Source organism: Lederbergia sp. B243.17 (assembly GCF_057657925.1).
In genome coordinates this window covers 1-52348 of the sequence record NZ_JBWBKF010000048.1, presented here as the reverse complement: position 1 = coordinate 52348, position 52348 = coordinate 1, and the positions used below count along the sequence as shown (strand labels likewise).

The following is a 52348-nucleotide window of genomic DNA, read 5'->3' as shown; positions in this document are numbered from 1 at the left end:
CGAAGAAGCAAAAGGCGCTTTCCAGCCTTTAACTTCTTTGGGCTTACGACCTCGAGCCTCTATCGCCCGGAGCCGGATAATACCTAAGTGCGGAGGGCGATTGGTCAGAGGTGACAAGCGTAAGAACGAAGAAGCAAAAGGCGCTTTCCAGCCTTTGGCTTCTTTGGGCTTACGACCTCGAGCCTCTATCGCCCGGAGCCGGATAAACCTAAGTGTGGAAAGGGCCTGCTTAGCCCCGACAAGCATAAGGTGAATGATGAAGAAGGTGCTTTCCAACCTTCCTCATCATTTGACTTATGACCTCGAGGGGCTGGCCCTTGGAACCGGATAATACCTAAGTGCGGAAAGGGCCTGCTTAGCCCCGACAAGCATAGGGACGAAGAAGCAAAAGACGCCGATTGCCTTCCTCCCGGCTTGGCTGATGACCTCAAAAATAGAAAAGACAGTCACGAACTGTCTTTTTTGTGTATTTTGTAAATATGACTATAGACCCAGTTAAATTTTGTATATAATAGAGAGATAAGGAGGATGTGTGATGAATATTCTTTTCGTTTGTACAGGCAACACATGCAGAAGCCCGATGGCGGAAGCGATATTCAACCATTTGTCCGGAGGCCGGGCGAAGGCAGAATCAGCAGGGCTGTTCGCGGCAGAAGGACAGTCGGCGTCAGCCCATGTATCTGCTATTTTCGAAGAAGAAGGGATCGTTCATGCCCACCGATCGAAAAGTGTCCGGGAAGAGGCGATCCGGCAGGCTGACTATATTTTCGCCATGACAGGAAGCCATAAAGAATCCTTAATGAGATCTTGGCCAGGAGCGGCGGATAGAATCTTCACTTTGAAGGAATTTGTTTTGGAAGACAGCGGGAACCAGGATGTGATCGATCCGTTCGGCGGAAATGCAGCGGTATATAAACAAACTTATGAAGAGCTGGAAGAACTAATCAAACAATTGATTAAGAAATTAGACTTAGAGCACAATGAGCCAGCGGATAAATGAGATGAAAAGATGAGTGGATAAGGGAGAGTAGCAATGAGAGAGAGAAAACGGTACTCGTTCAGTTTGCAAAAAAAGGTAGTATTACTGACGACAGCACTGGCATTGATTACATATTCGACGAGCGGGGTTTTTATCTATTTCATCTACCCGATGCTGGCCGATCGTTTTAGTGAGGTGCATTTCGTCATTGGCACGCTGCTGCTCGGCATCATCTGGTCGGGCATCCTTGCCTATTTCGCTGCGTTCTTCATCACCAAACCGCTGCACCGGATTGAACAGGCAGCGATCAGGGCAAGTGAAGGGGACATCAGTATGGATGTGGCAGTGACTGCATCAGATGATGAGCTGAGAGCGGTCGGTCAGGCATTTAATCATATGCTTGGAAGTCTGAGGAATATGGTTATTCGTATTGAGGAAAATTTTCAGCATACCAATGAAAAGGTGATTGCCATTTCAGGCAAGTCGCTGAAGGCGATGGAAGAGGCGGAAAACGCTGCGCATACGATTTCAGAAATATCGGGGGGCGCGGAAAGCTCAGCGGCAGCCATTCAGTCAACGGCCGAGTCAGTCGAAGATATTACGAGAATTGCTGAAGAAGTCCAAGGCCAGGCGAGGGCTTCTGAAGCGCTCTCTGTCCATATGGTGCAGGATTTGAATGAAAGCAGGGAAATTGTCCAGTCGCTCGTCGGCGGCATCGAAAAGCTGGCAGCGGGGAATGAGGAGTCATTGCAGGCGGTCCGCAGGCTGGAGGAAAACGCCAATCAGGTCGGGAAGATTATCCAGCTTGTCGGAGACATCGCAAGCCAGACAAATCTGCTTGCCTTGAATGCATCAATTGAAGCGGCTCGCGCAGGTGACCATGGGCAGGGATTTGCAGTTGTCGCAGAAGAGGTGAGGAAGCTTGCCGATGAAAGTGCGACCGCAGTAAAAGGGATTTCCGGACTTGTCCAGTCAATCCAGCTTGAAGTCGGAAATGTCGTAGAGCAGATCACATCCCAAGTCGGAAGCGTAAATGAAGAAGTGAGAAAAGGAACACAAACAAATGAAGCGATTGCCGAAATGACAGAGACAATCCATCAGGTCGCTGAGGCTGTCAAGACGATTACGGTTCTCGTCGACCGCCAGATGGAAAGCGTCCATCAGACATCATTGCAGTCACAAGAGGTCGCGGCGATTGCTGAAGAAACATCTGCAGGAGCTGTTGAAGTAGCTGGAACAACGAAAAAACAGGCACAAGACATGGGGGAAATCAATCAGATTGCCAGCGAATTAAAAGACCAGGCCATCAAATTGAAAGACACCATCTCCCGTTTCCATTTATAATGAAGGCAGGCTGAAAGAAGCCTGTCTTTTTTTCAATAGAGGACAAGCTTGCAAATGATGAGGGAGGAATGGAAGATGAAAGTAATTTTGGCATCGGATCACGGCGGGCTCCATATCCGCGAAGAAATAAGAGGGCTGCTTGAAGACTTGGGTATTGAATATGAAGATATCGGATGTGACTGCACAACCTCCGTCGATTATCCGGATTATGCTCTGCCGGCAGCTGAGCGGGTTGCTTCCGGAGAATTTGACCGCGGTATTCTCATTTGCGGAACAGGGATCGGCATGAGTATTTCCGCCAACAAGGTGAAAGGGATCCGCTGTGCTTTGTGCCATGACATCTATAGCGCGAAGATGACAAGATTGCATAATGACACCAATATGCTGGCAATGGGTGAAAGAGTCATTGGTGCCGGATTGGCGAGGGAAATTGCGGAAACATGGCTGAAAACGGACTTTGAAGGCGGACGCCATGCAACTCGCATCGGCAAAGTCGCAGAGTATGAAAACAAGCATTAAAGGACGGAGCCGGGGTGCGGCTTTCCCGGCCCTGCCCGTATCCTGTGTATGATGGGCTACAGAAAGGGGGATGACCGGAATGACTGCATCACTTGAAGAATGGCGCCGCCAGCTTGCTGATGCCTTAAAAGCATTCGGGGAGCAGGTAAAGCTTCGGCCCGGCCAGGTGTTTGTCGTCGGCTGTTCGACTTCCGAAGTGGCCGGCCAGAAGATTGGGACCGCCGGTACGGAGGAAATAGCTGAGATGATCTACCTGGAGCTCGTCCGCTTTACAGAACCGCTCGGTGTGAAGCTTGCCTTCCAATGTTGTGAGCACCTGAACCGGGCGATAGTGACCGATCGGAAGACTGCTGAGGCACAATGCGGAGAAGAAGTGACCGTTGTACCTGTCCGGACGGCGGGCGGTGCAATGGCTGCTTACGCCTTCAATCATGTAAAGGATCCGATCGTTATCGAATTTGTAAAGGCGGATGCAGGGATTGATATCGGAGATACGTTCATCGGCATGCATCTAAAGCATGTTGCCGTACCTATTCGGACAGGGATTCAGGAAGTTGGCTCCGCTCATGTAACAATGGCGGCAACAAGGCCAAAGCTGATCGGCGGTGCAAGGGCTGTGTATGAACGGGACAAATGGAACAATCAATGCACGTGAACGAGCTGTTTTCCGGAAAAATGAGAGGAATTCCATACAATCAGCCGATAAAGCTATCAGATTGTTCAGGTTTTTACCTCTGAACTGGATTGGCATCCACTTCTCTTCGTGTTAGAATGAGAGGGACTTAACATACGAAAATTTGGCGAATGGATGAGGGGGAGCAGAATGAGCAAAATTGCGCAAGAAGACAAACAGGTGTACCAAGCAATTCAGAATGAGTTGAACCGCCAGCGGACAAAAATCGAATTGATTGCATCCGAGAACTTCGTCAGCGAAGCGGTCATGGAAGCACAAGGCTCCGTCATGACGAATAAATATGCTGAAGGCTATCCGGGGCGACGCTATTATGGCGGCTGTGAATTTGTGGATGACGTCGAGAACCTGGCACGCGACCGGGCGAAAGAGATTTTCGGCGCAGAACATGTTAACGTACAGCCCCATTCCGGCGCTCAGGCGAATATGGCCGTGTATTTTACGGTTCTTGAGCAGGGGGACACGGTTCTCGGGATGAACCTGTCGCACGGCGGTCACTTGACGCACGGCAGCCCGGTCAACTTCAGCGGTGTCCAATACAATTTTGTCGAGTATGGTGTTGATGAAAAAGACCATCGGATTAATTATGAAGATGTTCGCAAGAAAGCGTTGGAGCATAAGCCAAAACTGATTGTCGCCGGTGCGAGCGCTTATCCGCGATCAATTGATTTTGCCAAGTTCCGTGAAATCGCCGATGAAGTCGGAGCGCTATTAATGGTCGACATGGCCCATATCGCCGGACTTGTCGCTGCAGGTCTGCATCCGAACCCGGTTCCGCATGCGGATTTCGTCACTACAACTACTCATAAAACTTTGCGCGGACCGCGTGGAGGCATGATTCTCTGCAAGGAAGAATATGCGAAGAAGATTGATAAAGCTGTTTTCCCTGGACTCCAAGGCGGACCGCTTATGCACGTAATCGCTGCAAAAGCTGTTTCCTTCAATGAAGCCCTGTCCGACGATTACAAAGTGTATATCCAAAACGTCGTCGACAATGCGAAGCGTCTCGGCGAATCGCTTAAAAAAGAAGGCATCGACCTCGTCTCCGGCGGTACGGATAATCATTTGCTGCTGCTTGATGTCCGCTCACTTGGGCTGACAGGCAAAGTGGCGGAAAAAGTGCTTGATGACGTAGGCATCACTGCCAATAAAAATACAATCCCGTTCGATCCGGAAGGCCCGTTCACAACGAGCGGCGTCCGCATCGGAACACCTGCCGTCACTTCCCGCGGATTCGGCGTGGAAGAAATGGACGAAATTGCATCCCTTATTGCCATGGCATTGAAGCATCATGAAGAAGAAGACAAACTCGAAGAAGTCCGCAAGCGTGTTGCGGATCTGACAGGCAGATTCCCGCTTTATCAATAATGAAGGCTCAGGGCCGCTCCTTTTTAGGGGCGGCTTTTCCTATTTCGAGCAGCATGAAAGAAACATAATGGGCATACCCGTTTTTTTCCTTGTGTACAGGTGAAGGTACTCCTTGCCCAAAGGCCTGCTTTTCTGTAAAATTAGCAACGACTAGCAGACAGGATTCGCCGTCTGCATGAATTGACGAAAAGGGAGAGATTTTATGGCCAAGGTATTCGTGTTCGACCATCCTCTCATTCAACACAAGCTTACTTTTATCAGGGATAAAAATACAGGAACGAAAGAGTTCCGTGAGTTGGTTGATGAAGTTGCAACGTTGATGGCGTTCGAGATTACAAGGGATTTATCGGTTGAGGAGATTGAAGTGGAAACGCCGGTAAGCATGGCGAAAGCAAAGGTTCTGTCAGGGAAAAAATTGGGGATTGTCCCAATTCTGCGCGCGGGCATCGGCATGGTCGACGGCATCCTCAAGTTGATCCCGGCTGCCAAAGTCGGCCATATCGGCTTGTATCGCGATCCGGAGACGCTGCAGCCTGTTGAATACTATGCAAAATTCCCAGGTGACATTCAAGATCGGGAATTCATCGTAGTTGACCCAATGCTCGCAACGGGCGGTTCAGCGATTGAAGCGATCAACTCGCTGAAAAAGCGCGGGGCTACACATATTCGGTTCATGTGCCTGATCGCAGCGCCTGAAGGAGTGGAGGCGATGCAGAAAGCACATCCGGATGTTGATATTTATATTGCCGGCCTTGATGAGAAGCTGAACGAAAAGGGCTATATCGTTCCAGGGCTTGGAGATGCAGGCGACAGACTGTTCGGAACAAAGTAAAGGGACGGGAGAGTGGATGGACTTGGGTAAACGTGTGAAAGTAATGGCTATTTTCGGAACGCGGCCAGAAGCGATAAAAATGGCGCCGCTCGTTTTAGAGCTGCAAAAGCGTAAGGACGAGTTCGAACCGATTGTAGCCGTTACGGCACAGCACAGGCAGATGCTCGATCAGGTGCTCGATATTTTTGGCATTGAGCCGGATTACGACTTGAATATCATGAAAGACCGCCAAACACTTGTCGACGTGACGACAAGAGGACTGGAGGGGCTCGATAAAGTAATGAAGGAAGCACAGCCGGATATCGTCTTGACGCACGGCGACACGTCAACTACCTTCATCGCAAGTCTCGCCGCATTTTATAACCAAATCGAAGTGGGGCATGTGGAAGCGGGCTTGCGGACATGGAATAAATATTCACCGTTTCCGGAAGAAATGAACAGGCAGCTTACAGGTGTCATCGCGGATCTCCATTTCTCACCGACAGAGCAGTCTGCACAAAACCTGTTAAATGAAGGGAAAAAGGCGGATACGATTTTCATTACGGGCAATACGGCAATCGATGCCTTGCAGACGACAGTGAAGCAAGGTTATGAAAATGCGATTCTGGAAAATCTCGGCGAGGACAAGCTCATTCTCCTTACGGCACATCGCCGGGAGAACCTCGGCGAGCCGATGCGGAATATGTTCCGGGCCATCAAACGGATTGTTGCAGAGCGGCCGGATGTGCAGGTCGTCTACCCGATGCATATGAACCCGGCTGTCCGGGAAACGGCTGCTGAAATCCTCGGCGGAGATGAGCGGATCCATCTGATCGAACCGCTTGACGTGATTGATTTCCATAACTTCGCTGACCACGCACACCTTATTCTTACCGATTCGGGCGGCGTGCAAGAAGAGGCACCGTCACTTGGCGTGCCAGTGCTCGTGCTCCGTGATACGACAGAGCGGCCAGAAGGAATTGCTGCCGGCACATTGAAGCTCGCGGGAACAGACGAAGACACCATTTACCAGCTCGCAACGGAACTGCTTACCGACCAGGCTGAATATGAACGGATGGCCAAAGCAGCAAACCCATACGGGGACGGCAAAGCATCCGAACGTATTTGTGACGCGATCGCCTACCGTTTCGGACTTACATCCGAACGCCCGGCGCCATTTAAGGTGCTTTGAGGTTTTCGCTGCAGTGACGCGTTAAAAAACGGGGGGGCTTCCCCCCTCGCAGTAACGCGGTAAGGCGGCCCGGAGAAACCGTGACAAGTGTCGATTTTTGCAAGTAGAAATTTGTGAACATTCAATGAAAGAATGAAAAATGAACGGCGGATAATATCCAGAAAACACGTTGACTTTGCTATAGTGCTATTGTATGCTAACAAAGGGTATGGCATATACCATTCTTCCATTTGTATACGCAAATTTCGGCATGATGCGCACATGCTTTTTGCTCTAATGGGGATAAACGGATGGCCATCGTTTTTAGTCAACGGATCCTATCATGCCGACTCTTAAAATGGCTGTGCTCCACAAAATCCGACAATTTTTTGGGGAGATAGTAGATATGCCGGAACTCCAACAGATTTTTCTAAGGCACTGCAAATACATATTGTATCTTTTGTCCATTTATGTATTGGGATGGGGCTTTACAGAGTATAAGTCCGTCTTCATGGGCCTTATTCTCGGCACTTCTGTAAGCCTTTTTAACCATTGGTATTTAGCAAAAAAAACAACGCGTTTCAGTGAAGCCGTTGCCACAGGACAAAAAGTCTATTCTATGGGGATGCTTGTAAGAATGGGCATCGTCATCCTGGCTGTTTACATAGCAGACCAGAATCCTCAAGTTTTCCATTTTTTTAGCGTTATTTTTGGAATAGTCACATCTTATATCGTAGTGATGCTCGACTTTTTCCTCCGCAAAATTTTCAAATCCCGAAAACATCCGGAAGTGAGGTGAGCAAGATTGGGTCATGATGCACCACTAGTCAAAATAGCGGGGCTCTGGTTTAACTTGTCAAACGTACTAATGATCACGGTCGCAGCCGTCATTGTCATCCTGATCGCAGTCATTTCGACGCGCAGATTGGCCATGAAACCGACCGGGTTGCAGAATTTCATGGAATGGGTTATGGATTTCGTAAAAGGCATCATCAAGAGCAACATGGACTGGAAAACGGGCGGGAACTTCCACTTGCTGGGGATGACACTATTGTTCTTCGTATTCGTTTCCAATATGCTCGGACTTCCGTTCGCCATCGTTTCCAGCAACAATAATCTTTGGTGGAAGTCGCCGACAGCCGATCCGGTTGTTACGTTGACGCTGGCTGTTATGGTCGTTGCTTTATCCCACTATTTCGGGGTGAAGATGAAGGGCGCAAAGGCATATGCCCGCGATTACTTCCAGCCTGTCGGATTCATGTTTCCGTTCAAAATCATTGAAGAGTTCTCCAACACACTCAGCTTGGGTCTCCGTCTCTACGGTAACCTTTTTGCAGGGGAAGTCTTGATCGCCCTGCTTGCAGGTGTAGGATCTGCAAGTATAGTAGGTGCAATCGGCGGCTTTATCCCGCTGATGGTTTGGCAAGGTTTCAGTATTTTCGTTGGTGCCATTCAGGCATTCATTTTCACTATGTTAACGATGGTTTATATTTCACATCGCGTGAGTAGCGACCATTAATAATACACTGTTCCACCGAACAGAAACTAATAAACTTTTTAAAAAATAGGAGGAATTATTACATGTTTGCACTAGCAGCAGCAATTGCAGTCGGTTTATCAGCTTTGGGCGCAGGTATCGGTAACGGTTTGATCGTTTCTAAAACAGTTGAAGGTATGGCTCGTCAGCCAGAAGCACGCGGAATGCTCCAAACAACAATGTTCATCGGCGTAGGTATCGTTGAGGCGATTCCTATCATGGGTGCCGTTATCGCGTTCATGCTTCAAGGTAGATAAGCAAGCGGAAGCCGCAAGCTATCGGCTGAAGGCAGGAAACAAATTGGCGAAGCTCACTACGGTATCTTCGCCTTTCTTGCTATCAGAGAGTAAGTAGGCAAGAGCGGAAACTCCGGTTTATGGCCGGCAAGAGAAGCGATTGCCCCCCTGGCAGCAGAAGCGGCCGGGATTTTTAAGCCCGCAGCAAGGGCACCCAACGATTCGGCGCGATGATTCTTGTTGCGCCTTCATTTTTGAAGGGAGTGAAGCAAACGTGCTTTTAGATCAATTCGTACTTGGGGCGAGCACGCCAATTTTTCCTGGCGGAGACATTCTTTATACTCTCCTCGCTTTCCTCGTATTGATGTTTATATTGAAAAAAGTAGCGTGGGGTCCGTTGATGAACATCATGATCCAGCGTGAAGAACATATCGCATCGGAAATCGAAGCAGCTGAAAAAAGCCGCACAGAGTCGAATAAATTACTTGAAGAGCAAAAGGCTTTGCTGAAAGAAGCGCGTCTTGAAGCACAGGCGATGATCGAGAACGCAAAGTCGCACGGTGAAGCGCAGCGTGAGGACATCGTCAAAACTGCACGCCAGGAAGCAGAGCGCCTGAAAGAATCTGCCCGTTCGGAAATTGAACAGCAGAAGGAAAAAGCAGTCGCAGCTCTTCGTGAGCAGGTTGCCTCCCTGTCCGTCATGATTGCTTCCAAAGTAATCGAGAAGGAATTGAGTGAAGCAGACCAGCAGAAGCTGATCGATGACTACATTCAAAAGGCGGGAGAATAAGGATGAGTCAAAACATTGTCGCACAACGTTATGCGTCAGCCCTATTCTCGCTGGCAAAAGAGCAAAACAATGTTTCAGCCGTAAATGAGGAGATGCGCGCTGTGAAAAAAGCCGTCACCGAAAATCCCGGTTTCATCACGCTGCTCACCTCTCCGAACGTAACTCTAAATGAAAAGAAAAACGTGCTGCAAACCGTATTCTCAAGTGTTTCACCGCTTGTTCTGAACACGCTGCAGCTTCTCGTAGACCGTCATCGCCAATCGGAAATCGCAGATGTGGCAGATGCTTTCATTGAATCCGCCAATAAGGAAAGCGGCATTATCGAAGCAACTGTTTATTCGACCCGCCCGCTGACAGGATCAGAAAGTGAAGCAATTTCAGCTACATTTGCCCCGAAAGTCGGCAGACGGGCACTGAGCATCGAAAATATTGTAGATCCGGCTCTCCTCGGAGGCATCAAAGTCCGGATCGGCAACCGCATATACGACGGCAGCCTGCAAGGCAAGCTTGACCGTCTTGGACGTACGTTAATAACGGAATAAGTGCATAATATGAGGGGTGAAATTCATGAGCATCAATGCTGAAGAAATCAGTGCGCTGATAAAAAAGCAAATTGAAAACTATCAAGCTGATATGCAAGTCAGCGATGTTGGCACAGTCATCGAGGTCGGTGACGGAATCGCACGTGCCTATGGCCTTGACAATGTCATGTCAGGGGAACTGGTTGAATTCTCCAACGGAGTACTGGGCCTTGCTCAGAACCTTGAAGAAAGCAACGTTGGTATCGTCATCCTCGGTCCTTATAAGGAGATCCGCGAAGGCGATGAAGTCCGCCGTACAGGACGCATCATGGAAGTACCGGTTGGCGAAGAACTGATCGGACGCGTCGTGAATCCGCTCGGACAGCCAGTTGACGGCCTTGGCCCGATCAACACAACAAAAACACGTCCGATCGAAAGCCCGGCACCAGGAGTCATGGATCGTAAATCGGTTCACGAACCGCTCCAAACTGGTATCAAAGCGATTGACGCTCTTGTACCGATCGGCCGTGGACAGCGTGAATTGATCATCGGTGACCGCCAGACAGGTAAGACGACGGTTGCAATCGATACAATTCTGAACCAGGCCGACCAAAACATGATCTGTGTATATGTCGCGATCGGCCAGAAAGAATCGACTGTACGCGGAGCTGTCGAGACACTTCGCAAATTCGGCGCTCTTGACTATACAATCGTCGTTACAGCGTCTGCATCCCAGCCGGCTCCACTTCTTTACCTTGCTCCATATGCAGGGGTTACAATGGGTGAAGAGTTCATGTACAATGGCAAGCACGTTCTTGTCGTATACGATGACCTTTCCAAACAAGCAGCAGCTTACCGGGAACTTTCCCTCTTGCTCCGCCGTCCTCCAGGCCGCGAAGCGTATCCAGGGGATGTATTCTACTTGCACTCCCGCCTGCTCGAGCGTGCGGCGAAATTGTCCGACGCAAAAGGCGCAGGTTCTTTGACTGCACTGCCATTCGTTGAAACACAAGCTGGAGACATCTCCGCATACATTCCAACGAACGTTATTTCCATTACAGACGGACAGATCTTCCTTCAGTCCGACCTGTTCTTCTCCGGTGTTCGTCCGGCGATCAACGCGGGTCTTTCCGTATCACGCGTCGGCGGGTCTGCACAAATCAAAGCGATGAAGAAGGTAGCCGGTACATTGCGCCTCGACTTGGCCTCTTTCCGTGAACTTGAATCATTCGCCCAGTTCGGCTCTGACCTTGACCAAGCGACACAAGCGAAACTGAATCGCGGTGCTCGTACGGTTGAAGTGCTGAAGCAGGACCTGAACAAACCGATCAAGGTTGAAAAGCAAGTTATGATCCTTTATGCATTGACAAAAGGCTACCTTGATGACATTCCGGTTTCGGACATTCTCCGCTTTGAAGCTGAGCTCTATGCATGGCTTGACCATAACCGCGCCGAGCTGCTTGAAACAATCCGCACAACAGGCAACCTGCCTGCGGATGAGGAGATTGCAGACGCGCTCAACACATTCAAGAAAACTTTCGCGATCACTGAATAAGGTTCGGTGATTGAACAATAAAGCATTGCTTGCGATTAGAAACGGTGCGAGCCGTTTCTAATCAAACTTTGAAAAAAGGGTGGTGAGAATGAGTGGCTTCATTACGCGACATTCAATCCCGCATCAATTCGACAAAGAAAACGAGCCAGATTACAAGAGCGATGCAGATGGTTTCGGCTGCGAAGCTGAACCGTGCGGAAATGAACGCAAAATCGTTCGTGCCGTACATGGAGAAAATCCAGGAAGTTGCGGCGAGCATCGCCATGGGCAGCAAGGATTCAACCCATCCGATGCTTGAAACAAGGCCCGTCAAACGGACTGGATATCTCGTCATCACTGCAGACCGCGGCTTGGCCGGCCCTTATAACAGCGGCATCTTGCGGGCTGTCCACAACAATATAAAGCAACGTCACAAGTCTCCTGATGAGTATGCGATCATCGCCATCGGAAGAATGGGACGCGACTACTTTTTGAAAAGAAACATGAATGTCCAGCTTGAGATTACAGGCCTTGCCGATCAGCCGGAATTTGCCGATATTATGGAAATTACGAGAAAAACGGTTGGCATGTTCTCAGATGGGACATTTGATGAACTTTACATGTACTACAGCCACTTCCTCAGTGCAATCTCCCACGAAGTGACGGAAAAGAAAGTTCTTCCGCTTACAGATCTGGGCAATTCGACAAAGCTGATGTCTTATGAGTATGAGCCATCTGCAGACGCGATATTGGAAGTGCTGCTGCCGCAATATGCGGAAAGCCTTATCTACGGTGCCCTGCTGGACGCAAAAGCGAGTGAGCATGCGGCCCGTATGACAGCGATGAAGAGCGCGACAGACAATGCGTCGGAATTGATCGACGATCTGACGCTTCAATTCAACCGTGCCCGCCAGGCTGCAATCACACAAGAAATCACCGAGATTGTCGGCGGCGTAGCAGCGCTTGAATAGTCGCCAAACGCAAAAAATTGAAGACCTTAACCCAGGTAGGAGGGGAAATAATGAACAAAGGACATGTTCTACAAGTCATGGGACCGGTTGTTGACGTAAAGTTCGCCGATGGCCATCTCCCTGAAATATACAATGCTCTTAAAGTTACCAATGCAGGACAATCCGGAACTGAACCGGCAGTCGAACTGACATTGGAAGTAGCTTTGCACCTTGGTAACGACACCGTCCGTACAATTGCAATGGCCTCCACAGATGGAATCCAGCGCGGCATGGACGTGCTCGACACAGGCGCCCCTATTTCCGTTCCAGTCGGCGATATCACGCTTGGACGTGTATTCAACGTTCTCGGTGAATCGATTGACCTTGACGAAAAACTGGACGACAACATCCGCAAAGATGCGATCCACCGTCAGGCACCTAAATTTGACCAGCTTTCCACGGAAGTTGAAATTTTGGAGACTGGCATTAAAGTCGTCGACCTGCTTGCCCCTTATATCAAGGGCGGTAAAATCGGCCTCTTCGGCGGTGCGGGAGTAGGTAAAACCGTACTGATCCAGGAATTGATCAACAACATCGCACAAGAGCACGGCGGTATTTCCGTATTCGCCGGTGTTGGCGAGCGTACTCGTGAAGGAAACGACCTTTACTACGAGATGAAAGATTCCGGCGTTATCAACAAAACAGCGATGGTATTCGGACAGATGAACGAGCCGCCGGGTGCGCGTATGCGTGTTGCCCTGACTGGTTTGACAATGGCTGAGTATTTCCGTGATGAACAAGGACAGGACGTTCTGTTCTTTATCGACAACATTTTCCGTTTTACACAAGCGGGTTCAGAAGTATCCGCATTGCTTGGCCGTATGCCGTCCGCGGTTGGATACCAGCCGACACTTGCGACGGAAATGGGTCAGCTTCAAGAGCGGATCACTTCCACAAACGTCGGTTCCGTAACATCCATTCAGGCGATCTACGTTCCTGCGGATGACTACACTGACCCGGCTCCAGCAACAACATTCGCTCACTTAGATGCAACAACTAACCTTGAGCGTAAGCTTTCCGAAATGGGTATTTACCCAGCGGTTGACCCGCTCGCTTCCACGTCAAGAGCCCTTTCACCGGAAATCGTCGGCGAAGAGCACTACAATGTGGCGCGTCAAGTGCAGCAAACATTGCAGCGCTACCGCGAATTGCAGGACATCATTGCCATCCTCGGTATGGATGAACTCTCTGATGAAGATAAGCTGATCGTTGCGCGTGCGCGCCGCATCCAGTTCTTCTTGTCTCAGAACTTCCACGTTGCCGAGCAGTTCACTGGTCAGGCTGGATCATATGTACCTGTACAGGAAACAGTTAAAGGCTTCAAGGAACTGCTTGAAGGCAAATATGACCACCTTCCGGAAGATGCGTTCCGACTTGTCGGAACTATCGATGACGTAATCAAAAAAGCGCAGGAAATGGGCGTAGAAGCATAATCAGGGACCAGGAGGGTTTAAAATGAAGACATTGCAATTAAGTATTGTCACTCCCGATGGCCCGGTGTATGATTCACAAGTTGAGATGATCAGCACAAAGGCGGAATCAGGCGAATTGGGAATCCTGCCAGGGCATATCCCGATGGTTGCCCCGCTGAAAATCGGCGCAGTCCGTATCACCACCGCAAATGGGCAGGAATATGCCGCGGTGAACGGCGGATTGCTCGAAGTTCGCCCCGACACGGTGACTATCCTTGCACAAACTGCTGAAATGGCGGAGAATATAGATATAAGCCGTGCCGAAGAAGCGAAAACGCGAGCCGAGGCCCGCTTGCAGGGAAGAAAAGACGACACCGACTTTAAAAGAGCGGAACTGGCGCTGAAGCGTGCTATGAACCGCATCGATGTATATCAGCACCGACATTAATTACGTTCACGATGACACCTTCTGAGCTGTATTCGGAAGGTGTCGTCTGTCCGTAATCAGGTTGTGGAGGAGGGGCGTATGTGTTCGAAGATGTTGGGCAGCAAGCCCTGACAGGCATCCTGTCGCACCTATTTTTCATCGCCATAACGTTTTGGGCTCTGCAGGCATTGAATTTTGAAAAATTGCTGCGGGCAAACCGAGTGGTCCAGGCAAGGCTTCTATACATACTGTTGACAGTCGCCATAGGTTCGCTGGCAAGCAGTTTCTTTCTGGATTACCTGCAATGGTCGCGACAGTTGCAATACTTGTTCTAACAGAATCATTCGCCAAAATTAGCGTTTTTCAGCCAGTATGACTTTCCCATGGGTGGAGACACTTCTACTAAGGGGGGAGTTTACATGCTGAAAAAAATATTTTATGCAGTATGGGTATTTGGTTTCATTTTTATGATTATCGGGAATAGTCCACTTGCAGCCGTAAAAGGTGCGGACATTGCGAAAATGGCTTCCGTGATTGAGAAGCAAGGCGGAACCATATTTGGATGGTCTTTATATACAAGAGAACGTGTCGATTTTTCCAATGAGAAAGAGTGGGCTGCGAAGAAAAAGTTGCTGGAGGAACAATTTCCAGACATGGCGTGGACCTCTTCCTTCCATGGTGAAACCCGCACCATCACTGGGTTTATACATAATGGATCCTTTACGGAAAAAATAAGTTTGCGTTCAACCGACAAAAAAGGACAAAATGCATCGTACTTACTCTATGAGGCAGCTGGCACGAAATGGGATGAACGGACAGCCGGCCGTGCAATAAGGCAATTGGAAGAGAGATCGGCTTTGCTTTACGTTGGCTCCCCTGTTGTTTTCTCTTGTATAAAAGGCGAATTCAAAGAGGAATGGAATGGTTTCATCGATAACTCCTTGCAGGGACTGCTCGATGCCCTTCAGGTCAAAGACGAACAATCATTTACAGAGAGAGGATTCTTCTCCCTATCAGCTTATTCCTCGCTTTTTGAACAAACCTTAGCTTTACCGGATCAATCAATGAATATGCAGTTGGGACTTCGGAAAAATTCGCTGGGGCCCGGCACGGATTTCGTGTTAGGCACACCAATCTTGACGATTGAATATTAATATTAAGAATATGGACGCGGAGGGGAATACTCTTGGAAAAAATCATCGTCCGCGGCGGGAAAAGGCTAAGCGGCACTGTTAGAGTTGAAGGCGCCAAAAATGCTGTGCTGCCTGTTATCGCTGCATCATTGTTGGCAAGTGAAGGAAAAAGCATCATTCGGGATGTACCGAATCTCTCCGATGTATTTACAATCGGCGAAGTGCTTCGCCATTTAAATGCCAACGTAGAGTTTATAGATAAGACAATTGTTGTGGATGCATCAAGGGATTTAGAGATTGAAGCACCTTTTGAATATGTGAGAAAAATGCGGGCTTCCGTCCTGGTCATGGGCTCTTTGCTTGCCAGAGAAGGAAGAGCACGCGTAGCGCTTCCGGGCGGATGTGCGATTGGATCGAGGCCGATTGACCTTCATTTGAAAGGCTTCGAAGCAATGGGAGCAAAAGTGAAAGTGGAAAACGGTTTTATCGAGGCAACAGCAGATCAGCTCACGGGCGCAAAAATCTATTTGGATTTCCCGAGTGTCGGGGCGACCCAAAACATCATGATGGCAGCTGTGCTTGCAAAAGGCACAACCATCATTGAAAACTGTGCAAAAGAACCTGAAATCGTTGACCTTGCCAATTATCTTAATAAGATGGGCGGCCAAGTCAAAGGAGCCGGCACCGGCACAATCAAAATTGAAGGTGTCGAGAAACTGACAGGTGCAGACCACACGATCATCCCGGACCGGATTGAAGCCGGAACATTCATGATCGCAGCGGCCATCACTGGCGGAGATGTACTCGTCCAAGGCGCCGTGCCAGAGCATCTTTCATCGGTCATCGCCAAGCTTGAGGAAATGGATGTAACCGTCATTGAAGAAAGTGACGGCCTTCGCATCATCGGACCGGAAAAACTGAAGGCAGTTGATATCAAGACAATGCCGCACCCAGGCTTCCCAACCGATATGCAATCCCAAATGATGGCTCTCCTGGGCAGCGCCCACGGAACAAGCGTCATTACCGAAACTGTATTTGAAAATCGCTATATGCACGTCGAGGAGTTCCGCCGCATGAACAGCGAGATCAAAATTGAAGGCCGCTCCGTCATTATCAACGGACCAGCTGACCTCCAAGGAGCTGAAGTTGCTGCAACCGACCTGCGCGCAGCTGCAGCCCTGATCATCGCCGGATTGAAGGCAGAAGGCTACACACGCGTAACCGAACTTCACCACCTCGACCGCGGCTACCTGGACTTCCACCTGAAACTCCAGGCACTCGGCGCGGACATCGAACGTGTCAAAGAAGACGAAACTGTCGTCGAACCTACATTGGAAAACCTCGCATAACAGACTTAAGACTGCCGGAAAAGCTGAATTGCAGCTTTCCCGGCAGTCTTTTGTTTTGATTGAGGGTCTGGGCGGGGAGACGCGGAGTGCGGGTGGATATCGACCAACTTCCGGAATATATGTCTCAACTGGCGAATATATTACCGATCTGCAGAATATATGTCGCAACCACAAAATTATTACCGAACTGAGAAATATTTCGACAAGTTGGCCCTGTCCGCGAGCAGATACAAGTTTGATCTTCTCAATATGCCTCGCGCTGTGCCCTTAAGTAGTCAATTACTTGGAAGCGCGGGATGCGAACTGCACAAGCAAAGGTTGAACCCGCGTATTATGTGCCCGGTCCCCCAGATATCGACCAACTATCAAGATATAGGTCGCAGCTGGCGAAACTATCTACCACCATGGAGAAAATATGTCGTTCTCACGAAAGTTATCTACCGCCTCAGCAAAAATACCGACCAATTGGCCCTGTCCGCGGGCAGATACAAGATCGATCTTCACAATAAGCCTCGCGCTAAGCCCTTAAGTAATAATTACTTGGAAGCGCGGGATGCGAACTGCACAAGCAAAGGTTGAACCCGCGTATTATGTCCTGTTCCCCTAGATATCGTCCAATTTTCAAGATATAGGTCGCGGCTGGCGAAACTAGCTACCACCATGGAGAAAATATGTCGTTCTCACGAAAGTTATCTACCGCCTCAGCAAGAATATCGACCAATTGGCCTTTCCGTGGGCAGATACAAGATCGATTTTCACAATAAGCCTCGCGCTAAGCCCTTAAGTAATCAATTACTTGGAAGTGCGGCGTGGAACCTGAACAAATAAAGGCTGCGCCCGCGTACGCTATGACCGTTCCCCCCGGATATCAACCAACTTCCGGAATATACGCCGCAGCTGGCGAATATATTACCGAACTGCAGAATATATGTCGCAACCGCAAAATATATTACCGAACTGGGGAATATATCGACAAATTGGCTCTGTCCGCGCCTATCCCTTAAGGGTTCCCGCTCATTCGTACCCCTATTGAATAAATAGCATAATTGCTTGTCCATATTGATATATATAGGAATAAGGCGGCGGGAAAGGCCGCTTAATTTCATATTGGGGGAATCAGGCATGAAACAATGGAAACCTGTGATTGCAATTGCTGCGCTCTTTATTTCACTCTCTTTTTTGCTGCCGACGCTGCTCGTTCTGCCCTTCTCCAAGGATCAGGCCGGACCCGTCCTGAAGGAAAAAAAGGAATCGGAGCCAGAAGAAAAGGCAAAGGGCCCGGCAACCGAGGTGGCCGTTTACCGGACGGCGAGTAAGACAATTGAGAAAATGGATATGGAGGAGTACCTTGTCGGCGTCGTTGGGGCAGAGATGCCTGCCGAGTTCGAGGTGGAGGCGCTGAAGGCACAGGCGCTGGCAGCGAGGACGTATGTGCTCAACCATATATTAAATCCTGGCAATACAAATTTGCCTGAAGGGGCAGATGTAAACGATACGGTTAACTATCAGGTGTATAAAGATAAGAAGGAACTGAAAAAAATGTGGGGAAAAAAATATGAAAGCAATACAGCAAAAATAAAAGAAGCAATCAAAGCAACTGAGGGTGAAGTGCTCACGTATGATGGCAAGCCAATCACAGCCTTTTATTTTTCAACAAGCAATGGCTTTACGGAAAATGCGGAAGAATACTGGCAGAATCAGGTTCCCTATTTAAAGAGCGTCGCCAGCCCATGGGACAGCGCCTCTCCGAAGTTCGAAGCGCAAGTTTCCATGCCAGTCGCTGATTTTGAAGAAAGGCTCGGCGTGAACATCAGTCAGGGCAAGGAAATTGGAACGATCACGGCACGGACGTCAGGGAAAAAAGTTGCCAAAATAGAAATCGGCGGTAAGGAATTTACCGGCAGAGAGATCCGCGAAAAGCTTGGTTTGCGCTCAACCGACTTCAGTTGGGTGCAAAAAGGCGATGCGATTGTTGTCACGACAAAAGGCTTCGGTCATGGCATCGGGATGAGCCAGTATGGTGCGAATGGAATGGCGAAGGAAGGAAAGGGCTACAAGGAAATCGTATCCCATTATTATCAGGGCATCGCCATCACATCGGCGGACCGCTTTCTTAATCAGCAGGTCGCTACAAGCCAATAAGCACAGCATTTTTTTCCATGCATATTTTTAAAGCGATTGTCGAAAAATAATCACTTGGACAAGTATAATCTCTCTCATTTCTGTTCAGAATGTTGACAGAGGTGATGAAAATGAGAGAGGAAGAAAAGAACCAATCTTCTCCGAAGTTGAACAAGTTTTTCAAGAAGCGTTGGGTGTACCCAAGTCTGTATCTTGTGGCTGGCGCATTGCTGATCACAGCTGTCATCTGGTTCCAGATGAGGCCGGCTGATTTGGCGGAGACACCGGACAAAGGCAAGGAATTAGCAGGTGAGCAGGAACAACCAGTCGTGGAAGTAAACCAGACGTTTGAGAACGTGGCTATGCCAGTCAAAAATGAGTCTGAAGCACGTATTATCACTGAATTTTTTGATGTCAACGCATCCGCGGATAAGCAAGAAGCTGCCCTCATCGTAGATGGAAATAAATATATGCCGAATATGGGCGTGGATATTGCGATGAACGAGGGTGGGGACTTTGACGTTACTGCTTCATTGAGCGGCAAAGTGGCAGATGTCCGCAAAGATCCGCTTCTCGGTGATGTCATTGAAATCAGCCATGAGAACGGCATCATGACAGTGTACCAGTCTATAAAGGACATTCAGGTGAAGGTCGGCGACAGCGTGAAGCAAGGGGATGTGCTGGCGAAAGCAGGCACGAGCCAATTGAACAGCGATGCCAAAACCCATCTGCACTTTGAAATCCGCAAAGACCAGGTGGCATTGAACCCGCATGATTTCTTCGGACAACCGGCAACAGCGATCGAAGAGTATGAAGCAAATGCCGAAGCAGAAGAGAAAGCGGAACAGGCTTCCGATGATAAAGAAGATTCAATGGACACAATGGAAGAAAAAGAAGAAGAGGCAGCAAACTGACTTTTACAATAGGAAGCGATCTTTAGCGGATCGCTTCTTTTTAATGTCTTTTCTGACAGTCGGCGACAGTCTTTTTCGCTATATTTCTCGGGAAATAATCTTCTTGTGCTTTTCCCGCATATATCCGTCTTTGTACAAATATGATGTTACAAACTGGTATCAAAAGCGAGTGTTTGAGGTGAGGTACACATTCAGCCGGACTTATGCTTATTCCTTAAAATACAAACAGCATGACAACTACTATTTCCATAAATAAATCGAGTGCAGCGAGAGAGCCTGCCTGCAGACAGTATTAGCAAAAATAGATGCGTCTCATTTCACACTCCTCACATCCAATTTGGGGAGGGCGAGTTGTGTGCACGATTACATCAAAGAGCGAACAATCAAGATTGGAAGGTATATCGTGGAGACAAGAAAGACGGTCCGCGTCATTGCGAAGGAATTCGGCGTTTCCAAAAGTACAGTCCATAAAGATTTGACCGAGCGTCTGCCGGAAATCAATCCCGAACTTGCAACAGAGGTAAAGAACATTCTCGACTACCATAAGTCGATACGGCATCTTCGCGGCGGGGAGGCGACAAAACAAAAGTACAAGCGGGAGGAAATGAAAAGCGGATCTGCGAAATGAATGGATCAAGATGAAAAGCGTCTGAAGGAGGCAAGTTCTTCAGACGCTTTTCTGTGAAAACAACAGCCCGATGGCTAATCAGATGTTTTTGCCAAATATTTTCAAGCAGTGCATTCTTTTCAACCTGCAGATATGCTAAAATATACAATTAGGGAAATCTATCGAAACGTATAATATTGCAAGTACAAACAATCAATAGCAGAAAGCTTATGAATGAATCATCACAATAATGTACGTTCAAAATCAACATGAAAAAGGGGCAAGGACCGTCTTCTTTACTCGGCGGAGACATGCCTACATAGGATAAAATTGAAGGAAGGGAATTGCCATGTTTGCAAAAGATATCGGGATTGACTTGGGCACAGCCAATGTTCTGATCCACGTGAAAGGCCAGGGAATTGTACTGAATGAACCGTCCGTCGTGGCGATTGACAAGAATACGAACAAAGTGCTCGCAGTCGGGGAAGAAGCGAGGAAGATGGTCGGGAGAACACCGGGAAATATTGTTGCCATCCGCCCCCTGAAAGACGGCGTTATTGCGGATTTCGACGTGACGGAAGCGATGCTGAAGCACTTCATCAACAAGCTGAACGTAAAAGGCTTCTTGTCGAAGCCGCGGATCCTTATTTGCTGTCCGACAAACATCACAAGCGTTGAGCAGAAGGCCATAAGAGAAGCAGCCGAGAAAAGCGGCGGCAAAAAGATCTATCTCGAAGAGGAACCGAAAGTCGCAGCAATCGGCGCCGGAATGGACATTTTTCAGCCGAGCGGCAATATGGTAGTCGATATTGGCGGAGGAACGACTGATGTAGCCGTCTTGTCCATGGGCGACATTGTCACCTCAGCATCCATTAAAATGGCGGGTGACAATTTTGACACGGAAATCCTCAATTATGTAAAGAAGCAGTACAAACTTTTGATTGGTGAAAGAACAGCTGAAAATATCAAAATCAACATCGGCACTGTTTTCCCGGGCGGACGCGATGAAGAAATGGAAATCCGCGGCCGTGACATGGTCACTGGCCTGCCGAGAACGATCACCGTCAATTCGAAGGAGATTGAAGAGGCGTTGCGCGAATCGGTCGATGTGATCGTTCAAGCAGCCAAAAATGTCCTCGAGAAAACACCGCCTGAATTATCTGCGGACATCATCGACCGCGGCGTTATCCTGACAGGAGGCGGAGCACTGCTCCATGGCATTGACCAGTTACTCGCTGAAGAACTGCGTGTACCTGTCCTGATTGCGGAAAGCCCGATGGATTGTGTGGCAACCGGAACAGGCATCATGCTTGAAAACATGGACCGGATCGGCCGCAGAAACTTTGTATAAGGAAAAATGGAATGCGGAGAGCTTGACCAGGCTCTCCGCATTCGTTTTAAGGAAGAATTTTTCCTGGAAAATGCTTTAAACATTGACTGGAAAGCCGATATAAAGACTATGGAATGGAATATGACTCACGAGGTGGAAGTACATGCTACGTGGATTTTATACAGCAGCATCCGGGATGTTTGCGCAGCAACGCAAGACCGATATGCTGACGAATAATATGGCAAATGTGAATACGCCGGGTTATAAGGCGGACCAGGCGGCGATCCGCGCGTTTCCGGAAATGCTTTTGCAGCGTTTCGATTCCGGAAAAGAGACAGGCCGAAGAGGGAGCCAGGAAATCGGCAGCCTGAATACCGGCGTCTATATGCAGGAGATGCTCGCGAATTTTGCGCCGGGAGATTTACGGGAGACGGGAAGGAAGACGGACATCGCTCTTTCGGACATCGGGGCGGGCGCAGTGTTTTTTACCGTTGAGCAAAATGGCGAGACGAAATATACACGCAACGGAAGGTTCACGGTTGACGGTGACGGCTTGCTGACGACAGAAGGCGGCCTGCCCGTTCTTGATGCGGCAGGCAACCGAATTACGGTGGACAGCGACCAATTCGAGGTTTCCCCTGAAGGAATTATTACTGAAAATGGCGTACAAACGGCCAGGCTCGGTCTTGCTTATACCGATGAGCCAATGGCGCTTTCTAAAGAAGGAAATGGATTATACGGGCCAGCGGAAGGCGCACCTGCCCTCCAAGCGGCCCAGGGCGGCACCTACAGCATGACGCAAGGCTTTCTCGAAGGCTCAAATGTAGATCCATCCCGCTCGATGACCGATATGCTGACAGCATACAGGGCATTCGAAGCGAATCAAAAAATCCTTCAGGCGTACGACCGCAGCATGGACAAGGCGGTCAATGATGTTGGCCGTGTGAATGGATAAGAGGGAATCCGGAACAATATGAAGGAGACGGGACGATGAATTCAATGATTACGGCGGTCAATACGATCGGCCAGCTTCAAAAACAATTTGATATCGTCAGCAACAATATGGCCAATTCCCAGACAAATGGCTTTAAGCGCAAAGATGTGTCTTTTGCTGACATGATGGTTGCGAACGTGAACAACCAGCCATCCCGCGAAAAAGAAGTCGGGCGCACGTCCGATTTCGGCATCCGGCAAGGTGTCGGCGCCCTTATGTCTGCTTCCTCCATCAACCTGGAGCAAGGGCCAATCAAGACGACAGACCGTTCGCTTGATATCGCCTTTACCGTGCCAAACCAGTTCTTAAAGGTGGAAGCAGGGGGCGAAATCCAGTATACGAGAAACGGCGCACTCCATTTGTCGCCGACCGGGAACAATCAGCTTACACTTGTGACTGAATCCGGCCATCCGGTGCTCGATGAGAACAACAACATGATTGTTTTTCCTGACGGGTACAACGAGTTTCTGATCGATAATCATGGCGTCTTCACCGCACGCGGCGAGACCGGTCAAATGTCGGCCAATCTCGGGGTAATCGCCATCAAGAAGCCGCAGTATATGGAGCAAAAAGGCGACTCTCTGCTCGGACTTCCAGCCAATGTCGATCCGGCTTCTGCAGAGGAGAGCATTTTCACCGAGCTGAACGGCGGTGCGCGTACATTAATTGGCGTGCAGCAGCGGGCGCTTGAAGGGTCAAACGTCGATCTCAGCAAAGAAATGACAGACATGCTCAATATCCAGCGCGCACTCCAATTCCAGTCGAGATCCTTCACCCTGTCAGATCAGATGGCGGGACTTGTGAATGGCATCCGCTAATCATTGCTTCTCCCAACAACAGCATGACACTTGCATAGGATGAAAAATCACAGTGATTCGAAAAACACATTGTGCTATGATAGAAGCAGGCCTGCCATGGGGGAAAAGGAGTTTGTCATATGATGGCGAAAGGAATTAGCCAGGAAGAGACGAAATCGAATATACAAACAAGGGAACAAGCGAAGCAAAAAATGCGTGATGAAAGAGAGAAGCGGAAGCTTTCCGGGAAAAGATGGGTGAGAATCCGCCTGATCCCGATCTGGCTGCGTATCCTGATCGTAATAGCGCTCGTCGCCATCAGCCTTGCTGCTGGACTAATGGTCGGCTATAGCGTAATTGGCGATGGGAACGCGAAGGAAGTTTTCCAGAAATCGACCTGGATGCATATTGCTGATCTTGTGACCGGTAAAAAATAGGCCCTCCGACTTTTCGTGTGGGCCATTTTTGCATGGGCATATTTTTATACAAAATGAGGAGGTTTTACATATGCTTGACATCCAACAAATTAAGGAAATAATCCCGCACCGCTATCCATTCCTGCTCGTCGATAAAATTACAGAAATCGAAGAGGGAAAGAAAGCAACAGGATTGAAAAACGTCACGGCGAATGAGGAATTTTTCAATGGACACTTCCCGGACTTTCCAGTCATGCCGGGTGTCCTGATTGTTGAAGCACTTGCACAGGTTGGTGCTGTAGCAATGCTGATGAAGGAAGAAAACCGCGGGAAAATCGGTCTGCTTGCCGGAATCGACAATTGCCGCTTCAAGCGACAAGTGAGACCGGGAGACCAGCTCAAGCTTGAAGTGGAGATCGTTCGCATCAAGGGCCCGGTCGGAAAAGGAAAAGCCCGGGCGACAGTCGACGGAGAACTCGTCTGTGAAGCGGAAATCACGTTTGCCCTGAAGTAAAAGGGGAATAGCTAAAGTACGCGGGCCTATGTCCGCGAGACACAGACTGCAATGCTGGCCAGCAAAGCAGGAAGAAATTTGCAGATGTATTTTAGTGTTATTGGGAAAGCTATAGTGAGACCAAAAAAGGGTCTTCATCACCTAAGATCGGTTTCCGGGCATTTGTCCGGTACCGGAAAATATTTTCCAACTTAGAAGGGAGCCTTACCTAATGAATACTAAATTCACCAAACTGCTTGGCACAGCTGCTCTTGCGTCCATCTTAATGGTCGGCTGCGGGAACAACGACAACGGCAACGGCGGCCAGAATCCTCCACCACCTGCAAACGACAACGGCGGCGTCATGGATAACAACAACCGTGACAATGGCGGCGTGCTGGATAACAACCGTGACAACGGCGGAGTTATCGATAATGACAACGGCGGAACAAACGGAACAAATGGTGGAACGAACGGCGGCGGAACGAACGGCACTAACAACGGCATGAACGACAACACATTGGATGACAATGTCGATCTCAACAAAGACAATAACAACAGATAACCTACCGAAGCGGGACTTTCCCGCTTTTTTTGTATATATCCGGCGGTTTTCTGCAAAAGGTTGCATTTTTCTCTATGTACGGTAAAATATAATGACAAGAGCATTTTCTTCGTTCGTTTTGCTGCGGAAAACGGCTTCATTCATAGACATTAAGCATGCTGCAGGAGGTAAATTTCGTCAATGTTAAAAGACCTATCCCAAGGGATTAAAATTAGCATCACCCGATCCATCTCTACTGTATTCGAGCAATACATGGCTTCAATCGGATGGGATGACAAGAAATATAATATCGAGGAATTCATGCGCAGCTGGCAAGGCTATATTAACAGCAGTGCATCGTGGTTTGACAAAGTCGATGAAGAGATGAAAGCAGACCCTGCCTTTCATGAAGAGTTGGCGGGGAAGATCAATGAAACAATCGACAAGATTCTGTCTGAAGAACCGACTGAAGAGCAAGAGAAAACGATAGAGCAGCTTGAGAAGCAGCTCGGCGAATCTCATGAGTATTCCTGCAAAGCAGAAGCGAGATATTTAATTGAACTGCTTGAGGATAAACTAAAAAAAAAGCAGAAATGATGGAGCCGGCGAACAGCACCGACTTGAAAGTCGCCTCAATTCTGTATTATCAGCTCTTTGAGGAGGAGTTTCCTGAAAGGGATTATACGAATCAGGATATTAAATATATCATCGAAAAGCTCGGTCTCTACCGCGATTCCAACATTGATCTTTTTTCGAGCGACCGACTCCATTAAGGAAACTCCTGTATACAACAGACAGGAGTTTTTTTTATGCTTTTCTTCCAGCCCCGTGAATCCTATTTTTGAACTCTACAAACAAGTCCTCGCCTTCCAGCCCTTCTTTAAGCAGCTCGGCTAAAAGATCCTCCGCATAGTCGCCTCGGCGCCTGCTCAACTTTCCTTCCAGCAGGATGCTCGCATATTCTCCGATTTTTTTGACCGTATGGACCGTCGTCGTAAAGGGTGCCGGGTCATTATCTGGATGGGTGATGATCACCTGTACGTTTAAATTTTCCTCTTTGTCCCGGCTTTTCTCAAACAGCTCGCTGTACTGTTTTTCGACATATGCTTCAATGATCCAACTGCCATCTTTGTTTTCCTTATTGATGATCAAGCCATCGGTCAGCGGGATGTTGATATTGTCCGAACCGCTTAACACTTGCAATGCGACAATTTTAAACGATTTCATTTTGACCGCCTCCATCCTTATCTGTTCAAAGTATACCACTTTTCCTCTTCTAAAAAAGTCTGACAAAAGATATAAAATAAAGTTTTCTCCTGATGAAAAGTGAAATCTTTTTCTCGTTTATCAATTTTTTATCGAAAAATGCGGATATAAAGAGATTATCCTGATTTTACACAGGAATGAGTCTGTCCTAAGATGTGGTTACCCCCATCACAAAGGAGGTGAAAACATGATCAACCAGGTCACGCTTGTCGGCAGATTGACAAAAGATCCGGAACTCCGCTATACAGTGGAGGGAAGGGCGGTACTCAATGTGACGCTTGCTCTCAACCGCCATTATCGTAACGTCAATGGCGAATTCGATGCAGATTTTGTACTCTGCACGCTCTGGAACAAAACAGCGGAAAACACGGCGAAGTATTGTAAAAAAGGCTCCATCATCGGAGTCGTAGGAAAAATCCAGACGAGGCAGTATGAGAATGAAGACAAAAGGCGTGTATACGTGACCGAAGTGATTGCCGACTCGGTGAGGTTCATGGGAGGGAAGAGACAAGAGCAAGAGGAGCGAAAGGAGGAATCCGTACCGCTTCCGCCATTTTGACAGTCTTGGAAAGCCCCCGCTTTCAAGGACTGGAAGAAAGGAGCTGATCATTTGGCAAGTGTAAAAGGCGCGAACGACTCGATTGAAATTCTCATCAGTGACCTCATCTTCAAATTAGGGAAGGCCCACCAGCAAATCCACCAGCTTACCATCCGTATCGCCAACTTGGAAGAGACTCTCCGTCAAGAGCCGTCATCGCAGCCGCTTTCGTCCCACCCCCGCCCGGTAAAAAGAGTGCATGTACAATAATCCCCTGTACATACAGAACCTAACCACGCAGTGCCAACCCCGTTTTACTGCCCCATTAGAAAAGGGCTGTCCCTGAACAGGAAGACAGCCCTTCATTGTTGATCAATCATGAACGCCAGGCTGGAGAGAAACGGCAGCCATTCAGGGCCAGCTGTTATTTCCCCTTGATAGTGCAAAGCCTCAGCAAGTCTCTCACTCGATGTTTTCGCGTGATCCCAGAGAAGGGGCAGGGGTAACGGAGCCCGCTCCTCCACAAGCCCATCAACCTCAGCCTCGCAAATACCCCTCAACAGATAATCCATCCGGAGAGCAGCTTTTTCCCGCTCCCACTCGGCACTCGCATCTTTTAAACGCCTGAGGGCAGCTGCCATTTCTTTTGCGCCCTCAGGGAAATCTCCTTCATGCTCCTGCAAATCTTTCCACCTACCCTAGGGCAAGCAGGCTTTCCAGCTCTTCATTGGAAAGCTCCGTCACCCATTGATCACTGCGGATGATCTCATCGTTCAATGATTGTTTTTTCTCAAGCATCATATCGATTTTCTCTTCAAGTGTTCCGGTCGTAATCAGCTTATGGACATGGACGAACCGGTTCTGGCCGATCCGGTAAGCGCGGTCTGTCGCCTGATTCTCAACCGCCGGATTCCACCAGCGATCGTAGTGGATCACATGATTTGCCGCCGTCAGGTTCAATCCTGTACCGCCAGCTTTCAGCGAAAGGATGAAGAAAGGGAATTCTCCGGCCTGGAACCGTTCCACGTACTGGTCGCGCTTCGCCTTTGGCATGCTGCCGTTCAAAAACGGCACAGTAACGCCATAGCGTTCTTCTAACAATTCGCGAATCATTTCACCCATCGCAATATACTGGGTGAAGATGATGCACGCTTCGCCGTTTTCCATGATTGCATCGCCCAGTTCGATAAGTACGGCCAGCTTGTTGGACCGCTCCTCCACATGTGCCGGCTCTTCTTCTTTCAGATAGAGCGCCGGATGATTGCATAGCTGCTTCAGCCTGTTCAGCATCTGCAAAATTAACCCCTTCCGTTCGAAATGCGTCAACGTACCGATTTTCTGGAAGGTGTTCTGGACGAGCTGCTCATAAAGGACGGCCTGCTCTGTCGTGAGCGCGCAATATTCCTTCTGCTCAAGCTTGTCTGGAAGATTCAGCTCCACTTCCGGATCCTTCTTCGTTCTTCTCAAGAGGAAGGGCTTGATCAGCATCTGCAGCTCGCGGATCTTCTTCTCGTCCCCATCTTTTTCAATTGGGGCAATGAATTTCCGCTGGAATTGTCCGAAGGTGCCGAGATAGCCATGGTTTGTAAAATCATAGATCGACCATAATTCCGCGAGCCGGTTTTCCATCGGTGTGCCGGTCAGGGCAATGTGGTGTCTCCCTTTCAGCTTGCGGATGGCCTTGGACTGCTTCGTATCGGCGTTCTTGATGTTCTGTGCCTCGTCGAGTGAGATCGAGCTCCAATCGATGGCGGACAGCTCTTCGAAATCGATGGCTGCCAGACCGTACGTCGTCAGCACGACATCTGCATCCTTCACTTCCTCTGCGATTCTTTCTCCCTTTGCTCTGTTTGCACCATAATGGAGCTTCACACGAAGAGAGGGGGAGAAGCGTTCCAATTCCCGCTGCCAGTTGCCGAGTACAGAGGTCGGACAGATGATGAGCGCCGGTGTTTCCTGCTTTTCGACGAAGCGGACATGGGAGAGATAAGCAATCAGCTGGATCGTTTTCCCTAGCCCCATATCATCTGCAAGACAGGCGCCGAACCCAAATTGGCGAAGGAAGACGAGCCAGTCGAACCCGAGCTGCTGGTAAGGACGCAGTTCTCCTTGCAGCGATTGGGGAACAGGCGTCACTGGAATCTGTGTCTTTCCGTTCAGCTGGTCGAGCATTTTTCGCATCGACTGGTTCAGCTCGATTTGAACTCTGGCAAATGCACGCGGATCCCACTCTTCCACGTCTGCTGGCATTTCCGCTTCATCCTGTGCAAGCGAAAAGATATCTTGGACCCTGAGCCCCTCTTTCTTCGCTTGAACCATCAAAGCCTGGATATGGGCAATCATTTTCGGATCCAGTTTCACCCAGCGGCCGCGGATTTGGACGAGGCGGCGTTCCTGCTGGACCAAATCGGCAAATTCTTCTTCCGACAGATCAACCCCGTTCATCGAGATCCGCCAGTCGAAATCAAGCATGGCATCCAGCCCGACAAAGGCCGGGCGGTAGTTTGCCGCTGTATTTTTTAGCTTTGCCTTTACATTGAGGCTTGCTTCCCGCATTGCTTCCCACCAGGAAGGAAGCAGGATCTCGATGCCGAGCGCCAGCAGCTTGCCGCTCGCATCCGTAAGGAATTCCCAGGCTTCAGACTCCTCAAGCGTACGCGCGAGAGTGCCGTCTTCACCAGACAGCCAAGGGAAAAGCTTGATCCAGCGCTCTTGTTCCTTTTTAATTTCCGGCAGGAGGGCGGCGAGCCGTTTCGGCAGCTTGCTTTTCCGCTCGAGCGTGTACAAACGGTCAGGTCGTTTCGGATCACGTGCGACCGTCTCAAGCAGCCAATCCTCCTCATCCTCTTCAGGCTCCGTCAGGCGGATTCCGATTGTGTACGGGGCAGGCTCTTCCCCGGAAATCCCTGACCACTCGCGCCATTTTTCTTCATCAAAATAATCATTCTTCTCTTCTGCGGTGAGCGGGCTTTCTTCAAGCTCCTTCAGCTTCCACGCGAGTTCGGTTCCTCCGTGCCCTTTCTCCAGAAAGGAGGTGAGGGCAGTACCGAAAAAGCGGGCCGCAAAGGAGCGCATCGGCTCTCCAAAGACATCCTGCTCCCAGAAAGGTGCTGCAAACTCATCCCAGACGATCTGCGGGACTTGCCAATGCCAGGATTCTTCTTCGCCATCGATAAACTCGGGAACCCAATTCCCGCTGCCGATCGCTTCCAGCATGATCGGGGCAACCGCAAGCAGCGCATCCGCAGGCTCTGCCCATTCCCAACGCACTAGGGAGTGGAAACGCTCATTTCCGAGCAGGGTCACAAGCGAATAGCCGTCAATAGAAATCCCTTCATGGCCTTCCACCTGCTGTATCTCAAGAAACGTACCGAAAAAGCTTTCCTGATGCCAAAAAAACAATGGCTGTTTCCAGGATCCCGGACGTGCTTCAACGCCATTCTCATCCGTTACATATATGAAAAACTGCCCTTCTGACTGTGGAGTTATATGGATCGTGAAAACATCAAGCTTCATCGTCGATTAACTTTCCTTTCCGGCATTCTTCCTGAAAAGCCCGTAGTCGTTTCGTGCGCTTCATCAATTCTTCAATAAACAAATCCCACTGACCCAAAAGCTTCTCCTTTTTATACAGCTTCTGCAGGCGCTTAAGGTAACGGACCGCCTTCCGGTAGGAGTCCCGGTTCCGCTGATTAATGAAATCCTGGATCACCCGGTGATAAAGCGGGAACAAGGCGGATGGCTCGGCCTTGGCGATCAGTTCGATCGTTTTTCGATCCATAAATTCAAGCGACCGGTCCGAATACGCTTGCAACTCCGCCCAGCGCCGGTAGTCCTCCTGTTCAAGCAAGAAGGCTAGATAATGATAGAGGCTGTGGGGGAGCAGGTCCATATAGATCGACTCCCGGGACGCAAGCGGCAGTGATTCTGTTTCGATCGTCTGCAGCAAAAAACGGACGAACAGGGACTGTTCATAGGTGTTTGGCATTCCGTGGATATGGGACATGATTTTTTCTAGCAGGACGGGAAGGAACCTCTCGAGCCGCGCCTTAGACTTTCCCGCCTGGAGTCCTTTCAGCCAGCGGATCGCATAGACAGCAAGCCAATCGCCCTCTTCTTTGATCCGTTCAATCGCCAGATCATCTTTTTCCAGTAAGATCGCCAGATGGATCCTTGCAGCACTGTGGCGCCAATCTGCGGGTTGGGCCAGGAGCCGGTCAAGCTCTGTTTCCCGCTCGGCAGCTGCAGTGAACAGCATCTGCCAGAAATCCAAATATAAATCGATAAATGGATGGGAAAATGCACCGTTCATTTCAAGGTATCGGGCACTTTCCTCTTTTAGATAGCGATAGTATTCATCGAATGCGAAAGGAGAGGCGGCGGCCGAAAGAAGATTGAGCGCATCCTCTGCTTCCTCGACGAGAAATTCATTGAAATTCAGGACTGGACGGGGTGCGCTGTCTTCACTTTTATACAATTCAAGCCATTGTTCGCGCATGATTTTTAACGTTTCAACCGCGGCAAACAGCCTGAACAGCGGCTTCCATTCCCTTTCGACAGGGGCAAAGCCGAGCAGCCGCCGGTATTGGTTATGCGCCCATTCGACCAGTGTATATACATTCTGCTGCGGCGGATGGGCGAATGCCGTTCGGATCCGCTGCAGCCATTGCTCATAACTCTTTTGTGGCACTTCTTCTTTCAGCAAGTCGGAGCCCCGCTTTAAAGTGGAGAGCACATCTTGTATTTCCCAGCTTTCTTTCCAAGACTGAATCCAAGAAAAAGGACTTTCCACACCGCTGCGCTCAAGTGCCGAGAAAAAAACGGCGGCTTGGTGGCGGCAGATGCCTCCTTCATGGCAGGCACAAGTACTTAATTCTGAGTCAAGCAGATTGAGTTCAACGAACGCGGGTGTCACATCATGAACGACAGCTGACACCTTGCCCGGACCAAACCGGAGACCGTGCACAAGCTGGTGCCGATTCAACAGCAAACCCCGCTGAATCAGCTTCTGGTGCGTCTCGCTCCGCGCATCCAGCTCCTTCTTCAAGTCATCGCTATATACTATAATTTGCTGTTGGATAGGACTCTTCATGATCAAACCTCCAAAACCTTATTATACCGTGACGGAACAGGAATTGTCACGAGCACGGGAGGATGAATTGAAGAGGGGAATAAAAAAACACAGCCTGGGGCAAAGCGCGTTTTTCGCTGCTTTTGCCAGGCTGTGTTTCTTTAATAAAACTTTTTATAGCCGTTCAGTTTGCTTTTCCAGTAGGACTCTTCCAAGTTGTTAATTTGGACGCCTTGTTCATCGGCATGGATGAAGTTGCCTCCGCCGAGATAAATGCCCATATGGGAAATCCCTTTTTTATATGTGTTTTCGAAAAAGACGAGATCCCCCGGCTCCGGGTTCGTTACATAGTGCGAACGGTCATAATAGCCGTCCGTGCTGAGCCGTTTTATCGGATTGCCGCTTGCGTTGAATGCATGGTAGATGAACCCGCTGCAATCAAAGCCCGCAGGTGTTGTTCCTGCCCAAACATAAGGAGCACCGAGCAGCGCTTTTGCCGTTTCAACGACCGGAAGCCCTGATCCGGATTCCGGTGCGGGACGCTCAGGCGAAGGCGCCGGAGCGGCATTCTGGCTGCTGCCGATTTTCAATACTTGGCCTGCATAGATGAGGTCGGACTTCAGCCCATTCAATTCCTTCAGGCTGGCGACTGTCGTCTTGTAGCGCAGCGCAATTTTTTCGAGCGTGTCTCCAGCAGCAATTGTATGCTTTAGTGCCGATGGATTTGTCTCAGCCGGCTTGACGACCGGCGGAGCAGGAAGGACGGCATCCTTGCCGATCTTGATCGTCTGCCCGGCATTGATCACTTCGCTTTTCAGGCCGTTAATTTTTTTAAGCTCTGCCACTGTTGTATGGAAGTTCGCTGCAATCTTGCTTAAGCTGTCGCCGCGTTGGATCGTATAGATCCGGGTATCCTGCTTGGCCGGTGTCCCTTGGATAGCAGGAGGAGCAGGCTTCTGCACTGCTGCTGTACTGCCGTCGAGGACGAGGATTTGCTTAAGTTTGACGGCATCGCCCGTCAGATTGTTTAACTGCTTGATTTTTTCAACCGTCGTGTTATGTGCCTTTGCAATTTTCCAGAGCGAATCCCCGCTTTTCACTTCATATGTAGCCGCGGAGACCGGCCCTGAAAATGAGGATGCTATGAAAAATGCCGCCGTCGCACCAATCACTTTCTTTCGCATCGACAATTTCCCCCTGACAAAATCCTGCTTTTTTCCCAATTGTACCATACAAAGGAACAAATCTTGCAAGCTATTGTTCTATTTAATCAGTTTGTAACAATAGGAGAGAATAATCAGAATTGACTTTCAAAAAAGGCCTTCCTATCATAAAATAAAAGAGAGACATTGAAGGAGGCGCAACGATGGAGAAAAAGCAAACACGGATTGAAACAGAAGTCATTCATGCCGGTTACCATGCACCCGATTTTGACGGCAGCCTGACTCCGCCGCTCTACCAGACCTCGACATTTACCTTCCCAACGGCGGAAGCCGGGGAGCAGCGGTTTGCCGGTGAACAGGAAGGCTATATTTATTCCCGGCTCGGCAACCCGACCGTCCAGACGCTGGAAGCACGAATGGCTGTACTGGAAAAAGCAGAGGCGGCACTCGCATTCGGCTCCGGTATGGCTGCTGTAAGCGGAGTTCTGCTTCATCTGACGAAAGCCGGCGACCATGTCCTCTGTTCAGAAGGGATCTACGGCTGTACATTCGGCCTGCTCGGGATGATAGAAGAGAAGTACGGCATCACCCACGACCTGATCTCGATGGACAGAGAGGAAACGATCCGCCAGGCAATCCGCGAAAATACGAGTGTCATTTACGTTGAGACACCGATCAACCCGACGATGAAATTGGTCGACCTGAAAATGATCGCCGATATTGCAAAAGAATACGGCATTCCGGTCGTCGTCGACAATACATTCTGCTCCCCATACTTGCAGCAACCGCTCGCACTTGGCTGCGATTACGTTGTCCACAGCGCGACGAAATATATCGGCGGCCATGGCGATGTCATCGCCGGACTCGTGGCCGGAAGCAAACAGAACCTGGACGAACTGGCTGCAACTGTCCGCAAGGATATCGGAGGCATCATTGCCCCGTTCGACGCCTGGCTGCTTCTACGCGGACTGAAAACACTGCCTGTACGGCTGGATCGTCACTGTGACAACGCCGAAAAAATCGCAGAAAAACTGAAAAACCATCCGCTCGTCGGCAAAATGTATTACCCGGGCGACAGAGACTTCCCGCAATATGACATCGCCAACCGGCAGATGAAACGCCCCGGCGGCATGATCAGCTTTGAAGTGAAAGGCACGAAAGAAGACGCACAGCGCTTCTTAAACGAGTGCAAATTAATCAAAATCGCCGTATCGCTCGGCGACACCGAAACACTGATCCAGCACCCGGCAACGATGACTCATTCAATCGTGCCGGCTGAAGAAAGACAAAAAATGGGCATCAGCGACACGTTGATCCGCCTCTCTATCGGTCTCGAAGCATGGGAGGATATATGGGAGGATCTTGAACAGGCGATGAATGCCGCAGCAGGCGTGCCCCAACTGGAAGAGAGCAAGAACTGATCCTCAAAAAAAGGAGCCGTTAGTCGGCTTCTTTTTTTGTGAGATGCCCAAAAATACTATTCTCAAGCACATTCCAGGTGCCTGAGAAAGATAGATTCACCCCTCGCAAACCCGCACTATTACCCGCTTTTCCGCAACAGGAAACTATTGAAATGTAATTGTTACATAACTGTAAAATAGCTTTGGTAGTTTGTATGCTAGTATTGTAAACAGTTACAACAAATAGACTAGAAGAGAGTCAATAATTACCGGGGGGAAAAACTAACAGTGTCTATCGTCAAAAAAGCTTTGGTTTCTTTACTGGCAGTATTGATGTTCGCTCTCGTCATTGGACAAGCCGGCAACGCAAGTGCGGCTGTTAACGGAAATGCAATTATTGAATCAGGGAAGAAGCTATTAGGTGCTCGTTATACATATGGAGGGACAACTCCAAGCGGGTTCGATTGCTCAGGCTTCACAGGCTATACATTCAAGCAACACGGAATCAACCTGCCGCGCTCTGCTGCAGAACAGCACAAACTGGGCAAAGCGGTTAGCAAAAGCGAACTTGAGCCGGGAGACCTCGTGTTCTTTAACACAGGCGGACCGAAAATCTCACATGTCGGCATCTATGCTGGCAATGGAAAGTTCATCCATGCTGCAAGCAAAGGGGTTATGATTACATCCCTGGATGATCCGTACTACTGGAAATCAAAATATGTCGGTGCAAAACGCATACTTTAAAATGACAAGCTGCCAGGGTGAAAATCCTGGCAGCTTTTTTGTGTGTGAATAGGCAGGCATGTAAACACAATCTGATGACCTTTGTCCTCCGGATTGTAGCTTCCCTTATTTCAGCTGGAATGTCCGGGTGATCTCTATTGCCTCCTCAAGTTCAATTGCCGGCCGGTTGAAGTAGAGATCATAGAGGAAATCGCTGTCCTCTTCAGGTTTAATATAGAAATGGTCCTCTTGGATGGCGTCCATCGTTTTGACGTGGAACATCCTCCGCTCTGTTGGATAGAGCATCCCCGGAACCTCGGGATCAACCTCCCAAGCCATATACTTTTTTCGGTCGTCAGAGGCTTCCAGCTCCTCCGCCGTTGTCACCGCCAATCCCCCGATATACGCCCCATTTCTGATAAAACGGTAGCTTCCGTCTTTCTGCTTTTCCATCACCGTGTCTGCGGGCAAATCAAGAACGACCTGTTCGAGTGGATCGGCGCCCGGGCCATATTTTTCAAAGAAGATCGTGCCGAGCAGTCCAAAGAAGACTAGAAAGACGGCGGCACTGAGCAGGCGGGGGAGAAGATGTCGCGGCGCCCGCTTTTTTGTACCTTCACCGGATTTCACGTTTTTCCAGATACGTTCTTTCTGTTCTTCGCTCATTGAGAATTTTGGAAACTCACTGTTTATCAAATCCGACGCCTCCTTCCTCAACAGACTGGAGATTTTTGCGCAGCCTCGCCAATGCCCGGTGATAGGTCACGCTCACTTTTGGCTTCGGCCACCCTAGTATATCCGCTGTTTCATCGACGGAATACTCGAGCACGAGCCGGCAGAGCAAAACTTGCCGGTACGAAGCCCTCAACCTGTCAATTTCCGCATAAATTGCAGCCAGCCTTTCATCCTGGAGGACGAGCTTCTCAGGGCCGGCTGTGCTTTCCTCATTCTTGGAGACATCGAACAGCCGCCATTTTTTTCGTTGACGGTGCTGATCGACCGCGTAACGCTTGGCAATCGATAGCAGCCACGTTTTCGGCGAGGACTCTCCCTTGAACGATCCCGCGGCTGCCCGCAGAAACACTTCCTGGACCGCATCCTCCACATCAAATGTCCCTGTATAATAGATTAGAAATCGATAAACATCATCCCCGTATTCGAGGAACCAATTTTCAACTCGGTCCCAATCATGCACGCTTTGCCACCCCCCTTATTAAGTAGACGGACAGCGGCCGGAAATCTTTCACTTCGTCTAAAAAATTTCGCCGCGCATTATTTGTCATCCCTTGCCCACAATCCTATAATAAAGATAGCATGCCAAGTTTGTTGAGGAGATGAAGAAATGCAAAAAAAGGTAGTCATTAATGCCGCATTGTACACTGGAAACGAGGAACAGGAGAAAATCGAAAACGGCTATATCCGTTTTGATGAAAAAGTACGTGAAATCGGCGAAATGGCAAACTATAAAGAACAACAGGGCGAAGAAGTCATCGATGCTTCGGGAAAAGTGATCATCCCCGGCATGATCGACATTCATATCCACGGCGGGTACGGTATCGACGTAATGGATGCTGATCCTGACAAACTCCTTTTCTTGAGCGAAAAATTGCTCGAAGAAGGAGTCACTTCATTCTTTGCCACAACCATCACGCAAAAGCATGAAGAAATTACGGATGCGCTCCGAGCAGTGAAAGTCGCCAAGGATAGAGGCGCTTCAATTGAAGGCGTGCACCTTGAGGGGCCATTCATCAATGAAAACAAGGCAGGTGCCCAGCCGCTCCAATACATCGTACCGCCGGATATCGACCAGTTTCTGGAGTGGCATGAAGCGTCAGGGGAGCAAATCAAGCTTGTCACCTATGCGCCGGAAAAACCGGGAGCGCGCGAATTTGAGAATGTGCTGATCGAACGCGGCATCGTGCCGTCGATGGGACATACAGACGCAACACGCGAACAACTGCTTGAAAGCAGAACATCACACGCTACTCATCTGTTCAACGCCATGAACGGCCTTCATCACCGTGATGCAGGCGGCGCCGGTCATGCTTTGTTGAAAGACGGACTCTATGCAGAAATTATCTGTGACGGCATCCACGTTGTGCCGGATATGGTCAACCTTTCATATAAGGTGAAAGGCGCGTCCGGCATCTCAATTATCTCGGATGCCATGCGGGCAAAAGGAATGCCGGAGGGCGAATCTGAGCTCGGCGGACAAAAGGTCACGATCAAAGACGGGCAAGCTCGCCTCGAAAACGGCTCACTAGCCGGCAGCGTCCTTAAAATGGATGACGCCTTCCGCAACGTGATCGAGTTCACCGGCTGCACAATCGAAGAAGCGGTCCGCATGACATCCGGCAACCAGGCGCGGGAATTCCGCCTTGAGCACAAAGGCAGCCTCGCACCCGGAAAAGATGCAGACTTCGTCATCATGAGCGCGGAGCTGAAAGTAGAAAAAACCTATCGGCTAGGCGCCGGAAACTAAGGGGGATCTCAAAAGTGGAAATTATCAAAGTGAAAACTGAAGCAGAAGCATCGAAAAAAGCATTTGAACTTGTGAATGAAGGAATTAAGAATGGCTCCATCCAGACATTGGGCCTTGCTACAGGCAGCACACCGCTGAATTTTTATGCCAATATGCGCGAAGCAAAACCGGACGTAAGCAACGTGACAACCGTCAACCTGGACGAATACGTCGGCCTGTCCGATGAAGATCCGCAAAGCTACCGCTATTTCATGGAAAAAGAACTTTTCAGCATCTTGCCATTCAAAGCAAGCTACTTGCCGGACGGCACTGCTAAAGACCTTGACGCAGAATGCGCTCGGTACGACCAAGTGCTTGCCGACCATCCGATTGACCTGCAGATCCTCGGCATCGGCACAAACGCACACATCGGCTTCAATGAACCCGGCACACCGTTCGACACCAAAACACATGTCGTGGAACTGACACCTTCCACACGTGAATCAAACCGCCGCTTCTTTGAAAAAGAAGAGGACGTTCCAACCCATGCGATCTCCATGGGCATCGCCTCCATCATGGCAGCGAAAAAAATCATCCTGCTCGCATTCGGCGAAGCCAAAGCCGAAGCGATCCAACAAATGGTCAACGGCCCAATCACCGAAGACTGCCCGGCCTCCGCACTGCAAAACCATCCGGACGCCATCATCATCGTCGACGAAGCCGCAGCCAGCAAACTATAATCATAAGAAAACTCCCCGCATTTGGGGAGTTTTTCTTATTTAAAGGGGGGGGAGAGCGTGCGGATATCAACCAACTTTCGGAATATATGTCGCAACCAGAGGATATATTACCGAACTGGCGGATATATGTCGCAACTACGAATTATATTACCGAACCGGCGAATATATCGACAAATTCGCCCAAGTCCGCGGGCAGAAAACAAGGTTGCCCACCCAAACCAAACTCCGCGCTTGCCCTTAAGTAACAGAGCGCAATCCGAAGTGGCTTTTTTGACCTCGGTAGCAGTGAACCCGGGCGTGCATTCCCAACTTTGAACCGTTTTGCGCAGAAACCCCGCCCGAGATCCCGCTGAAAAGTTGGATATCGCCGTCTCAGCGAATATAACGACAACTCGGCGCCATAGCCATACAGAAACATGTGCCATATTTCACAACGACAAGCTCAGCCGTTAACTTCATGTTTATTGCCATTCCTTAAAAGGTAAAGACAGATAGACTACCGATAACTAACTTTTTGGGAGGTAATAGGATGTTCGATTCAGGTTATTGGGCCGCTACATACATGAGCAAGCTCCCCAGTTTGATTTGGGCCCTGATTGTATTGCTTGTCGGCTGGATTGTTGCCCGCATGGTCGGCAACGGAGTTGAAAAACTTTTGCGCAAAACGCGCTGGGACGAGAAAATTTTTGCACCGGAGCACCATGGGGAAGGAAAGGCTTCCGGGAAAAACGTTGATACAAACAAACTGATTGGAAAAATTGTCTTTTGGGTTATCCTCATCTTTGTCTTCATCCTATTTTTCCATCTGCTGAACCTCAGCGCAGTTGCTTCGCCGTTCATGGGCATGTTCGGAACGATGCTCGGATTCATTCCGGCATTGCTGAAGGCCGCACTCATTTTACTGCTTGCCTTCGTCATCGCTTCCGTATTGAAGATGCTCATCGTGAAAATCGGCCAGAAGGCTGCGATCGGCAACTTTATGAAAAAAATGAATGTGTCCGACTCGGAAGAAAGCAGCAAGAAAGCTGTAACTACAGCAGGGAACATTGTATTTTACCTAGTCATGCTGCTCTTCATTCCGGGCGTCCTGTCTGCACTTAACATTGATGGCGTTGCAGGACCATTCGGCGGCATGCTGCAAAACATGCTTGCCTTCATTCCAAAACTGCTTGCAGCGGCGCTCATTCTATTGATCGGCTGGCTCGTTGCAAAACTGATCCGTGACCTTGTTACAGGCTTGCTGAAATCCGTTGGCACAGAAAAATTCGCACACCGTCTCGGCCTGCAAAAGGTACTTGGCGACACAACGCTCTCTTCAGTCATCGGTACAATTGTATTCGTACTGATTATGATTCCGATCGTCATTTCAGCGCTTGACCAGCTGCAGATCCGTGCCATCACCGATCCAGCTGTCGCAATGCTGAACGACATCATGACGATGATTCCAAACATCGTAGTAGCTGCATTGCTGATCATGATCGCAGTTTGGCTTGGAAGATGGGTGCGCCAAATCGTGGCCGGCCTGCTTCAGCGGGTAGGATTCGATTCAATGACACGCAACATCTCCCTTGGCAACTGGAAGCCGGCAGCGGGCAAAATGCTAATGTCCGAAGTTGTCGGGTATATTGCACAAATCCTGATCGTCTTCTTCCTGACGATTGAAGCCTTAAACCTGATCAAGCTTGAATTCCTCGTTACGATGCTAACGGCCATCACGGCGTATCTGCCGCATGTCATTGCCGCGGTCATCATCCTGGCAATCGGTCTGATCATCGGCAACATCGTGGAAAAAGTACTTTCCAGCATCTTGTCTGGACCAAGCTTTAAAGTCATCACAGCCGTCGCAAAATATGCCATCATCGCACTGTCCGTGTTCATGGCACTTGACCAGCTCGGCGTCGCAGCGATGATTGTCAACGCCGCGTTCATCCTAATCCTTGGCGGACTCGCACTCGCATTCGGCTTGGCATTCGGCCTCGGCGGAAAAGACTTTGCGAAAAACTACTTGGCCAAACTCGATAAAACCATCGAGCAAACCAACGTCGACATGACGAAAAAACCGGCCAACCCAATGAAACCAAACGATGGCCCGGCAATGGGACAAAAGCCAAACATGGCCCCGCCTGCTGGACCAGGCAGAGGAGGACAGCAACCTCCAACACCGGGATCCAACATCACACCGCCTCCTGCACCAGGCACCAACATGCCGCCAGGAAGCATGGACCCAAACCAACCGCCAAACCCAAACACACCAGACCAAAACCTAGGCGGAAACGATGATCCAATGGAATAATAGATACAGGAACAGCGCCCATCCTTTTGATGGGCGCTGTTTTTGCTTGTGGGGCGTCGAATTGAAATGATATCTACCGCCTCCGACAATTTATGTTCATCTCGGGAAAGTTATCTACCACCCTGGCGATTTTATGTAGCTCTCGCCAATTTTATCTGCAATCCTAGCAAACTTATCGACCAATTACCTATAAGCACGGCAAGGGCAAGTACACGGGTAAAGAATGGACCCGCGGAAAAATAGCTCATCTACTGTTCCTTAACATGCAATAAAATCTCTTTGATAGGAATATGGTAGCGTCTGCCTCTGTTCTCTCCAGTGTAAGAGGACGCGGATTTCTTAAGCAATCGAGCGGCGGTGCGGGCGTTAAGATCGAGAAAAGCGGCCAATTTACCTACAGAAACCTTATCATCTACTAATAAATAAAAATCCAGGAGAGCGGAATAATGCGCCAGCTGATCTCTATGACCGCAAACAGGGCAGTGCCAATTCCCGTAAACCCGCTCCATCTTTATTGTTGAATTGCAGGGACGGCAATAAACTCCCTTATCCAAGTCCTCAATTGTCAAGCCATATTGAGATAATGGTCTTGCATGAAATGGCTGATCCAGCCTTTTCAAAGCCCTTGTCATTTTTTTCAGTTGAGTGTCTGACAGTCTTGGGATTTTATACGTTTGCAGGAGAGCTTCCCAGAGTGAGGGCAGTTTAGCGGGGCGGATCACCAGTTTTTTGGCATCAGGGTAATCGGGGCAAAATTGGATGATTGAATTGGTGCTTGTGACCACAACAAAGGGGTGGCCAGGAAGTTGAGAAAGCTTCTGTTTTTGAAGAAGCCGGCTAAGGTGATACTGCTGGTTCTTTACTTGGAGAACCGGATCCTGAAATGAATCGGTACTTTCACTATAGGAGCGAATCAACTGATGTTGTTCAAACAATAACTGGCCGGCAATATGCTTGATTTCAAAAATGAGATAGAAATGAGTGGTTAAAATGAGAAAATCAATTTGCATGAAGGCAGTGCTTGAAAGGGGCAAGCGAAGGTTTTTAAAAATGTGGACTTCTTTCTCAGGCAGGAGAGAGAGGTAATAATCAAAGGATTGCTCCCCGCGCAAACCGGCCTTGCGCCTGGCCAAGTCTCCTTCTATCCGTTCGCGGAGTGCATCCGGTAAAAGCCCCCTATGCAACAACCTCTCCAGTGAGATAATATCTGCGGCAAATCCTCTATCCTTTTGGATCATTCTTTCACCTTCTTTACTTTGATACCACACTATTCGACATTTCAGGGGAAATACCTTCAATTTGAGGGCCCTCGTGCATACTCTCGCTTCTCACTCTGACAATATAGTCCATCCCAGCGCAATCCGTGTCCGCCTCAGCCAAAGAATCTACCATCCTGGCGAATTTATGTCGCCCTCACCGAATAAGTCTACCACCTTGGAAAACATATCGACCAATTCACCTGTACGCGTAGTGGAATTCAGAAGCACCGGACAGGCAAAGCCGCGCTTTGTCCTTAAGTAACCCTAAATTACTTATCAGCGCGGCAGGGAATCTGCATAATAACAAGCAGTAACCGCGTACTAGGGGTTCGAATTTCCCGTAACGAATAGAATATCCGGTAAAACCGGATATCTTGTAGCCATCTCAACACTCCAACTGCGGCTATTGTCCGCCCCAGTGCAATCTATGTCCGTCTCAGCCAAAGAATCTACCATCCTGACGAATTTATGTCGCCCTCACCGAATAAATCTACCACCTCAGCAAAGATATCGACCAATTCGCCCATGCACCCTAAATTCATGCACTACTTCACAAACCCGGCACCCACGCCACACCCAATCCCCACGCACAGCCCAATCCCATCCAAACAAAAAAAACCAGGCGCCCCCAGCGCCTGGCCATACTCCAAAATCCAAAATCTCTATTCCTGTACTTCGCCCAAATCCCTAAACAGCAGATAAGCCAAGTAGTATGCTTCTTTGCCTGTCAGTTCTTTGTCCTCAGGCAGCTGGCCGATGATGGTTTCATCCAGCAAGCCTCTGTTGACGAGTTCGTTCCAGGCTGCGTCGCCGCTTGCGTCAACGCCGTATACTTTGAGCATCATTTCGGCGGCGCGGTTGCGGGTGGTCGGTTGTTCGGTGTTTGTGACGAGGGCGCGCATGTTCATCAAGGCGTCTTCGTATTTATCACCGGGTTCGATTCGTTTTAGGCCGGAGAGCAGGTTGGAGAAGCCTAGTTCGATCATCGGTTTGTCGACCGGCAGTTCGTTTTGGTAGCCGCCAACGACAAGGCCGTAGTTGAGCAGTACTTTTACAGCCGGGTAGAACCATTCGCCTTTATATGTGTAGTCCAGCTCGAACGAATACAGATTTGCGCCCTGATCTTTCAGCTTCGTCTGTAACTCCGCGATCAGTTTTTTGTCCGCAGACATGTCACGGAAGGAGATGTCCTTCCCATTCGCAATCGCGGCTGCGGCACCTGCCGCTTCGCCTACGCTCATCCCAGTCGGAACAACGCGGGCGCTGCCGGCGGCGATGGAGCCGTATCCGGATGCTTTTGACGCGATCAGAAGACCGTCGACTTTAAGCGGGATGAGAGAGCGGAATGGGACGGCAAATTGGACTGGGTCCGAAATGACGTAGCCATAGTCGCCAGGCGAGGTTGCCTGAACGTCGACCGGATAGGCGCTGAGAGCAACGCTGTCCCAATGGTCACGGTTTTCCCAAACATCGGCCATCGGAATTTGGTATTCGGCGAGCACGTGGCGTGTTTCGCGCACATACAATTCAGTTGGGAATTCAGCGAGCTCCGCGTTTTCAAAGCCCGGGAATTCTTTTTGCAAATAGGCGAGGATGTGCTCGGATTCTTCGCGGCCGGTTTCGATCGCTTTCCTGCGCTCCTCTGGGTCCAGCCCGTCAATGCCAAAAATCTGCAGCGCATTGACATACACGCTGCCGTCATCCTGCCTCACAATATTGAGTCCGCGGAGGCGGGTGTTGTCAAAATGCGGCTTGTAGTCGTAATGGAGGTCGTTGAAGCCCCAGCCGACATTATCGGTTACATCAGCACCGCCGAAGACGCCATCCGTACCGGCTTTCTTCACAGCGGCCCAATCGACATTTTTAAAGTGCATGACGAGGGTCACGGCCATTTTACGGTCCTCAAGACCGATGTCCGCACCGCCTTTGAAATAAGGAGCATCGGCCAAAACAGCGAGGTCGGCATCCTGCGTTGAATCGATGAAAGCTTTGGCTTTGATGACTCGCTCCTTGCCGTCTTCATCGACGATTTTCACACCGGTGAGGCGGGTGCCGTCCATCACGGCTTCCTCGACTTTCGTGTTCAAAGAGAGTGTCAGGTTCTTTTCACCCTGGACGAGCTTCATGAATGCGAGGCCCGCTTTTTTAATATCAAACCCGTGCTTCAGGTCGACTAGCCTGTGCCATTCGAGGAAAATCCCCGTGTTTGCCGGCTTGCCTTTCATATCGTTGCTCGTATCAAGGAAGTTCAGTGCTCCATATGTAAAAAGTCCGCCAAGACCGTCACGGTGCTCGATCAAGAGCGTCTTTTCGCCGTTGCGGGCTGCTGAGACGGCCGCGGCCACCCCTTCAGGTTCTCCGCCGACAACAACGACGTCGTATTCTTCTTCCAATACAGGCGCCTTATACGGTTCGACCGACTGTTCCAGCGTACCCCCGGATCCTTTTCCGGACAGATAGACACCCCAGACGAGCAGGCCGACAATCGCAAATAGCATGGCGCCAAATAAGATGAGCGCATTTTTCGTATGATTCATTTGTAGTCAAAAGGCTGTCTCAACACGCCTGCCGCCAACCTGCGGCCCAGGCGCTGACTTTGAGACAGCCTGTCCTCCTTTTTATTTCTTAAATTTTTTGATCAGGTCACCGAGCAGTACGTTGTCGGAGACGCGGAGCCGGGTCTGGGCTTCCTTGTAACCGTCGCGGCATGCTTCGACATCTGTCGCATTGCGTGTACTTAAATCATAGCATGTTCCGTTTTCAAACACGCCGTCCTGTGAAGCTTTAAAATAGACCGTTCCGTCCGTAAAGGAGCCGTAGCGGAAGGCGACAAGATTGTTCTCGCCGGCCGTCATGGTATGGCCCATCATATAAAGCGGGTCAGGAACATTGCCGAGCAGATCCAGAACGGTCGGCGCCACATCGATCTGGCCGCCCGCATTCTCGTAGATGCCTTTTCCTTCGTCATTCGGCAGATGGATGATGAGCGGAATCCGGTTGTACAGCTGATCGATCGTCAGAGGATCCGTCGTTTCTCCGGCCACTTTTGCCATTGACTCATTTTCGGCCACGCCGTAGTCATGGTCACCGTAAATCATCAGGACAGTATTATCCCAGAGCCCTTCCTTCTTCATCCTCTCGACCAAATCGCCGATCGCTTGGTCGACGTAATGAACCGAATGAATATAATTCGCGAAGATCCCCTCATATGGGCTCACATCTAACTTTTTATACTCAGGCTGGATGTCATAAGGGTGATGGCTCGACAACGCGACCATGAACGCATAGAACGGCTTGTCGAACGTCAGCAGCTTGTCAACACTCTGCTGGAAAAACGGCCTATCGCCGAGTGTCCAGCCGGCCACTTCGCCAGGCTTGAAGTCCTTGTCGCCGAAGAAATGGTCAATGCCCGTGTTCTGATACATCGCATACCGGTTCCAGAACGTCTTGTCATATGCATGGAACGCCGCCGTTTCATAGCCCTGTTTCTTCAACTCGGAAGCGAGGCTGTCAAACGTCTTGTTCGCATGCTTCACATATACTGAACCTGCGGTCATCGGATGGAGCGATTCATTGGCGAGAAACTCCGCATCAGACGTCCGTCCTTGGGCAGTCATATGGTAAAAGTTGCTGAAGTACATCGAATCGCCGATCAGCTTATTAATATTCGGCGTAATCGCTTCGCCGTTTATATCACGGTTGATGAAAAAGCTGTTGAACGCTTCAAGCTGGATAATCATCACATTTTTGCCCTTCGCCGTGCCGTAAAAAGGTGATTTCTCCTTCAGCTTTTCCTGATGATTGGTGAACCAGTCCTCGACCTGTTTCTGCTGCTCAGGGCTGACCGTCTTCTTATTCAAGATGTTTTCATCAATCGCCTTCCACGTATCAATCCCATGGAAACCGAGCAATCCGGCCTGGTTGTAGACAGACATATTATACCAGGTCTGCTTGAAAAGGACATCTCCATATTTAGAAATGTAATGATTGATCGGCGCCATTGTGAACAGATAACCTGCCGCAAAAACGACAACCGCGACGACAGTCTTCCATTTATAAGAGAGGCCGGAATTCCATTTGATCTTTTTAATGAGCAAGAAGATGAGCAGGGGAATCCACACGACAAAGTCGAAGAAGAAGGCCCAGTCGCTCGTCTGCATTAAGCCAAAAATACTGTCCTTGATCGCGCCCGTCTGATTTGCCTGTGACAGAACCGCCATCGACAGCAAATCGTGGAAATACCGGTAGTACACGAGATCTGCAAATGCCAAAATCGAAATGACGAGGTCAACGATTATCAGCGCGATGAACTGCTTTCGGCCGCGTAAGAGAAGCGTCCAGAACATCGTAAGCAGCAACGCGCCGAGCGTCACGAGGAAAACTCCGCGGTAGAAAAGATCCAAGCTGCCTGTATCTGACAGCGCCTGGAAACTTTCACGGAAATACTTCACAGCTCCGTTATAGAAAAAAATCGTATCTGTGTGCTTGTTGAAAGTGTACAGCTTGAACAAAACCAAAAGAAAGAACACGATAAAAATCACATGCTCCAGAAGAAAAGCCTTAAGGCCTTTTGCAAATTTTGCCATCCCTAAAATCCTTTCTTTGTCGAGAATCCCGACTGGCTGTGCGAGATCTGAAATTTATTATGTAATGCTTATCATTCCTACGATACCGCTTAGACTGCAATTTATCAAACGTTTTAGTAATTATCCTGTTCTGCCAAAATTCGAACCAACGTGTACAAATTTCCTAAAAACCCACAAATTAAACTTAAAATATGGTAAACTATGACGAAATAAGGTATAGAAGCCAAAGGGAGGGAATGGGAAAGAAAATGAACAACATGATACGCAAGACGATTTTGGCAGCATTCCTCGCCATTCTATGGATTGGAAGCTTTGCCTCCACCCAAGCAGCGGCGGCAGCCAAATTCACGGATGTCCCGGAACAATACGCACAAGAGATCGAGTACCTCGTCCAAAAAGGTGTGGCACAAGGCAAGACAGACACGACTTTCGGCTCCAACGAAAAAGTCACTCGCCAAGAAGCAGCTACTTTCCTCGGACGCGCCCTGGGACTGAACGGCACACCCGGAAAAACAAAATTCCCGGATGTGAAGCAAGGCACTGTCTACTCCGGCTATATTAAATCAGCCGTGGAAGCAGGCATTATCACTGGTGACACGAACGGTAAATTTCGGCCAACGGACACGATAACACGCGGAGAAATCGCGTTTCTTTTAACAAGAGCATTCCATTTCAAGGAGACAGGCAACGTCTTTTACAAAGATCTGCCGGCAAACACTCCGAAAGATCAGCTTGATGTAATCAAGAAGATCACAACAGCAGGCATCACAAAAGGAGAGCCGGACGGTACATACGGACTAAAAGTGCAAATGAACCGGATCGACTTCGCCGTTTTTGTAGCAAGAGCCCTAAACCCGGAATTCCGGGTCACATATGAAAATGCAACAATCGGTTCAAAATATGTACACGCCACCGAACTGAACGTCCGGTCTGGCCCAAGCACCAATGACGGGATTGTCGGCGTCCTGAAGCAAAACGAAAAAGTCGACGTGTACGCTCATGTCGGCAGCTGGTCCTACATCACAAACGGCACAATCACAGGCTATGTGAGCAACACTTATCTTGCTGACACACAATACGTCAAGCCGACACCAACACCGCCGGTAACAGGCAAGCATGTTGTCGCGATTGACGCAGGGCACGGGGGCAAAGACCCTGGAGCATCCGCAAACGGACTGCGTGAGAAAGACATCAACCTTGACGTCGCCCTGCGCGTCGAGAAAAAACTGAAAGAACGCGGGATGAGCGTTGTCATGACCCGCAGAACTGACGTTTTCCATGAACTTGGCGAACGCGTCAAAATCGCGGAAAATGCCGGGGCCGACACATTTGTCAGCATTCATACCAACTCCTTCACGCCGAGTGCGAACGGAACGGAAACGTACTACTACAACACAAACGACACACGAGGCGCCAACAGCAAAAAACTGGCAACCATCATCCAAAACAAATTGTACAAAGAAATCAGCACTTCGAACCGGGGCGTCAAATCCTCTGGCTTCCAAGTCATCAAGTACAACAAACTGCCAGCCGTCCTCGTTGAACTCGCTTTCGTCACCAACACAAGCGACGCGCAAAAACTCGGCTCAGACTACTACAAAGATCTGATGGCCGAAGCTATCGCCGACGGAATCGAAGAGTATTACAGAACGAAATAATGCTAGAACGAAAGACGGGCCATGAGCCCGTCTTTTTTGTTGGTTGGGGAGGAGAAGATAGGAGGGAGTAGTTGCTGAGGCGACGATATATTTTGTGAGAGAGCGATATCCGGAGGGAGGGCAGGTTACTTGATGGCAAGCGCGGTCGAAGATACGAATTGGCTCTATACCCACCCGCGTATAGATCTAGTTGCTGCCATATCTGCCAATTCGGTAATAAAATCTCTGGTTGCGACATATAATTGCCAGTTCGGTAATATATTCTGCAGTTTGGTAATATAATCATCAGTTACGACCTATATTCCGAAACTTGGTCGATATCCTGGAAACTGCCTGATCAGATCGCGTCCTAAGAAGTGAAACGGCACAGAATCAACCCGCTGCCAGTTCAATTTGTTGATATATATACCAGTTCAGTGCTATAACACCTGGAAAAACTTCGCCAACAACCTCCGCGGCTACATCTCCAGTAAACGCAGACCCATCGCCGCGCTTCTAAAAAAAAAGCAGATGCCCGCCAAACGAGCATCCGCCACCGTCTACCTTACATACCGTTCTCCAACAAGCAAGTCCCTTACCACATCTGTAGGAATCACAAACTCTACCGGCCCCATATACCCCGGTGCCACTTCATATTCATTAAACGAAATCACGAGCTGGTGGTCCGTGTTAATGTAAAACGGCTGGTCCGGCTTAATCTGCTCAAAGGATTCGACCTCCGGATCGTCTAGCCAGTAAATCTTTCCTTCATCCTCTTTCATCTGCTTCGCCATTTGCTCCTTAATGTTGGCACTGATCGCCTCAATATACCGGTCATCCTTGAACAGACCCGGCAGCAGGATCAGTGCTTCATTTTCCTTGTCGACGGTCAAATAGCGATTTTCCGTATAGGCGGATGCCTGGGTCCTTGTCACACTTTGGCGGATGGAAAGGAACTCAGGGGTTTCCGCAATGATGTCATAGTCTCCATCTATTGCGAAATGGCCCTCTGCATCCTGGTACTCGCCGTATAACTTTTCGCTCTCGGCTACAAACGCAGCATTCAAGTTTCCTTCGAGTGTCTTATTGTCCAATCCGAAGAGTGCAGGTGTTTTCACATCCACGCTTTTTGTACCGGCTTCTTCTTTGATTTCGTGGAAAGTGATTACTTCAATAATTCCTTTAACGCCGGGAATCTTCGCCATCGCAGCTGCGGCATCCGGGCTCAGGTTCACTGACGCCGTCAGGAGCAAGGCTGCCGCGACAGCTCCCGCTGGCCAATAGATAAATCCCCGTTTCTTCCGCTTCTTGGCGAAAGTCCTCTCCACAATCAAATCCAATTCCTTTGGGATTTCCACCTCTTTATATTCCTCTCGTAGTGATTCCAGCCTTTTGTCCATGCCTACATCTCTCCCTCTTGAATTGTAATCCTCAGCAGCTTCAGCGCCCGGTAAAGCCGCGTCTTTACCGTATTCACATTCTCCCCGGTGACCTCGGCCACTTCATCAAACGTCAAATCTTCGAAAAAGCGCAGCACGACAACAGTGCGGTACTCATGAGGCAGACGATCCATCGCCTGATGAAGATCGAAATCCTCATACGCATCGCCGCTTCCTTCTCCAAAAGCCTCGAGCGTATCCGAATCAGCGAGCACCAGCCTTTTCTGTTTCCGCAAAAAGTCGAGCGCCGCATGTACGACAATCTTGTAAAACCAGCTTTTTATTGAACTTGAGTCCTTAAGCGAACGAAGCGAGACAAGCCCTTTCTGGATTGACTCCTGCACAATATCGAGCGCATCATCCTGGTTCCGTACATAACTGTACGCCAGCCGGTAAAAATCCTCTTTATTTTCCATCACACATTGAACGAACTGATCCTCAGCATCCTTCCTCATCCCACAAAAAACTCCTTTTTCGAAAATGCATTTTCACTAAATAGACGCACCAGCACTGCAAAAAGTTGGCGCGTCGAAAAAGAGATTCTGGATGCAATTCACATAACAGCCAGCCTTCGAATCATTTTGTCGATATATCCGCCAATTCGGTAATATAATCTGCAGTTGCGACATATAATCCCCAGTTCGGTAATATATTCTCCAGCTGCGACATATCCCTCGATATCTATGCGGATTCGCGTCCCAAGACCATTTTTGCGCCGCTTCCAGCTCCGCATGCCGCCCATGACACCCATTTCCACTTCTCTTCCTAATAGTTTCCAAGTATAATAGCAGAATAGAGAGTTTACCGGGAGGCGGGGGTCAGTTGAAAAAGAGATTATCAGCAGCAGTTTTTTTCGTTTTTCTTCTATTATATAGCTTTGCAAATATTACGGTTGCAGAAGCAATTTCGGACAAGGAAAAGGTACTCATTACATTTGATCAATCGATTGACCAGAAGCTGCTTGAAAAGGCGGGTATCCAGCCGAAGCAGCAGTTCACAAATATACCGACCGTTTCAGCCATCATCACAGGGGAGCAACGGCAATTCCTCGAGTCCCAGCCCCAAATCAAATGGATTGAAAAAGAGCAGTTCGTCCAAATACAATCCACTCAGACGATAACCGCCCAATACAAGCGCGTCCAAGCGCACAACGCCAAAAAGGCCGGATGGACCGGCAAAAATGTTAAAATTGCCGTCGTCGACACGGGGATCAACGGCAAGCATCCTGATTTGAAGCTTGCAGGCGGCGTTTCATTCGTCAAGCAGTCGCCGTATGACGTAGATGAGTTCGGCCATGGCACACATGTCGCCGGCATCATCGCCGCACAGGACAATGACCTTGGTGTTCTCGGTGTTGCACCTGATGCGAAGCTTTATTCTGTTAAAGCTCTCGGCAAAAACGGTTATGGTACAGAGACAGCGATCATTTCAAGTGTTGACTGGGCAATTAACAACAAAATGGATCTGATCAATCTCAGTCTCACATCGCCGACTGGCACGAAGGCGATGGAGGAGATTTTGAAGAAGGCAGAAGAGAAGGGGATCCTCACTGTTGCGGCAGCCGGGAATATGGAGGATCTGAACGAAACATTCTCCGACGTCCTCTATCCAGCGCGCTATCCATCGGTCATCGCCGTCTGCTCGCTCGAAAACAACCTCGAGCGCTCGGTGTTCTCTTACTACGGACCGTCACTTGAAGTCTGTGCGCCAGGCTCGAATGTCTACAGCACGTATTCTGATCCGAAGTCAGGGGCACATGCAGACTATGGAACAGGCTCCGGCACATCGGTTGCCGCTCCGTTCGTAACCGGTGTCCTTGCACTTTACAAAGAGGCGTATCAAGACAAGACCGGCAAGCAGATCCGCAAGATTATGGAAATGAACGCACTACCGCTCGGAAAAGGGGGACGGAACAGCGACTTCGGCTACGGCCTTGTTCAGGCACCGGGCGAGCTGCTGTCCTCTTATACCGACATCCGGCCGGACGCTTGGTATACGCAAGCAGTCCGCTACCTGTCACAGGCTGCCATCATTACTGGTTATCCGGATTCCACTTTCCAACCGGAGGGCAACGTAACGCGGGCAGAAGCAGCAACGATCATCGGCAAAGCACTCAACCTGAAGAGTGAAGGGAGCACAGGCTTCTCCGATGTCCCGAAAGGTCATTTCGCAGAATCATATATAAAAGCGGCGGCTGAACAGGGGATCATCACCGGCTACCCGGATGGCAGCTTCAAACCGAACGCCCCGATCAACCGAGGTGAAGTAGCCATCATGATCAAACGGGCCTTCCACTATGACGACACAGACAAAGCGGCATTCAAAGACGTGAAAAAGAGCGCCTACTACTTTACAGCAGTCAACGCGCTCAAGGAAGCAAAAATCACAAACGGCTACCCTGAAGACAACACGTACCGTCCGGCCAAATCAATTTCAAGAGCCGAATACTCACTCTTCATTGCAAGGGCACTAAGCGATAACTTCATCACACAATAAAGAGCAACGCGAAGTTCATTTCCACAAGGGATTCAGATCTCTTAGGATTACCTGAATCGATCCGAGGAACTGCAACAAAAGAGGCTGGGACATAACTAGTCTCTAACCAAGAGAAAGGTGAAATTGAGCGAGTCAATTTCACCTTTCTCTTTTTGTTATTTATAAATTTAGGATCCGCTTGCTGTATGGGCCGTAAACTTACGTAAGTTCACGGCCATTAACGCGAAT

The 52348-nt window shown here is 49.4% G+C and carries 53 protein-coding genes; 39 read left to right on the top strand and 14 right to left on the bottom strand.

What is annotated here, in order from left to right:
- Positions 1-276 (bottom strand): hypothetical protein (locus AC0TWI_RS09405; protein WP_488126092.1); only part of this gene is annotated, 276 nt, incomplete at its 3' end.
- Between the two features lie 259 nt (positions 277-535).
- On the opposite strand from AC0TWI_RS09405, the gene AC0TWI_RS09400 reads away from it, so the two are divergent.
- From AC0TWI_RS09400 to AC0TWI_RS09255, 30 genes are all read left to right on the top strand, one after another.
- On the top strand, positions 536-1000 hold the full coding sequence (locus AC0TWI_RS09400; protein WP_488126091.1) for a low molecular weight protein arginine phosphatase: 465 nt from the start codon (positions 536-538) through the stop codon (positions 998-1000).
- Positions 1001-1033: 33 nt separating this feature from the next.
- Positions 1034-2323 carry a methyl-accepting chemotaxis protein gene (locus AC0TWI_RS09395; RefSeq protein WP_488126090.1) on the top strand — a complete coding sequence of 430 codons (1290 nt, stop codon included), beginning with the start codon at positions 1034-1036 and terminating at the stop codon, positions 2321-2323.
- 75 nt (positions 2324-2398) lie between these two features.
- A complete protein-coding gene (gene rpiB, locus AC0TWI_RS09390; protein ID WP_488126089.1) occupies positions 2399-2842 on the top strand; it encodes a ribose 5-phosphate isomerase B in 444 nt (147 codons plus the stop codon).
- Between the two features lie 79 nt (positions 2843-2921).
- Entirely contained in the window at positions 2922-3497 is a 576-nt protein-coding gene (locus AC0TWI_RS09385) for a TIGR01440 family protein (protein ID WP_488126088.1), read from the top strand.
- 168 nt (positions 3498-3665) lie between these two features.
- Positions 3666-4901 (top strand): serine hydroxymethyltransferase, encoded by a 1236-nt coding sequence (locus tag AC0TWI_RS09380; RefSeq protein WP_488126087.1) that lies wholly within the window; start codon positions 3666-3668, stop codon positions 4899-4901.
- Positions 4902-5103: 202 nt separating this feature from the next.
- Positions 5104-5733: a uracil phosphoribosyltransferase gene (upp, locus tag AC0TWI_RS09375; RefSeq protein ID WP_488126086.1), complete on the top strand. Its 630-nt coding sequence runs from the start codon at positions 5104-5106 to the stop codon at positions 5731-5733.
- Positions 5734-5749: 16 nt separating this feature from the next.
- The gene (wecB, locus tag AC0TWI_RS09370) at positions 5750-6904 is read left to right on the top strand and encodes a non-hydrolyzing UDP-N-acetylglucosamine 2-epimerase (protein WP_488126085.1); all 1155 of its coding nucleotides are present in this window, start codon (positions 5750-5752) and stop codon (positions 6902-6904) included.
- A 385-nt stretch (positions 6905-7289) separates the two neighbouring features.
- Positions 7290-7682 carry an ATP synthase subunit I gene (locus AC0TWI_RS09365; RefSeq protein WP_488126084.1) on the top strand — a complete coding sequence of 131 codons (393 nt, stop codon included), beginning with the start codon at positions 7290-7292 and terminating at the stop codon, positions 7680-7682.
- A 6-nt stretch (positions 7683-7688) separates the two neighbouring features.
- The gene (gene atpB, locus AC0TWI_RS09360) at positions 7689-8402 is read left to right on the top strand and encodes a F0F1 ATP synthase subunit A (RefSeq protein WP_488126083.1); all 714 of its coding nucleotides are present in this window, start codon (positions 7689-7691) and stop codon (positions 8400-8402) included.
- 62 nt (positions 8403-8464) lie between these two features.
- On the top strand, positions 8465-8677 hold the full coding sequence (atpE, locus tag AC0TWI_RS09355) for a F0F1 ATP synthase subunit C (protein WP_488126082.1): 213 nt from the start codon (positions 8465-8467) through the stop codon (positions 8675-8677).
- A gap of 253 nt (positions 8678-8930) precedes the next feature.
- Positions 8931-9446 carry a F0F1 ATP synthase subunit B gene (gene atpF / locus AC0TWI_RS09350; RefSeq protein WP_488126081.1) on the top strand — a complete coding sequence of 172 codons (516 nt, stop codon included), beginning with the start codon at positions 8931-8933 and terminating at the stop codon, positions 9444-9446.
- A gap of 2 nt (positions 9447-9448) precedes the next feature.
- The gene (locus tag AC0TWI_RS09345) at positions 9449-9988 is read left to right on the top strand and encodes a F0F1 ATP synthase subunit delta (protein ID WP_488126080.1); all 540 of its coding nucleotides are present in this window, start codon (positions 9449-9451) and stop codon (positions 9986-9988) included.
- 25 nt (positions 9989-10013) lie between these two features.
- On the top strand, positions 10014-11522 hold the full coding sequence (atpA, locus tag AC0TWI_RS09340) for a F0F1 ATP synthase subunit alpha (protein WP_488126079.1): 1509 nt from the start codon (positions 10014-10016) through the stop codon (positions 11520-11522).
- Positions 11523-11614: 92 nt separating this feature from the next.
- Positions 11615-12472, top strand: coding sequence for an ATP synthase F1 subunit gamma (gene atpG / locus AC0TWI_RS09335; protein ID WP_488126078.1), 858 nt, complete (start codon positions 11615-11617; stop codon positions 12470-12472).
- 50 nt (positions 12473-12522) lie between these two features.
- The gene (gene atpD / locus AC0TWI_RS09330) at positions 12523-13944 is read left to right on the top strand and encodes a F0F1 ATP synthase subunit beta (RefSeq protein ID WP_488126077.1); all 1422 of its coding nucleotides are present in this window, start codon (positions 12523-12525) and stop codon (positions 13942-13944) included.
- A 22-nt stretch (positions 13945-13966) separates the two neighbouring features.
- Entirely contained in the window at positions 13967-14371 is a 405-nt protein-coding gene (locus AC0TWI_RS09325) for a F0F1 ATP synthase subunit epsilon (RefSeq protein WP_488126076.1), read from the top strand.
- Between the two features lie 80 nt (positions 14372-14451).
- Complete coding sequence (locus AC0TWI_RS09320; RefSeq protein ID WP_488126075.1) at positions 14452-14685, top strand: DUF1146 family protein; 234 nt, start codon at positions 14452-14454, stop codon at positions 14683-14685.
- Between the two features lie 84 nt (positions 14686-14769).
- The gene (locus tag AC0TWI_RS09315) at positions 14770-15504 is read left to right on the top strand and encodes a YwmB family TATA-box binding protein (RefSeq protein ID WP_488126074.1); all 735 of its coding nucleotides are present in this window, start codon (positions 14770-14772) and stop codon (positions 15502-15504) included.
- Positions 15505-15536: 32 nt separating this feature from the next.
- The gene (gene murA, locus AC0TWI_RS09310; protein WP_488126073.1) at positions 15537-16832 is read left to right on the top strand and encodes a UDP-N-acetylglucosamine 1-carboxyvinyltransferase; all 1296 of its coding nucleotides are present in this window, start codon (positions 15537-15539) and stop codon (positions 16830-16832) included.
- Between the two features lie 1122 nt (positions 16833-17954).
- The gene (spoIID, locus tag AC0TWI_RS09305) at positions 17955-18974 is read left to right on the top strand and encodes a stage II sporulation protein D (protein ID WP_488126072.1); all 1020 of its coding nucleotides are present in this window, start codon (positions 17955-17957) and stop codon (positions 18972-18974) included.
- Positions 18975-19084: 110 nt separating this feature from the next.
- Entirely contained in the window at positions 19085-19867 is a 783-nt protein-coding gene (gene spoIIQ, locus AC0TWI_RS09300) for a stage II sporulation protein SpoIIQ (protein WP_488126071.1), read from the top strand.
- A 355-nt stretch (positions 19868-20222) separates the two neighbouring features.
- Positions 20223-20495: a sporulation transcriptional regulator SpoIIID gene (spoIIID, locus tag AC0TWI_RS09295; protein ID WP_488126070.1), complete on the top strand. Its 273-nt coding sequence runs from the start codon at positions 20223-20225 to the stop codon at positions 20493-20495.
- A 328-nt stretch (positions 20496-20823) separates the two neighbouring features.
- Positions 20824-21825, top strand: a complete 1002-nt coding sequence (mreB, locus tag AC0TWI_RS09290) for a rod shape-determining protein MreB (RefSeq protein ID WP_488126069.1) — start codon at positions 20824-20826, stop codon at positions 21823-21825.
- Positions 21826-21967: 142 nt separating this feature from the next.
- Positions 21968-22759: a flagellar hook-basal body protein gene (locus AC0TWI_RS09285; RefSeq protein WP_488126068.1), complete on the top strand. Its 792-nt coding sequence runs from the start codon at positions 21968-21970 to the stop codon at positions 22757-22759.
- A 35-nt stretch (positions 22760-22794) separates the two neighbouring features.
- Positions 22795-23616, top strand: a complete 822-nt coding sequence (locus AC0TWI_RS09280) for a flagellar hook-basal body protein (protein WP_488126067.1) — start codon at positions 22795-22797, stop codon at positions 23614-23616.
- 119 nt (positions 23617-23735) lie between these two features.
- On the top strand, positions 23736-24032 hold the full coding sequence (locus tag AC0TWI_RS09275) for a DNA-directed RNA polymerase subunit beta (protein WP_488126066.1): 297 nt from the start codon (positions 23736-23738) through the stop codon (positions 24030-24032).
- A 70-nt stretch (positions 24033-24102) separates the two neighbouring features.
- Positions 24103-24525 (top strand): 3-hydroxyacyl-ACP dehydratase FabZ, encoded by a 423-nt coding sequence (gene fabZ / locus AC0TWI_RS09270; protein ID WP_488126065.1) that lies wholly within the window; start codon positions 24103-24105, stop codon positions 24523-24525.
- 211 nt (positions 24526-24736) lie between these two features.
- Positions 24737-25069 carry a hypothetical protein gene (locus tag AC0TWI_RS09265; RefSeq protein WP_488126064.1) on the top strand — a complete coding sequence of 111 codons (333 nt, stop codon included), beginning with the start codon at positions 24737-24739 and terminating at the stop codon, positions 25067-25069.
- A gap of 180 nt (positions 25070-25249) precedes the next feature.
- Entirely contained in the window at positions 25250-25645 is a 396-nt protein-coding gene (locus AC0TWI_RS09260) for a hypothetical protein (protein WP_488126063.1), read from the top strand.
- The gene (locus tag AC0TWI_RS09255) at positions 25645-25821 is read left to right on the top strand and encodes a hypothetical protein (RefSeq protein ID WP_488126062.1); all 177 of its coding nucleotides are present in this window, start codon (positions 25645-25647) and stop codon (positions 25819-25821) included. The genes AC0TWI_RS09260 and AC0TWI_RS09255 overlap by 1 nt, the downstream gene beginning before the upstream one ends.
- Before the next feature lie 34 nt (positions 25822-25855).
- On the opposite strand, the gene AC0TWI_RS09250 is transcribed toward AC0TWI_RS09255, so the two are convergent.
- Positions 25856-26275: a YwpF-like family protein gene (locus tag AC0TWI_RS09250; protein ID WP_488126061.1), complete on the bottom strand. Its 420-nt coding sequence runs from the start codon at positions 26273-26275 to the stop codon at positions 25856-25858.
- 226 nt (positions 26276-26501) lie between these two features.
- Here AC0TWI_RS09250 and ssb point away from each other — a divergent pair, with 226 nt between their 5' ends.
- The gene (gene ssb, locus AC0TWI_RS09245; RefSeq protein WP_488126060.1) at positions 26502-26873 is read left to right on the top strand and encodes a single-stranded DNA-binding protein; all 372 of its coding nucleotides are present in this window, start codon (positions 26502-26504) and stop codon (positions 26871-26873) included.
- Between the two features lie 51 nt (positions 26874-26924).
- Positions 26925-27122: a hypothetical protein gene (locus AC0TWI_RS09240; RefSeq protein WP_488126059.1), complete on the top strand. Its 198-nt coding sequence runs from the start codon at positions 26925-26927 to the stop codon at positions 27120-27122.
- Positions 27123-27214: 92 nt separating this feature from the next.
- Here AC0TWI_RS09240 and AC0TWI_RS09235 read toward each other — a convergent pair whose 3' ends face one another.
- The 4 genes from AC0TWI_RS09235 to AC0TWI_RS09220 all read right to left on the bottom strand — a co-directional run bounded on the left by AC0TWI_RS09235 (position 27215) and on the right by AC0TWI_RS09220 (position 33107).
- On the bottom strand, positions 27215-27535 hold the full coding sequence (locus AC0TWI_RS09235; RefSeq protein ID WP_488126058.1) for a hypothetical protein: 321 nt from the start codon (positions 27533-27535) through the stop codon (positions 27215-27217).
- A gap of 10 nt (positions 27536-27545) precedes the next feature.
- Positions 27546-30368: a DEAD/DEAH box helicase gene (locus AC0TWI_RS09230; protein WP_488126057.1), complete on the bottom strand. Its 2823-nt coding sequence runs from the start codon at positions 30366-30368 to the stop codon at positions 27546-27548.
- Positions 30358-31944, bottom strand: a complete 1587-nt coding sequence (locus AC0TWI_RS09225) for a hypothetical protein (protein ID WP_488126056.1) — start codon at positions 31942-31944, stop codon at positions 30358-30360. Before AC0TWI_RS09225 ends, AC0TWI_RS09230 begins: the two co-directional genes overlap by 11 nt.
- Positions 31945-32084: 140 nt before the next feature.
- The gene (locus AC0TWI_RS09220) at positions 32085-33107 is read right to left on the bottom strand and encodes a C40 family peptidase (protein ID WP_488126055.1); all 1023 of its coding nucleotides are present in this window, start codon (positions 33105-33107) and stop codon (positions 32085-32087) included.
- Between the two features lie 182 nt (positions 33108-33289).
- On the opposite strand from AC0TWI_RS09220, the gene megL reads away from it, so the two are divergent.
- Together megL and AC0TWI_RS09210 are read left to right on the top strand one after the other, a co-directional pair.
- Positions 33290-34507, top strand: a complete 1218-nt coding sequence (gene megL, locus AC0TWI_RS09215; protein WP_488126054.1) for a methionine gamma-lyase — start codon at positions 33290-33292, stop codon at positions 34505-34507.
- A 267-nt stretch (positions 34508-34774) separates the two neighbouring features.
- The gene (locus tag AC0TWI_RS09210) at positions 34775-35230 is read left to right on the top strand and encodes a C40 family peptidase (RefSeq protein WP_488126053.1); all 456 of its coding nucleotides are present in this window, start codon (positions 34775-34777) and stop codon (positions 35228-35230) included.
- A gap of 105 nt (positions 35231-35335) precedes the next feature.
- Here AC0TWI_RS09210 and AC0TWI_RS09205 read toward each other — a convergent pair whose 3' ends face one another.
- The gene (locus AC0TWI_RS09205; RefSeq protein ID WP_488126052.1) at positions 35336-35905 is read right to left on the bottom strand and encodes a hypothetical protein; all 570 of its coding nucleotides are present in this window, start codon (positions 35903-35905) and stop codon (positions 35336-35338) included.
- The gene (locus tag AC0TWI_RS09200; RefSeq protein ID WP_488126051.1) at positions 35892-36404 is read right to left on the bottom strand and encodes an RNA polymerase sigma factor; all 513 of its coding nucleotides are present in this window, start codon (positions 36402-36404) and stop codon (positions 35892-35894) included. Before AC0TWI_RS09200 ends, AC0TWI_RS09205 begins: the two co-directional genes overlap by 14 nt.
- Before the next feature lie 147 nt (positions 36405-36551).
- Between AC0TWI_RS09200 and nagA the strand changes: the two genes are divergently transcribed.
- The 3 genes from nagA to AC0TWI_RS09185 all read left to right on the top strand — a co-directional run bounded on the left by nagA (position 36552) and on the right by AC0TWI_RS09185 (position 40703).
- Positions 36552-37691 (top strand): N-acetylglucosamine-6-phosphate deacetylase, encoded by a 1140-nt coding sequence (gene nagA, locus AC0TWI_RS09195; RefSeq protein ID WP_488126050.1) that lies wholly within the window; start codon positions 36552-36554, stop codon positions 37689-37691.
- A gap of 14 nt (positions 37692-37705) precedes the next feature.
- Positions 37706-38410 carry a glucosamine-6-phosphate deaminase gene (locus AC0TWI_RS09190; protein WP_488126049.1) on the top strand — a complete coding sequence of 235 codons (705 nt, stop codon included), beginning with the start codon at positions 37706-37708 and terminating at the stop codon, positions 38408-38410.
- Positions 38411-38939: 529 nt separating this feature from the next.
- Positions 38940-40703: a mechanosensitive ion channel gene (locus tag AC0TWI_RS09185; protein WP_488126048.1), complete on the top strand. Its 1764-nt coding sequence runs from the start codon at positions 38940-38942 to the stop codon at positions 40701-40703.
- Between the two features lie 248 nt (positions 40704-40951).
- Here the strand turns inward: AC0TWI_RS09185 and AC0TWI_RS09180 are convergent, their stop codons facing one another.
- From AC0TWI_RS09180 to AC0TWI_RS09170, 3 genes are all read right to left on the bottom strand, one after another.
- A complete protein-coding gene (locus AC0TWI_RS09180) occupies positions 40952-42001 on the bottom strand; it encodes a nuclease-related domain-containing protein (RefSeq protein ID WP_488126047.1) in 1050 nt (349 codons plus the stop codon).
- A gap of 623 nt (positions 42002-42624) precedes the next feature.
- Positions 42625-44499, bottom strand: a complete 1875-nt coding sequence (locus AC0TWI_RS09175; RefSeq protein WP_488126046.1) for an FAD-dependent oxidoreductase — start codon at positions 44497-44499, stop codon at positions 42625-42627.
- An 81-nt stretch (positions 44500-44580) separates the two neighbouring features.
- Positions 44581-46548 carry an LTA synthase family protein gene (locus AC0TWI_RS09170; RefSeq protein ID WP_488126045.1) on the bottom strand — a complete coding sequence of 656 codons (1968 nt, stop codon included), beginning with the start codon at positions 46546-46548 and terminating at the stop codon, positions 44581-44583.
- A 236-nt stretch (positions 46549-46784) separates the two neighbouring features.
- On the opposite strand from AC0TWI_RS09170, the gene AC0TWI_RS09165 reads away from it, so the two are divergent.
- On the top strand, positions 46785-48206 hold the full coding sequence (locus AC0TWI_RS09165; protein ID WP_488126044.1) for an N-acetylmuramoyl-L-alanine amidase: 1422 nt from the start codon (positions 46785-46787) through the stop codon (positions 48204-48206).
- 539 nt (positions 48207-48745) lie between these two features.
- On the opposite strand, the gene rsiV is transcribed toward AC0TWI_RS09165, so the two are convergent.
- From rsiV to AC0TWI_RS09150, 3 genes are all read right to left on the bottom strand, one after another.
- Positions 48746-49585 carry an anti-sigma-V factor RsiV gene (gene rsiV, locus AC0TWI_RS09160; RefSeq protein WP_488126043.1) on the bottom strand — a complete coding sequence of 280 codons (840 nt, stop codon included), beginning with the start codon at positions 49583-49585 and terminating at the stop codon, positions 48746-48748.
- Positions 49586-49587: 2 nt separating this feature from the next.
- The gene (gene sigV, locus AC0TWI_RS09155) at positions 49588-50079 is read right to left on the bottom strand and encodes an RNA polymerase sigma factor SigV (RefSeq protein ID WP_488126042.1); all 492 of its coding nucleotides are present in this window, start codon (positions 50077-50079) and stop codon (positions 49588-49590) included.
- Between the two features lie 98 nt (positions 50080-50177).
- The gene (locus AC0TWI_RS09150) at positions 50178-50375 is read right to left on the bottom strand and encodes a hypothetical protein (protein WP_488126041.1); all 198 of its coding nucleotides are present in this window, start codon (positions 50373-50375) and stop codon (positions 50178-50180) included.
- A gap of 71 nt (positions 50376-50446) precedes the next feature.
- Between AC0TWI_RS09150 and AC0TWI_RS09145 the strand changes: the two genes are divergently transcribed.
- Positions 50447-52120: a S8 family peptidase gene (locus tag AC0TWI_RS09145; protein WP_488126040.1), complete on the top strand. Its 1674-nt coding sequence runs from the start codon at positions 50447-50449 to the stop codon at positions 52118-52120.
- Positions 52121-52348 lie beyond the last annotated feature (228 nt).

Coding starts and splice junctions, on each gene's coding strand:
- AC0TWI_RS09400 (WP_488126091.1), top strand. CDS start 536: ATGAATATTCTTTTCGTTTGTACAGGCAACACATGCAGAAGCCCGATG.
- AC0TWI_RS09395 (WP_488126090.1), top strand. CDS start 1,034: ATGAGAGAGAGAAAACGGTACTCGTTCAGTTTGCAAAAAAAGGTAGTA.
- rpiB (WP_488126089.1), top strand. CDS start 2,399: ATGAAAGTAATTTTGGCATCGGATCACGGCGGGCTCCATATCCGCGAA.
- AC0TWI_RS09385 (WP_488126088.1), top strand. CDS start 2,922: ATGACTGCATCACTTGAAGAATGGCGCCGCCAGCTTGCTGATGCCTTA.
- AC0TWI_RS09380 (WP_488126087.1), top strand. CDS start 3,666: ATGAGCAAAATTGCGCAAGAAGACAAACAGGTGTACCAAGCAATTCAG.
- upp (WP_488126086.1), top strand. CDS start 5,104: ATGGCCAAGGTATTCGTGTTCGACCATCCTCTCATTCAACACAAGCTT.
- wecB (WP_488126085.1), top strand. CDS start 5,750: ATGGACTTGGGTAAACGTGTGAAAGTAATGGCTATTTTCGGAACGCGG.
- AC0TWI_RS09365 (WP_488126084.1), top strand. CDS start 7,290: ATGCCGGAACTCCAACAGATTTTTCTAAGGCACTGCAAATACATATTG.
- atpE (WP_488126082.1), top strand. CDS start 8,465: ATGTTTGCACTAGCAGCAGCAATTGCAGTCGGTTTATCAGCTTTGGGC.
- AC0TWI_RS09345 (WP_488126080.1), top strand. CDS start 9,449: ATGAGTCAAAACATTGTCGCACAACGTTATGCGTCAGCCCTATTCTCG.
- atpA (WP_488126079.1), top strand. CDS start 10,014: ATGAGCATCAATGCTGAAGAAATCAGTGCGCTGATAAAAAAGCAAATT.
- atpD (WP_488126077.1), top strand. CDS start 12,523: ATGAACAAAGGACATGTTCTACAAGTCATGGGACCGGTTGTTGACGTA.
- AC0TWI_RS09325 (WP_488126076.1), top strand. CDS start 13,967: ATGAAGACATTGCAATTAAGTATTGTCACTCCCGATGGCCCGGTGTAT.
- AC0TWI_RS09315 (WP_488126074.1), top strand. CDS start 14,770: ATGCTGAAAAAAATATTTTATGCAGTATGGGTATTTGGTTTCATTTTT.
- spoIID (WP_488126072.1), top strand. CDS start 17,955: ATGAAACAATGGAAACCTGTGATTGCAATTGCTGCGCTCTTTATTTCA.
- spoIIQ (WP_488126071.1), top strand. CDS start 19,085: ATGAGAGAGGAAGAAAAGAACCAATCTTCTCCGAAGTTGAACAAGTTT.
- mreB (WP_488126069.1), top strand. CDS start 20,824: ATGTTTGCAAAAGATATCGGGATTGACTTGGGCACAGCCAATGTTCTG.
- AC0TWI_RS09285 (WP_488126068.1), top strand. CDS start 21,968: ATGCTACGTGGATTTTATACAGCAGCATCCGGGATGTTTGCGCAGCAA.
- AC0TWI_RS09280 (WP_488126067.1), top strand. CDS start 22,795: ATGAATTCAATGATTACGGCGGTCAATACGATCGGCCAGCTTCAAAAA.
- AC0TWI_RS09275 (WP_488126066.1), top strand. CDS start 23,736: ATGATGGCGAAAGGAATTAGCCAGGAAGAGACGAAATCGAATATACAA.
- fabZ (WP_488126065.1), top strand. CDS start 24,103: ATGCTTGACATCCAACAAATTAAGGAAATAATCCCGCACCGCTATCCA.
- AC0TWI_RS09265 (WP_488126064.1), top strand. CDS start 24,737: ATGAATACTAAATTCACCAAACTGCTTGGCACAGCTGCTCTTGCGTCC.
- AC0TWI_RS09260 (WP_488126063.1), top strand. CDS start 25,250: ATGTTAAAAGACCTATCCCAAGGGATTAAAATTAGCATCACCCGATCC.
- AC0TWI_RS09255 (WP_488126062.1), top strand. CDS start 25,645: ATGGAGCCGGCGAACAGCACCGACTTGAAAGTCGCCTCAATTCTGTAT.
- AC0TWI_RS09250 (WP_488126061.1), bottom strand. CDS start 26,275: ATGAAATCGTTTAAAATTGTCGCATTGCAAGTGTTAAGCGGTTCGGAC.
- ssb (WP_488126060.1), top strand. CDS start 26,502: ATGATCAACCAGGTCACGCTTGTCGGCAGATTGACAAAAGATCCGGAA.
- AC0TWI_RS09230 (WP_488126057.1), bottom strand. CDS start 30,368: ATGAAGCTTGATGTTTTCACGATCCATATAACTCCACAGTCAGAAGGG.
- AC0TWI_RS09225 (WP_488126056.1), bottom strand. CDS start 31,944: ATGAAGAGTCCTATCCAACAGCAAATTATAGTATATAGCGATGACTTG.
- AC0TWI_RS09220 (WP_488126055.1), bottom strand. CDS start 33,107: ATGCGAAAGAAAGTGATTGGTGCGACGGCGGCATTTTTCATAGCATCC.
- megL (WP_488126054.1), top strand. CDS start 33,290: ATGGAGAAAAAGCAAACACGGATTGAAACAGAAGTCATTCATGCCGGT.
- nagA (WP_488126050.1), top strand. CDS start 36,552: ATGCAAAAAAAGGTAGTCATTAATGCCGCATTGTACACTGGAAACGAG.
- AC0TWI_RS09185 (WP_488126048.1), top strand. CDS start 38,940: ATGTTCGATTCAGGTTATTGGGCCGCTACATACATGAGCAAGCTCCCC.
- AC0TWI_RS09175 (WP_488126046.1), bottom strand. CDS start 44,499: ATGAATCATACGAAAAATGCGCTCATCTTATTTGGCGCCATGCTATTT.
- AC0TWI_RS09170 (WP_488126045.1), bottom strand. CDS start 46,548: ATGGCAAAATTTGCAAAAGGCCTTAAGGCTTTTCTTCTGGAGCATGTG.
- AC0TWI_RS09165 (WP_488126044.1), top strand. CDS start 46,785: ATGGGAAAGAAAATGAACAACATGATACGCAAGACGATTTTGGCAGCA.
- rsiV (WP_488126043.1), bottom strand. CDS start 49,585: ATGGACAAAAGGCTGGAATCACTACGAGAGGAATATAAAGAGGTGGAA.
- sigV (WP_488126042.1), bottom strand. CDS start 50,079: ATGAGGAAGGATGCTGAGGATCAGTTCGTTCAATGTGTGATGGAAAAT.
- AC0TWI_RS09150 (WP_488126041.1), bottom strand. CDS start 50,375: ATGGGTGTCATGGGCGGCATGCGGAGCTGGAAGCGGCGCAAAAATGGT.